Source organism: Streptomyces sp. NPDC055025 (assembly GCF_053608565.1).
Map to the genome: position 1 here is coordinate 1 of NZ_JBSGVS010000006.1, position 55,730 is coordinate 55,730.

49 protein-coding genes, 7 tRNA genes and 2 pseudogenes (1 of these 58 running past the window's edge) are annotated in these 55,730 nt (G+C 71.5%); 18 read left to right on the forward strand and 40 right to left on the reverse strand.

Features of this window, described 5'->3' with window-relative positions:
• Positions 1-120: 120 nt before the first annotated feature.
• The 9 genes and pseudogenes from ruvA to pgsA all read right to left on the reverse strand — a co-directional run bounded on the left by ruvA (position 121) and on the right by pgsA (position 7,586).
• Entirely contained in the window at positions 121-744 is a 624-nt protein-coding gene (ruvA, locus tag ACWGDX_RS05565) for a Holliday junction branch migration protein RuvA (RefSeq protein ID WP_453622558.1), read from the reverse strand.
• Complete coding sequence (ruvC, locus tag ACWGDX_RS05570; RefSeq protein WP_453622560.1) at positions 741-1,316, reverse strand: crossover junction endodeoxyribonuclease RuvC; 576 nt, start codon at positions 1,314-1,316, stop codon at positions 741-743. The genes ruvA and ruvC overlap by 4 nt, the downstream gene beginning before the upstream one ends.
• A gap of 146 nt (positions 1,317-1,462) precedes the next feature.
• A complete protein-coding gene (locus ACWGDX_RS05575; protein ID WP_453622561.1) occupies positions 1,463-2,215 on the reverse strand; it encodes a YebC/PmpR family DNA-binding transcriptional regulator in 753 nt (250 codons plus the stop codon).
• Positions 2,216-2,335: 120 nt separating this feature from the next.
• Positions 2,336-2,968, reverse strand: a complete 633-nt coding sequence (gene pdxT, locus ACWGDX_RS05580; protein ID WP_453622563.1) for a pyridoxal 5'-phosphate synthase glutaminase subunit PdxT — start codon at positions 2,966-2,968, stop codon at positions 2,336-2,338.
• 6 nt (positions 2,969-2,974) lie between these two features.
• Positions 2,975-3,889 (reverse strand): pyridoxal 5'-phosphate synthase lyase subunit PdxS, encoded by a 915-nt coding sequence (gene pdxS, locus ACWGDX_RS05585; RefSeq protein ID WP_363084239.1) that lies wholly within the window; start codon positions 3,887-3,889, stop codon positions 2,975-2,977.
• 166 nt (positions 3,890-4,055) lie between these two features.
• Positions 4,056-4,607, reverse strand: coding sequence for a hypothetical protein (locus ACWGDX_RS05590; protein WP_453622565.1), 552 nt, complete (start codon positions 4,605-4,607; stop codon positions 4,056-4,058).
• A gap of 224 nt (positions 4,608-4,831) precedes the next feature.
• Positions 4,832-5,971, reverse strand: a pseudogene (locus tag ACWGDX_RS05595) (glycosyltransferase family 4 protein); the annotation flags it as partial.
• Complete coding sequence (locus ACWGDX_RS05600) at positions 5,968-6,894, reverse strand: phosphatidylinositol mannoside acyltransferase (RefSeq protein WP_453622567.1); 927 nt, start codon at positions 6,892-6,894, stop codon at positions 5,968-5,970. The pseudogene ACWGDX_RS05595 and the gene ACWGDX_RS05600, both read right to left, overlap by 4 nt.
• Complete coding sequence (gene pgsA / locus ACWGDX_RS05605; RefSeq protein ID WP_363084242.1) at positions 6,891-7,586, reverse strand: phosphatidylinositol phosphate synthase; 696 nt, start codon at positions 7,584-7,586, stop codon at positions 6,891-6,893. Before pgsA ends, ACWGDX_RS05600 begins: the two co-directional genes overlap by 4 nt.
• A 464-nt stretch (positions 7,587-8,050) precedes the next feature.
• On the opposite strand from pgsA, the gene ACWGDX_RS05610 reads away from it, so the two are divergent.
• Positions 8,051-10,258: an elongation factor G-like protein EF-G2 gene (locus ACWGDX_RS05610; protein ID WP_453622796.1), complete on the forward strand. Its 2,208-nt coding sequence runs from the start codon at positions 8,051-8,053 to the stop codon at positions 10,256-10,258.
• Positions 10,259-10,462: 204 nt separating this feature from the next.
• On the forward strand, positions 10,463-12,118 hold the full coding sequence (locus ACWGDX_RS05615; RefSeq protein ID WP_453622570.1) for a hypothetical protein: 1,656 nt from the start codon (positions 10,463-10,465) through the stop codon (positions 12,116-12,118).
• Positions 12,119-12,180: 62 nt separating this feature from the next.
• On the opposite strand, the gene ACWGDX_RS05620 is transcribed toward ACWGDX_RS05615, so the two are convergent.
• From ACWGDX_RS05620 to ACWGDX_RS05635, 4 genes are all read right to left on the reverse strand, one after another.
• Entirely contained in the window at positions 12,181-12,759 is a 579-nt protein-coding gene (locus tag ACWGDX_RS05620; protein WP_365900548.1) for an HIT family protein, read from the reverse strand.
• A 117-nt stretch (positions 12,760-12,876) separates the two neighbouring features.
• Entirely contained in the window at positions 12,877-14,853 is a 1,977-nt protein-coding gene (gene thrS, locus ACWGDX_RS05625; RefSeq protein ID WP_453622572.1) for a threonine--tRNA ligase, read from the reverse strand.
• 264 nt (positions 14,854-15,117) lie between these two features.
• Complete coding sequence (locus ACWGDX_RS05630; RefSeq protein WP_453622574.1) at positions 15,118-16,374, reverse strand: hypothetical protein; 1,257 nt, start codon at positions 16,372-16,374, stop codon at positions 15,118-15,120.
• Positions 16,374-16,940: a DUF4365 domain-containing protein gene (locus ACWGDX_RS05635; protein ID WP_365900545.1), complete on the reverse strand. Its 567-nt coding sequence runs from the start codon at positions 16,938-16,940 to the stop codon at positions 16,374-16,376. The genes ACWGDX_RS05630 and ACWGDX_RS05635 overlap by 1 nt, the downstream gene beginning before the upstream one ends.
• Positions 16,941-17,128: 188 nt before the next feature.
• Between ACWGDX_RS05635 and ACWGDX_RS05640 the strand changes: the two genes are divergently transcribed.
• A complete protein-coding gene (locus ACWGDX_RS05640; RefSeq protein ID WP_363085665.1) occupies positions 17,129-17,854 on the forward strand; it encodes a 3'-5' exonuclease in 726 nt (241 codons plus the stop codon).
• Between the two features lie 130 nt (positions 17,855-17,984).
• Here ACWGDX_RS05640 and ACWGDX_RS05645 read toward each other — a convergent pair.
• Positions 17,985-18,056 (reverse strand) — tRNA-Val (locus ACWGDX_RS05645).
• 123 nt (positions 18,057-18,179) lie between these two features.
• Here ACWGDX_RS05645 and ACWGDX_RS05650 point away from each other — a divergent pair.
• Positions 18,180-20,708: an SCO7613 C-terminal domain-containing membrane protein gene (locus ACWGDX_RS05650; RefSeq protein WP_453622577.1), complete on the forward strand. Its 2,529-nt coding sequence runs from the start codon at positions 18,180-18,182 to the stop codon at positions 20,706-20,708.
• 129 nt (positions 20,709-20,837) lie between these two features.
• On the opposite strand, the gene ACWGDX_RS05655 is transcribed toward ACWGDX_RS05650, so the two are convergent.
• Together ACWGDX_RS05655 and ACWGDX_RS05660 are read right to left on the reverse strand one after the other, a co-directional pair.
• A tRNA-Val gene (locus ACWGDX_RS05655) sits at positions 20,838-20,909 on the reverse strand.
• Positions 20,910-20,963: 54 nt separating this feature from the next.
• Positions 20,964-21,434, reverse strand: a complete 471-nt coding sequence (locus ACWGDX_RS05660; protein WP_453622579.1) for a TIGR02611 family protein — start codon at positions 21,432-21,434, stop codon at positions 20,964-20,966.
• Positions 21,435-21,623: 189 nt separating this feature from the next.
• Between ACWGDX_RS05660 and ACWGDX_RS05665 the strand changes: the two genes are divergently transcribed.
• Positions 21,624-22,037: an SsgA family sporulation/cell division regulator gene (locus ACWGDX_RS05665; protein WP_003959770.1), complete on the forward strand. Its 414-nt coding sequence runs from the start codon at positions 21,624-21,626 to the stop codon at positions 22,035-22,037.
• Between the two features lie 296 nt (positions 22,038-22,333).
• Entirely contained in the window at positions 22,334-22,912 is a 579-nt protein-coding gene (locus ACWGDX_RS05670) for a CGNR zinc finger domain-containing protein (RefSeq protein WP_382849521.1), read from the forward strand.
• A 3-nt stretch (positions 22,913-22,915) separates the two neighbouring features.
• Here ACWGDX_RS05670 and ACWGDX_RS05675 read toward each other — a convergent pair whose 3' ends face one another.
• Both ACWGDX_RS05675 and ACWGDX_RS05680 read right to left on the reverse strand, forming a co-directional pair.
• Positions 22,916-23,068: a hypothetical protein gene (locus ACWGDX_RS05675; RefSeq protein ID WP_363085343.1), complete on the reverse strand. Its 153-nt coding sequence runs from the start codon at positions 23,066-23,068 to the stop codon at positions 22,916-22,918.
• Positions 23,069-23,234: 166 nt separating this feature from the next.
• Positions 23,235-23,681, reverse strand: a complete 447-nt coding sequence (locus ACWGDX_RS05680) for a hypothetical protein (RefSeq protein ID WP_453622798.1) — start codon at positions 23,679-23,681, stop codon at positions 23,235-23,237.
• Between the two features lie 204 nt (positions 23,682-23,885).
• Between ACWGDX_RS05680 and ACWGDX_RS05685 the strand changes: the two genes are divergently transcribed.
• Positions 23,886-24,413: a DsbA family protein gene (locus ACWGDX_RS05685; protein WP_453622581.1), complete on the forward strand. Its 528-nt coding sequence runs from the start codon at positions 23,886-23,888 to the stop codon at positions 24,411-24,413.
• A 64-nt stretch (positions 24,414-24,477) separates the two neighbouring features.
• On the opposite strand, the gene ACWGDX_RS05690 is transcribed toward ACWGDX_RS05685, so the two are convergent.
• The 3 genes from ACWGDX_RS05690 to ACWGDX_RS05700 all read right to left on the reverse strand — a co-directional run bounded on the left by ACWGDX_RS05690 (position 24,478) and on the right by ACWGDX_RS05700 (position 27,341).
• Positions 24,478-25,317 carry a GNAT family N-acetyltransferase gene (locus ACWGDX_RS05690; RefSeq protein ID WP_453622583.1) on the reverse strand — a complete coding sequence of 280 codons (840 nt, stop codon included), beginning with the start codon at positions 25,315-25,317 and terminating at the stop codon, positions 24,478-24,480.
• A 147-nt stretch (positions 25,318-25,464) separates the two neighbouring features.
• Positions 25,465-26,286 carry an aminotransferase class IV gene (locus tag ACWGDX_RS05695; protein WP_453622585.1) on the reverse strand — a complete coding sequence of 274 codons (822 nt, stop codon included), beginning with the start codon at positions 26,284-26,286 and terminating at the stop codon, positions 25,465-25,467.
• Positions 26,286-27,341 carry a chorismate-binding protein gene (locus ACWGDX_RS05700; protein ID WP_453622587.1) on the reverse strand — a complete coding sequence of 352 codons (1,056 nt, stop codon included), beginning with the start codon at positions 27,339-27,341 and terminating at the stop codon, positions 26,286-26,288. The genes ACWGDX_RS05695 and ACWGDX_RS05700 overlap by 1 nt, the downstream gene beginning before the upstream one ends.
• A gap of 158 nt (positions 27,342-27,499) precedes the next feature.
• Between ACWGDX_RS05700 and ACWGDX_RS05705 the strand changes: the two genes are divergently transcribed.
• The 5 genes from ACWGDX_RS05705 to ACWGDX_RS05725 all read left to right on the forward strand — a co-directional run bounded on the left by ACWGDX_RS05705 (position 27,500) and on the right by ACWGDX_RS05725 (position 27,993).
• Positions 27,500-27,572, forward strand: a tRNA-Gly gene (locus tag ACWGDX_RS05705).
• A gap of 36 nt (positions 27,573-27,608) precedes the next feature.
• A tRNA-Cys gene (locus ACWGDX_RS05710) sits at positions 27,609-27,682 on the forward strand.
• 1 nt (position 27,683) lies between these two features.
• Positions 27,684-27,755 (forward strand) — tRNA-Val (locus tag ACWGDX_RS05715).
• Between the two features lie 20 nt (positions 27,756-27,775).
• Positions 27,776-27,847: transfer RNA gene (locus tag ACWGDX_RS05720), tRNA-Val, on the forward strand.
• 71 nt (positions 27,848-27,918) lie between these two features.
• Positions 27,919-27,993: transfer RNA gene (locus ACWGDX_RS05725), tRNA-Val, on the forward strand.
• A 56-nt stretch (positions 27,994-28,049) separates the two neighbouring features.
• On the opposite strand, the gene ACWGDX_RS05730 is transcribed toward ACWGDX_RS05725, so the two are convergent.
• From ACWGDX_RS05730 to ACWGDX_RS05745, 4 genes are all read right to left on the reverse strand, one after another.
• Positions 28,050-28,331 carry a TFIIB-type zinc ribbon-containing protein gene (locus ACWGDX_RS05730; RefSeq protein ID WP_363085348.1) on the reverse strand — a complete coding sequence of 94 codons (282 nt, stop codon included), beginning with the start codon at positions 28,329-28,331 and terminating at the stop codon, positions 28,050-28,052.
• A 68-nt stretch (positions 28,332-28,399) separates the two neighbouring features.
• A complete protein-coding gene (locus tag ACWGDX_RS05735; RefSeq protein WP_453622590.1) occupies positions 28,400-29,584 on the reverse strand; it encodes a phosphotransferase in 1,185 nt (394 codons plus the stop codon).
• A 314-nt stretch (positions 29,585-29,898) separates the two neighbouring features.
• Positions 29,899-30,105: a hypothetical protein gene (locus ACWGDX_RS05740; RefSeq protein ID WP_453622592.1), complete on the reverse strand. Its 207-nt coding sequence runs from the start codon at positions 30,103-30,105 to the stop codon at positions 29,899-29,901.
• Positions 30,106-30,292: 187 nt separating this feature from the next.
• Positions 30,293-30,550 (reverse strand): hypothetical protein, encoded by a 258-nt coding sequence (locus ACWGDX_RS05745; protein WP_363085305.1) that lies wholly within the window; start codon positions 30,548-30,550, stop codon positions 30,293-30,295.
• A gap of 199 nt (positions 30,551-30,749) precedes the next feature.
• Here ACWGDX_RS05745 and ACWGDX_RS05750 point away from each other — a divergent pair, with 199 nt between their 5' ends.
• Positions 30,750-32,093 carry a serine/threonine-protein kinase gene (locus tag ACWGDX_RS05750; protein ID WP_453622800.1) on the forward strand — a complete coding sequence of 448 codons (1,344 nt, stop codon included), beginning with the start codon at positions 30,750-30,752 and terminating at the stop codon, positions 32,091-32,093.
• A 53-nt stretch (positions 32,094-32,146) separates the two neighbouring features.
• On the opposite strand, the gene ACWGDX_RS05755 is transcribed toward ACWGDX_RS05750, so the two are convergent.
• From ACWGDX_RS05755 to ACWGDX_RS05790, 8 genes and pseudogenes are all read right to left on the reverse strand, one after another.
• Positions 32,147-32,965, reverse strand: coding sequence for a TrmH family RNA methyltransferase (locus ACWGDX_RS05755; RefSeq protein ID WP_453622594.1), 819 nt, complete (start codon positions 32,963-32,965; stop codon positions 32,147-32,149).
• Between the two features lie 135 nt (positions 32,966-33,100).
• Entirely contained in the window at positions 33,101-34,333 is a 1,233-nt protein-coding gene (gene cobA / locus ACWGDX_RS05760; RefSeq protein WP_453622596.1) for a uroporphyrinogen-III C-methyltransferase, read from the reverse strand.
• A gap of 560 nt (positions 34,334-34,893) precedes the next feature.
• The gene (gene cobT / locus ACWGDX_RS05765; protein ID WP_453622598.1) at positions 34,894-38,505 is read right to left on the reverse strand and encodes a nicotinate-nucleotide--dimethylbenzimidazole phosphoribosyltransferase; all 3,612 of its coding nucleotides are present in this window, start codon (positions 38,503-38,505) and stop codon (positions 34,894-34,896) included.
• A gap of 344 nt (positions 38,506-38,849) precedes the next feature.
• Positions 38,850-40,070, reverse strand: coding sequence for a precorrin-6y C5,15-methyltransferase (decarboxylating) subunit CbiE (gene cbiE / locus ACWGDX_RS05770; protein ID WP_453622600.1), 1,221 nt, complete (start codon positions 40,068-40,070; stop codon positions 38,850-38,852).
• A gap of 240 nt (positions 40,071-40,310) precedes the next feature.
• Positions 40,311-40,949, reverse strand: a complete 639-nt coding sequence (locus tag ACWGDX_RS05775; RefSeq protein ID WP_453622602.1) for a GNAT family N-acetyltransferase — start codon at positions 40,947-40,949, stop codon at positions 40,311-40,313.
• A 199-nt stretch (positions 40,950-41,148) separates the two neighbouring features.
• Positions 41,149-42,015 (reverse strand): MetQ/NlpA family ABC transporter substrate-binding protein, encoded by an 867-nt coding sequence (locus ACWGDX_RS05780; protein WP_365900534.1) that lies wholly within the window; start codon positions 42,013-42,015, stop codon positions 41,149-41,151.
• Between the two features lie 193 nt (positions 42,016-42,208).
• Complete coding sequence (locus ACWGDX_RS05785) at positions 42,209-42,880, reverse strand: methionine ABC transporter permease (protein WP_453622604.1); 672 nt, start codon at positions 42,878-42,880, stop codon at positions 42,209-42,211.
• A gap of 149 nt (positions 42,881-43,029) precedes the next feature.
• A pseudogene (locus tag ACWGDX_RS05790) lies at positions 43,030-44,085 on the reverse strand (methionine ABC transporter ATP-binding protein); the annotation flags it as partial.
• 604 nt (positions 44,086-44,689) lie between these two features.
• Between ACWGDX_RS05790 and ACWGDX_RS05795 the strand changes: the two are divergent.
• A complete protein-coding gene (locus ACWGDX_RS05795) occupies positions 44,690-45,049 on the forward strand; it encodes a hypothetical protein (RefSeq protein WP_363085538.1) in 360 nt (119 codons plus the stop codon).
• Positions 45,050-45,192: 143 nt separating this feature from the next.
• A complete protein-coding gene (locus ACWGDX_RS05800) occupies positions 45,193-45,594 on the forward strand; it encodes a hypothetical protein (protein WP_453622802.1) in 402 nt (133 codons plus the stop codon).
• Between the two features lie 21 nt (positions 45,595-45,615).
• On the opposite strand, the gene ACWGDX_RS05805 is transcribed toward ACWGDX_RS05800, so the two are convergent.
• From ACWGDX_RS05805 to ACWGDX_RS05815, 3 genes are all read right to left on the reverse strand, one after another.
• Entirely contained in the window at positions 45,616-46,119 is a 504-nt protein-coding gene (locus ACWGDX_RS05805) for a GNAT family N-acetyltransferase (RefSeq protein WP_363085539.1), read from the reverse strand.
• 37 nt (positions 46,120-46,156) lie between these two features.
• Positions 46,157-46,753, reverse strand: coding sequence for a sigma-70 family RNA polymerase sigma factor (locus tag ACWGDX_RS05810; protein ID WP_453622607.1), 597 nt, complete (start codon positions 46,751-46,753; stop codon positions 46,157-46,159).
• A 74-nt stretch (positions 46,754-46,827) separates the two neighbouring features.
• Positions 46,828-47,985: a glycerophosphodiester phosphodiesterase gene (locus ACWGDX_RS05815; protein ID WP_453622609.1), complete on the reverse strand. Its 1,158-nt coding sequence runs from the start codon at positions 47,983-47,985 to the stop codon at positions 46,828-46,830.
• 179 nt (positions 47,986-48,164) lie between these two features.
• Between ACWGDX_RS05815 and ACWGDX_RS05820 the strand changes: the two genes are divergently transcribed.
• Both ACWGDX_RS05820 and ACWGDX_RS05825 read left to right on the forward strand, forming a co-directional pair.
• On the forward strand, positions 48,165-48,881 hold the full coding sequence (locus tag ACWGDX_RS05820) for a lysophospholipid acyltransferase family protein (protein WP_365900526.1): 717 nt from the start codon (positions 48,165-48,167) through the stop codon (positions 48,879-48,881).
• A 64-nt stretch (positions 48,882-48,945) separates the two neighbouring features.
• Positions 48,946-50,169 (forward strand): GDSL-type esterase/lipase family protein, encoded by a 1,224-nt coding sequence (locus ACWGDX_RS05825; protein WP_453622611.1) that lies wholly within the window; start codon positions 48,946-48,948, stop codon positions 50,167-50,169.
• Positions 50,170-50,254: 85 nt separating this feature from the next.
• Here ACWGDX_RS05825 and ACWGDX_RS05830 read toward each other — a convergent pair whose 3' ends face one another.
• Positions 50,255-51,796 (reverse strand): MFS transporter, encoded by a 1,542-nt coding sequence (locus ACWGDX_RS05830; protein ID WP_453622613.1) that lies wholly within the window; start codon positions 51,794-51,796, stop codon positions 50,255-50,257.
• The gene (locus tag ACWGDX_RS05835; protein ID WP_453622615.1) at positions 51,793-52,341 is read right to left on the reverse strand and encodes a TetR/AcrR family transcriptional regulator; all 549 of its coding nucleotides are present in this window, start codon (positions 52,339-52,341) and stop codon (positions 51,793-51,795) included. Before ACWGDX_RS05835 ends, ACWGDX_RS05830 begins: the two co-directional genes overlap by 4 nt.
• Positions 52,342-52,433: 92 nt before the next feature.
• On the opposite strand from ACWGDX_RS05835, the gene ACWGDX_RS05840 reads away from it, so the two are divergent.
• Positions 52,434-52,961 carry a hypothetical protein gene (locus tag ACWGDX_RS05840; protein WP_453622616.1) on the forward strand — a complete coding sequence of 176 codons (528 nt, stop codon included), beginning with the start codon at positions 52,434-52,436 and terminating at the stop codon, positions 52,959-52,961.
• A gap of 85 nt (positions 52,962-53,046) precedes the next feature.
• Here the strand turns inward: ACWGDX_RS05840 and argH are convergent, their stop codons facing one another.
• Positions 53,047-54,474, reverse strand: coding sequence for an argininosuccinate lyase (argH, locus tag ACWGDX_RS05845; RefSeq protein ID WP_453622618.1), 1,428 nt, complete (start codon positions 54,472-54,474; stop codon positions 53,047-53,049).
• Positions 54,475-54,651: 177 nt separating this feature from the next.
• Positions 54,652-55,730 carry the 3' portion of an argininosuccinate synthase gene (locus tag ACWGDX_RS05850; protein ID WP_363083661.1) on the reverse strand. The gene runs 118 nt beyond the window's last position, so 1,079 of the gene's 1,197 nt are visible here — the last part of the coding sequence; the start codon falls outside the window, past its right edge — the gene reads right to left on this strand; it ends in the stop codon at positions 54,652-54,654.

Here is a 55,730-nt window from a genome sequence, read left to right on the forward strand (position 1 = left end):
GTCGGTCGCCCACGCTCCGCGTGGGCTCCCTCCTCCGCCTTGCGATCCACGGCACCACGCGGACACCAGCCGCTGCCGCGGCGGGCGCTCCCTCACCCAGCCAGATCCAAACGAAAGACCCTAGCGCGTTCTGTTCAGACTCTGGAGCGCGGCGCGCAGCAGCCGCGGTACGGGAGGCTGGGCCCCCTGGGCCACGGCGGCCTCCGCCTGCGGTGTCACCAGGGCGACCGCCTCGTCCGCCTCGCGGGGGGCGTAGCCGAGGCCGATCAGCGCGGCATGGAGCTGATCGCTCCAGGAGGCGGGGGCGACGGCGATGCCCTGACGGCCGATGACCGCGCCGACCGGCTCGCCGAGCCGGTCCTTCAGCTCCAGCAGCAGCTTCTGGGCGCCCTTCTTGCCGATGCCCGGGACAGCGGTCAGCGCCTTCTCGTCCCCGGTGGAGACGGCGACGCGCAGCGCGTCGGGGCTGTGTACGGCGAGCATCGCCTGCGCCAGCCGGGGTCCGACCCCGCTGGCGGTCTGCAACAGCTCGAACACCTGGCGTTCGTCGTCGTCCGCGAAGCCGTAGAGGGTCAGTGAGTCCTCCCGTACGACCAGGGAGGTGGCGAGCTTCGTCTGCTGGCCGACGCGGAGAGCGGCGAGTGTGCCCGGGGTGCACTGGACGGCCATCCCCACACCGCCGACCTCGATCACGGCCGTGGTCGGGGCGAGGGCGGCGACCGGGCCGCTGACGAAGGCGATCATCGCGTGACCTTCCGTACGGATGTGGTGCTGGGGACACGGGAGGCGCGCGCCGCCGTCCGTGCCTGCTGGGCCGCCTGCGCCTGCCGAAGACGGTTCATGGCGGGGGCACGCCAGATATGGCAGATGGCGAGGGCGAGGGCGTCGGCGGCGTCGGCCGGCTTCGGCGGTGCGTCGAGCCGCAGCAGCCGGGTCACCATCGCGCCGACCTGGGCCTTGTCCGCCCGGCCGCTGCCGGTGACGGCGGCCTTGACCTCGCTGGGGGTGTGCAGCGCGACGGGGATGCCGCGGCGCGAGGCACAGAGCATGGCGACCGCGCTGGCCTGGGCGGTGCCCATGACCGTACGCACATTGTGCTGGGCGAACACCCGCTCCACCGCGACGAGTTCGGGCCGGTGCGCGTCGAGCCAGGACTCTATGCCCCGCTCGATGGCGACCAGCCGCTCGCCGGTCTCCACGTCGGTGGGCGTACGGACCACACCCACACCGAGCATCGTCAGCGGCCGGCCCGCGACACCCTCGACGACTCCGACACCGCACCGGGTCAGTCCGGGGTCAATGCCCAGCACCCGCATCGCGCCCTCCCCCTCGCTCAGTTGTTCGCGCTGATCAGCACAGTATCGGTAGGCACCGACAACGCGACGGGCCGACGGAGGTGTGTCCCCCGTCGGCCCGTCGGCTGAAGTCCTGTCAGGTACCGGCCCCGTCAGGCGCCGGCCCGTCAGACGTCGACCTTCTCCATGACCTCGTCCGAGACATCGAAGTTGGCGAAGACGTTCTGCACGTCGTCACTGTCCTCCAGCGCGTCGATCAGCTTGAAGATCTTGCGCGCGCCCTCCTCGTCCAGTTCGACCTGCATGGTCGGGACGAAGTTGGCCTCGGCGGAGTCGTAGTCGATCCCGGACTCCTGGAGCGAGGTGCGGACCGCGACCAGGTCGGTGGCCTCGCTGAGCACCTCGAAGGACTCACCGAGGTCGTTGACCTCCTCGGCGCCCGCGTCCAGCACGGCGCCCAGCACATCGTCCTCGCCCAGTTCACCCTTGGGGACGATCACGACGCCCTTGCGGTTGAAGAGGTACGAGACGGAGCCGGGGTCGGCCATCGAGCCGCCGTTGCGGGTCATGGCCACGCGCACGTCGGAGGCCGCGCGGTTGCGGTTGTCGGTGAGGCACTCGATCAGCACGGCGACACCGTTGGGACCGTAGCCCTCGTACATGATCGTCTCGTAGTCGGCGCCACCGGCCTCAAGACCGGCGCCGCGCTTGACGGCCGAGTCGATGTTCTTGTTCGGCACGGAGCTCTTCTTGGCCTTCTGGATGGCGTCGAAGAGGGTCGGGTTGCCGTCGATGTCGGCGCCGCCGGTACGGGCCGCCACCTCGATGTTCTTGATCAGCTTCGCGAAGAGCTTGCCGCGCTTGGCATCGATCACGGCCTTCTTGTGCTTCGTCGTAGCCCATTTAGAGTGGCCGGACATCTGCCTGTCTCCTTCGCGTAACCGGTTCTGCCTCTGCTCGGCAGAGATCCTACCGGGACGAGCGCGCCCGTCGTCCCTGCCACCGTCCCCCGGGGAACGCGGCCCGTCCCTCCCCGTCCGTCAGGGGGCGCCGGCCCGCGCGCCCCGGGAACCGTCCCGTACCAGCTCGGTGAAGAAGCGGTGGAGCCGGTGGTCACCCGTGAGTTCCGGGTGGAACGACGTCGCGAGCGCGTTGCCCTGCCGTACGGCGACGACATGGCCGCCGTACTCGGCGAGCACCTCGACCTCGGCGCCCACCGACTCGACCCAGGGCGCGCGGATGAAGACGCCCTCGACGGGGCCGCCCCCGACCCCGGCGACCTCGACGGCCGCCTCGAAGGACTCGTTCTGGCGGCCGAAGGCGTTGCGGCGGACGATCATGTCGATACCGCCGATGGTCTCCTGGCCGGAGCGGGGGTCGAGGATCTTGTCGGCGAGCATGATCATTCCGGCGCAGGTGCCGTACACCGGCATTCCGGCCCGTACGCGCGCCCGCAGCGGCTCCAGCATCCCGAAGAGCGCGGCCAGCTTCGACATCGTGGTGGACTCGCCGCCCGGGATCACCAGCCCGTCGACCTCGGCCAGCTCCTCCGGGCGCCGGACGGTCCTGGCCACGGCGTCCGCCGCGGCCAGGGCACCGAGATGCTCCCGGACATCACCCTGGAGTGCGAGGACGCCGATCACCGGGGTGCCGCCGGTCACAGGGGTGGTCATGGGGCGTTACCAGCCGCGCTTGGCGTAGTGCTCGGACTCCGGGAGGGTGTCGATATTGATACCGACCATGGCCTCGCCCAGGTTCCGGGACGCGTCCGCGATGATCTTCGGGTCGTCGTAGAAGGTGGTGGCCTTCACGATGGCGGCGGCGCGCTTGGCCGGGTCGCCCGACTTGAAGATGCCGGATCCGACGAAGACGCCCTCGGCGCCGAGCTGGCGCATCAGCGCGGCGTCGGCGGGGGTGGCGACACCGCCGGCCGAGAAGAGCACCACGGGCAGCTTGCCGAGCGCGGCGACCTCCTTGACGATCTCGTACGGCGCGCGCAGTTCCTTGGCGGCGGCGTACAGCTCGTTGTTGTCGAAGCCGCGGAGCCTCGCGATCTCGTTCTTGATCTGACGGAGATGGCGCACCGCCTCGACGACATTGCCGGTGCCGGCCTCGCCCTTGGAGCGGATCATGGCCGCGCCCTCGGCGATCCGGCGCAGGGCCTCGCCCAGATTGGTGGCGCCGCAGACGAAGGGCGTGGTGAACGCCCACTTGTCGGAGTGGTTCACCTCGTCGGCGGGGGTCAGCACCTCGGACTCGTCGATGTAGTCCACCCCGAGGGACTGGAGCACCTGCGCCTCGACGAAGTGGCCGATCCGCGACTTGGCCATGACCGGGATCGAGACGGCTTCGATGATGCCCTCGATCATGTCCGGGTCGGACATCCGGGCGACGCCGCCGTCCTTGCGGATGTCGGCGGGGACGCGCTCCAGCGCCATCACGGCGACCGCGCCGGCGTCCTCGGCGATCTTCGCCTGGTCCGGTGTGACGACATCCATGATCACGCCGCCCTTGAGCTGCTCGGCCATACCGCGCTTGACGCGCGCGGTGCCGGTCTCGGCGGACTGAGGGGTGGTGGGGAGCGTGGTGGACACGAATCGACCTCACTGGCTGGCTGACGGTGGCTGGCTGGCTGGCTGAAAACGACGGAGAAACCGCACGCACAGGTAACGCCCGGGGAGCAGTCCACAGCAAGGGCCAATGAACAGGCGGTGGATCGTTCTCGCGCCCAGCCGGGACGGGCCCGGCCGGGGCCGGGCCTCAGGTCGAGGCACCGGGCCGGTCCGCCAGCGCGACGGGCGGCTCGTCGTCCATCTCGAAGGCGAGCGGGAACGGAGCGTGTCCGGCGAGCCTGAACCAGCGGACCTTACGGTGGCGGCGCAGGGCGCGGGCGGCGCGTACGGCGTCGTTGTGGAAGCGCCGGGCCATGGGTACGCGCCGTACCGAGGCGGCGAGTTCACCGGCGGCCTCGTCACCGCCGGGAGCCGCCCGTACGGCCTCGACCTGCGCGGTCTCTCCGAACACGGCCCGCAGCGCCTGGCTCAGCTCGCTCTCCGCGACCTCCCGCTGCTCCTCCTCGGCCTGCCGGGCCGCGTGCGCGGCCTGGTAGAGCACGATGGACGCGGCGGGGTCGAGCACACCGGAGGTCGCCAGTTCCTGGGTGACCGAGGCACGCCGGAGCAACTGCGCGTCGAGGGCCGCGCGAGCGGCGTCGATACGGGTGTGCAGCCGGTCGAGCCGGCCGGCGGTCCAGCTCAGATAGAGCGCGCAGACGACGACGGCGACGACGATCCAGATGAGAGTTTCGGTCACGCGGGGCAGGCTATCGGGACGCACCCGGTCACCGGCCTGCCCGGCCCCTGCCCGGCCTCCTCCTACGGAGGGCGGCGCCGGACACGAGCCGGACGCCCGGTCGCGGCCGGTACGTCAGCCGGTTGTCAGCCGGTCGCCGGTTCGGGGCGGATGTCCGGGGGCGTGCGGGACCGGGACTGGGCCTCGATACCGCCCGGGGTGTCGCCGTCCGCGCGGCGGCGGAGGCGGGCTCGCAGGCCCGTGCGTTCGTCCGCCGCCACCGACGCCGCCCCGTCCGTCACCGTCTCGTACACCGCGAGGATGTCCGCTCCGACCGTCGCCCAGTCGAACCGCCGCACATGCGCGCTCCCCCGCTCGCGCAGCGCCTCGCGCCGTTCCGCGTCGCCCAGCAGCCGTACCGCCGCGCCCGCCAGCGCGTCCGCGTCCTCGTTGGTGAAGAGCTCGCCCGCCGACCCCTGGTCCAGCACCTGCGCGAACGCGTCCAGGTCGCTCGCCAGCACCGCCGCGCCCGCCGACAGCGCCTCGACGAGGATGATGCCGAAGCTCTCGCCGCCCGTGTTGGGCGCGATGTACAGATCGACGCTGCGCAGCAGCCGCGCCTTGTCCTCGTCGCTCACCATCCCGAGGAACTCGACCCGCGACCGCATCTCCTTGGGAAGCGACTCCACGGCCTCCTTCTCGTCCCCGCGCCCCGCCACCAGCAGCCGGGTCTCCGGATAGACGGCGAGGATCTTCGGCAGGGCCTTCATCAGCACCGGGAGCCCCTTGCGCGGCTCGTCGATCCGTCCGATGAAGCCGATCGTGCGGCCCTGCCAGGCCGGATTGATCTCGGCCTTGGCGAAGAAGTCGACATCGACACCGTTCGGGATCACCACCGCGTCTCCGCCGAGATGCTCGACCAGCGTCCGGCGCGCGTACTCGCTCACCGCGATCCGCGCGCTGATCTTCTCCAGCGCGGGCTGGAGGATCGGATACGCCGCGATCATCGCCCGCGACCGCGGGTTCGACGTGTGGAACGTGGCGACGATCGGCCCCTGCGCGGCCCAGCAGGCCAGCAGACCCAGCGACGGCGAGGTCGGCTCATGGATATGGATCACGTCGAACGTGCCGTCGTGCAGCCACCGCCGTACCCGCGCCGCCGACAGGAAACCGAAGTTCAGCCGGGCGACCGAGCCGTTGTACGGCACGGGAACGGCCCGTCCGGCGGAGACGGCATACGGCGGCAGGGGCGTCTCGTCGTCCGCGGGCGCCAGTACGGACACCTCGTGACCGAGCCTGATCAGATGCTCGGCCAGGTCCCTGATGTGGAACTGGACGCCGCCGGGCACGTCCCACGAGTACGGACAGACGATGCCGATCCTCACCGGGGACTCCCCCCGGAACCGGTCGGCCCGGGTTCGAGATCCGTGAGCCACAACCGTTGCAGCATGTGCCAGTCCTCCGGGTGCTCGGCGATTCCGGTGGCGAAGACGTCGGCCACCGCCTGTGTCATCACAGACGTCTTCTCGGCGCGCGTACCTGTCTCCGGGACCTCGACCGCGGGATGCACCTGTCCCCGCATCACCGGTGAATCGTCGTACCAGAGTGTCGCCGGCAGCAGCAGCGCCCCGGTCTGCTGGGCCAGCAGCGCGGGCCCCGCGGGCATCCGGGCCTTCTCCCCGAAGAAGTCGACCTCGACACCGGAGGACGACAGATCACGGTCGGCGACCAGACAGACCAGACCGCCGTTGCGCAGCCGCCGCGCGAGCGCGCCGAACGCGGAGCCGCCGGTGTGCGGCAGCACCTCCATGCCGAGGCTCTCGCGGTAGGCCACGAACCGGTCGAAGAGGGACTCCGGCCTGAGCCGCTCGGCGACCGTCGTGAACGGCACCCCCTGCCCGCGGGTGAGCCAGGCTCCCGCCAGGTCCCAGTTGGCGAGATGCGGCAGCGCGAGCACCACGCCCCGCCCGGCCGCGAGCCCCTCCGTCAGACAGTGGATGTCCTTGATCTCGACACCGCCGCTCACCCGCTCCCTGCTCCAGGCGGGCAGCCGGAAGGACTCCATCCAGTACCGCATGTACGAGCGCATCCCGGCCCGGGACAGCTCCGCGAGCCGTTCGGGACCCGCGTCCGGCACCACGCGCGCCAGATTGGACTCCAGCCGCAGCACACTCGCGCCGCGCCGCTTCCACACGGTGTCCGCGACGGTCCGGCCGAGCGCGTCGGCCACGGGCTCGGGGAGCTTCTTGACGGTGCTCCAGCCGAGTCCGTACAGGGAGTCGGTCAGCCGCTCGCCCACCCCGCTCATGAGGTGCTCCCGCTCCCCCGCGGGGTGCTCCCGGTGTTCCCCGGCCCGGCGCCGGCCGCCGCGGCGTCGGCCTCGGCGGATTCCCGCCGTACGGTCACGACCCGCTGGCCGAGCGTCACCACGCTGCCGGCCGCCACGATCCACAGCGCGATGGGCAGCAGGATGTCGATCCCCGGCACACCGAAGCCGTGCAGCCCCGCCAGACCGGCCGCGACCAGCGAGATGACCAGCCGCTCCGCCCGCTCGACCAGTCCGTTGACGGCCACGGGCAGCCCGATGGACTCGCCCCGGGCCTTGGTGTACGAGACGACCTGGCCGCTCGCCAGACAGAAGATCGCGACGGCGCACAGGACGTTGTTGTCGCCCTCGCCCGCGTACCAGAGCGCGAACCCGGCGAAGATCGCGCCGTCGGCGACCCGGTCGAGCGTCGAGTCGAGGAAGGCGCCCCAGCGGCTGGAGATCCCCGCCTGCCTGGCCATGTTCCCGTCGACGAGATCGGAGAAGACGAAGACGGTGATGACGATCGTGCCCCAGAAGAACTCCCCGCGGGGGAAGAAGACCAGCGCACCCGCCATCACCCCGGCCGTACCGATCAGCGTGACCGCGTCCGGACTCACTCCGCGCCGGAGCAGAAACGCGGCGAACGGTGTGAGGACACGCGTGAAGAATGCACGCGCGTACTTGTTCAGCATGGCCTTCCCGAGGTTCGGTGGGCCGAGCGGCCCCGACGGCCACCGGCTAGGTCCTGTCCTTCGCGGACTCGCGACGCCGCGGTGACATGAACCGCTGCCTCGGCGGACGGCACCTCGCCGCGCCGCCGGAGACGTCGGATTCGTCCAGTACCTTCCAGTACGTGCACGATCCTCCGCCTCGCGATGCCCCCGCAGCCTTTCGGCAACGGGAGGTACCCCCTCCACCAGGCGCCACGGCTGACCACGAGGACCGGCCGGACAGGACCGGGCCCATCGTAGCCACGCCCCCCACACCGTACCGCCGGGCACCCGGACCGTGCCGTCGCGTACGACGTATGGACGCACCATGGCCGGAGTGCGAAGCTCGAAGGACCACCGCGGGCATCGCCGGAGCTGCCGCGGCGGCTCCCACGGCCCGCGCCTCTCTCCAACTCCTCACCGCGATCGACCGGGAGGCGGGAATCATGGGCGACAAGGCGCGTACACACCCCGGAGCCGCCGGCAGAGCAGTGGCGGCCGACCGGCCCGCGTCCGTACGGAACGTGGTGCTGGTCGGCCACAGCGGATCGGGCAAGACCACGCTCGTCGAGGCTCTCGCGCTCACCGCGGGGGCGGTGAACCGAGCGGGCCGGGTCGAGGACGGCGGCACGGTCTCCGACCACGACGAGATCGAGCACCGCCAGCAGCGCTCCGTGCAGCTCTCCCTCGTCCCCCTGGAATGGGGCGGATACAAGATCAATCTGCTGGACACCCCCGGCTACGCCGATTTCGTCGGGGAACTCAGGGCCGGTCTGCGGGCGGCGGACGCGGCCCTTTTCGTTGTGTCGGCCGCCCAGGAGGCGGAGGCCATGGCCGGTGCCACCCGTACCGTCTGGGAGGAGTGCGCGGCGGTCGGGATGCCGCGCGCGATCGTCGTCACGCATCTCGACACGGCGCGCACCGGCTTCGACGAGATGACCCGGCTCTGCGGGCTGATGTTCGGCGGAGACGACCCCGACGCGGTGCTGCCGCTGTATCTGCCGGTGCACGGCCAGGAGGGGCCGGACGGACACGCGCCGGCCACCGGACTCGTCGGACCGCTCTCGCGACGGATCTTCGACTACTCCTCCGGGGAGCGCCGGGAGGATCCGCCCGCCCCGGGCGAGCTGCCGCGGATCGAGGAGGCACGGAACCGGCTGATCGAGGGGATCATCGCCGAGAGCGAGGACGAGACGCTCATGGACCACTATCTGAGCGGCGGCGAGATCGACCTGAGGACACTGATCGGGGATCTGGAGAAGGCGGTGGCGCGCGGCATCTTCCACCCGGTGCTCGCGGCGGCCCCCGCTCCGCCCGGCGGCCGCCAGGGTCTGGGCACCGTCGAGCTGCTCGATCTGATCGCCACCGGTTTCCCGAGCCCCCTGGAGCGTCCGGTCCCCGGGATCACGACCCCGAGGGGAGCGCCGCGTCCGGGAATCGGCTGTGATCCCCGGGGCCCGCTCGTCGCCGAGGTGGTCAAGACCGCCTCCGACCCCTACGTGGGCAGGATCTCTCTCGTACGGGTCTTCTCGGGCACGCTGCGGCCGGACGAGCTGGTGCATGTGTCGGGTCACGGTCTCACCGACCGCGGTCACGAGGACCACGACGTCGAGGAACGGACCGGCGCGCTCTCCTCCCCCTTCGGCAGACAGCAGCGCGTGACGGGCCACTGCGTCGCCGGAGACCTGGCCTGTGTCGGGAAACTCGCCGGCGCGGAGACCGGGGACACCCTCTCCGCCCAGGACGATCCGCTGCTGATGGAGCCCTGGACCATGCCCGATCCGCTGCTGCCGCTGGCCGTCGAGGCCCACAGCAAGGCGGACGAGGACAAGCTGTCCCAGGGGCTCGCCCGGCTGGTGGCCGAGGATCCGACGATGCGGCTGGAGCAGAATCCGGAGACCCGTCAGGTGGTGCTCTGGTGCCTGGGCGAGGCCCATATGGATGTCGCGCTGGAGCGGTTGCGCACCCGGTACGGCGTCCGGGTCGACGCCGTGCCGTTCAGGGTCGCGCTCCGGGAGACCTTCGGCGGGAGTTCGGCGGGGCGCGGCCGGCATGTCAAACAGTCCGGTGGCCACGGTCAGTTCGCGATCTGCGAGATCGAGGTGGATCCCCTGCCGCCCGGCTCCGGGGTCGAGTTCGTCGACAAGGTGGTGGGCGGCGCGGTGCCCCGGCAGTTCATCCCGTCCGTCGAGAAGGGCATACGGACCCAGGCCGCGCACGGAGTCGCGGCGGGCCGTCCGCTCGTCGACATCCGGGTCACCCTGCTCGACGGGAAGGCCCACTCGGTGGACTCCTCCGACGCCGCGTTCCAGACGGCGGGCGCGCTGGCGCTGCGCGAGGCGGCCGTCGAGGCGTCGGTCCATCTGCTGGAACCGGTCGCCGAGGTGCGGGTCCTCGTCCCCGACGAGTACGTGGGACCGGTGATGAGCGATCTCTCGGGACGGCGCGGCCGGGTCGTCGGTACCGAACAGGCCGGTCCTGGAAGGACCTTGGTGATGGCCGAGGTGCCGGAGCTGGAAATCGGACGGTACGCGGTGGACCTGCGGTCGGTCACCCATGGCGCCGGCCGCTTCAGCCGCTCGTACGCCCGCCATGAGCCGATGCCCCCGGCGGTCGCGGACCGGCTCCGCGAACAGGAGGGCAGTCTCGTCTGAGCCCTGCCCGGCGCCGGTGGGGCGCGGATGGCCGGTCCTGTGCGGCGGGTGGCCGGTCCGATATACGCCGGTGGCTGAAGAGAGCCACTCCCCTGACGCGAACGCCCTCACCCGGTTACGCTGTGGTGCCCAGCTCAGCACGTGTGCGGGGCGCGCGGGCCGGGTAAAGGCCGCGACAGCGGATCTTGCGGCGAGGGGGCGGCAGTGGCGGACAACGGATTCGACTTCAGCCCGGGGGCACAGATCCCGCTCCAGGGATCGGCCGGACAGAACCCCGCGACGAACGCCCTCGCGTCGGCGTCCTATCGGGACACCCCGATGGAGGAGATCCTCAAGGCCGACAACGATGTGCACAAGTCCAAGGTGTCCAAGGGCAGGTTCTCGCTCTTCGAGCCCAATCTGGGCGAGGCGTTCGCGCGGGCCCTCCACCTCCGTACGCTCGGCGGCGGCCGGGGAGCGCTCATCCAGTCCTTCGGGATGGAGCCGCAGATGGTGGTGCTGCACGCCCTCGCCGCGAACCGCATCCGCAAGGACCGCGACATCAAACTCACCGCCGTGACCGCGCTGTTCGGGCTGGTCTTCCTGCCCGGACTGCTGGTCTGGCTGGGAGTCTTCCAGCTGCGGCGTACGCTCGCGGGCTCCAAGGACCGGCGCTCGGGGCTGATGGGGACGGCGCTGCTGCTGGGCGTGGGTCTGCTGGCCGTGATCCTGATGCTGCGGCTGCCGTTCGACGGTTTCCTCGGCTGGTATGTGCGCGGCATGATCGTCGCCCCGGTCGTCGGCTGGCTGCTGGCCAGGCGGATCTGTGAGTCCACCGCCAAGGATCTGCGCGCCCGCTGGTCCGATCTGCTCGCGGGCGGCGGCCTCGGCGCCAAGGTTCCCGAAGCCGTCCCCGGAAACCCCGGGGACGCGACCCGGGAGGCGGTGCGCCAGGGCATAGAGAAGCTCACGGCCGAGCAGAATTCCAACGTCGTCTTCTACGCCGGCCCCAAGGGCATACTCGGCATGGGCACCCGCTGGGGGAGCTGGCAGCTCGCCGAGGCCCTGGTGCCCAAGGACCCGGGCAAGGAGATCCACCAGTTCCGCAGTTATGACGTGGTACGGGCCATCCACGACCAGCTCAAGCTACTGGAGCGCGGGCCGATCAACTCCGGTGGATTCCCGCCGCCTTCGGTCAAGCACTGGATCGTCGCGCCCGTCGGTGAGGGCGCCGGCTCGGTGTCCAGGCCCGACGGCCAGGACGTGGAGGCGTATCAGGTCAAGCCCCATGAGATACAGCGGATCTGCAACCACCAGCAGTTCGGCGCCGGCAGCCGCCACTATCTCGGGGTGCAGTTCGTCCTCTGGGACGGCCAGCTCGTGATCACCATGATGATCAATGTGACCGTGCTCCACGAGACCCTGCGGATCGAGGTCTCCGGTCATGCCCTGGGACCGATCCACGGGCTCTTCGGCTCGGGACCGTCCGCCAAGACCGTGAGCCGGCCCAAGACCGTCCGGTTCTGGGAGACCACCTCGCGGACGCTGCCCCTGGTCGAGCCGAAGGAAGCGGTCCGGCTGGCGGTGCGCGCCCCCTTCACCTGGTATCCGCCGATCCTGGACTTCCTCGGCGGCAAGCTCTCGCTGCCCGAGCCTTTCGGTCTGCGGCACGCCTGGGCCGATCAGCCGTGGAAGCACCGCTTCATGGCCGATGACGCGATGCGTGCCGCCACGCCCGTCCTGCGTGTGGCGCACAAGGCGGCGCTGCGCGTGCTGGACGAGCACGGGGTGGACACCTCGGGCTTCAGCAGCCGGGCGGCCTCGCTCTTCGGCGCGGTGCAGGACCCGTCGCCGAAGCGCGTCGACGCGTACGACGCGTAAGCAGGCCCGCGCGGCCCACCGCCGCGCGGGCCGGCGCTCACGCGCGGGTCGGGGCGCGCGGGCTACGGCTCTATGGGCGCCGGCGGTACGGGCCAGGCGTCCGCGAGCATCGCGCGCGTATCGGCGAGCAGCTGCGGAAGCACCCTCGTGTGGCCCACGATCGGCATGAAGTTGGTGTCACCGCCCCAGCGCGGCACCACATGCTGATGGAGATGCGCGGCGATCCCCGCCCCCGCCGCGACGCCCTGGTTCATCCCGATGTTGAACCCGTGCGCCCCCGAGGCGGTACGGAGCGCGGTCATCGCGTGCTTGGTGAAGAGAGCGAGCTCGGCGGTCTCCGCGTCGTCCAGGTCGGTGTAGTCGGCCACATGACGGTAGGGGACGATCATGGAGTGGCCGCCGTTGTACGGGTAGAGGTTCAGCACTGCGTACACCCGCTCGCCGCGCGCCACGATCAGCCCGTCCTCGTCGGACTTGGACGGGATGGAGCAGAAGGGACAGCCGTCCTCGGCACCCGGCCCGGTGGGCTTGTTCTCGCCCTGGATATAGGCCATCCGATGGGGCGTCCACAGGCGCTGGAACGCGTCCTGGGTCCCCACTCCGATCTGCTGCTCCGGCTCACTCGTCATGCTGTGCAGCATAGAACTTCGCCCCGGTGAAACGTGCCGCCGGGCCCCGGCCCGACGGCCCCCGGGAGCCCGATGCCTCCCGGGGGCCGTCACCGTACCCGCGCCCGCGCGCCGTACGCGGTACGGGCGTCAGACCTGGACGCGGCGCTCCACCACGTCGACCAGCTTCGCCAGCGCCTGATCACGCGGGACGCCGTTCTCCTGGGAGCCGTCGCGGTAGCGGAAGGACACCGTGCCCGCGTGCATGTCGTCGTCACCGACGATGATCATGAAGGGCACCTTCTGCCGCTGCTGGTTCCTGATCTTCTTCTGCATACGGTCCGAGGACGCGTCCACCTCGACGCGCAGCCCCTTGCGCTTCGCCTCCGCCGCGAACTCCTGGAGATACGGCACATGCGCGTCGCCGACCGGGATGCCCACCGCCTGCACCGGCGCCAGCCAGGCCGGGAACGCGCCCGCGTAGTGCTCAAGCAGCACCGCGAAGAACCGCTCGATCGAGCCGAACAGCGCGCGGTGGATCATCACCGGCCGCTGCTTGGAGCCGTCCGGCGAGGTGTATTCGAGATCGAAGCGGTCCGGCAGATTGAAGTCGAGCTGGATGGTGGACATCTGCCAGGTACGGCCGATGGCGTCCCGCGCCTGCACCGAGATCTTGGGGCCGTAGAACGCGGCACCGCCCGGGTCGGGGGTCAGCGGCAGGCCCTGCTTCTCGGCCACCTTGCGCAGTACCTCGGTGGCCTCTTCCCACGCCTCGTCCGAGCCGACGAACTTGGTCTCGTCCTTGGTCGACAGCTCCAGATAGAAGTCGGTCAGACCGTAGTCACGGAGCAGGTTCAGCACGAACGTCAGCGTCGAGTCCAGCTCGTCCGCCATCTGTTCGCGGGTGCAGTAGATGTGCGCGTCGTCCTGGGTGAACCCGCGCGCGCGGGTCAGACCGTGCACCACGCCCGACTTCTCGTAGCGGTACACCGTCCCGAACTCGAAGAGGCGCAGGGGCAGTTCACGGTAGGACCGGCCCCGGGCGTCGAAGATCAGGTTGTGCATCGGGCAGTTCATGGGCTTGAGGTAGTAGTCCACGCCCTCGTCGAGCTGCATGGGCGGGTACATACCGTCGGCGTACCAGTCGAGATGCCCGGACTTCTCGAACAGGGCGCCCTTGGTGGCGTGGGGGGTGTAGACGAACTCGTACCCCTCCTCCTCGTGCCGCCGCCGCGAGTAGTCCTCCATGGCCCTGCGGACCACACCGCCCTTGGGGTGGAAGACCGCGAGACCGGAGCCGATCTCCTCCGGGACGGAGAAGAGGTCCAGTTCGCTGCCGAGCTTGCGGTGGTCGCGCTTCTCGGCCTCGGCGAGGAACTCCAGATGCGCCTTCAGCTCCTCCTTCGACGGCCACGCGGTGCCGTAGATGCGCTGGAGCTGCTTGTTCTTCTCGCTGCCCCGCCAGTACGCCGACGCGTTCCGCATGAGCTTGAACGCCGGGATGCTGCGGGTGGTGGGCAGATGCGGGCCGCGGCACAGATCCCGCCAGCACAGCTCGCCCGTCTTGGCGTCCAGGTTGTCGTAGATGGTCAGCTCGCCGCCGCCCACCTCGACATCCGCGCCGTCCTCGGTCGAGGCGGAGCCCTTGAGCCCGATCAGCTCCAGCTTGTACGGCTCGTCGGCGAGCTCCTCGCGGGCGGCCTCGTCGGTGACGACGCGCCGCGAGAAGCGCTGGCCGCGCTTCTGGATCTCCTGCATCTTCTTCTCGATGGCCTTGAGGTCATCGGGGTGGAAGGGAGCCGCCACGTCGAAGTCGTAGTAGAAGCCGTCCCTGACCGGCGGGCCGATACCCAGCTTGGCCTCGGGGAACAGCTCCTGCACGGCCTGTGCCATGACATGCGCGGTGGAGTGGCGCAGGATGTTGAGGCCGTCCTCGGAGGAGATCTCGACGGGCTCGACGATCTCGCCCTCGCCCGGTACGTACGCGAGGTCCTTCAGCTCGCCGCCGACGCGCGCGGCGATCACGGTGCGCTCCCCGGGGAACAGCTCGGCCGCCGTAGTGCCCGTCGTCACCACGCGCTCTTCCCGCTCGGAATCGCGTTGGATGATCACACGGACGTCTGACACCGGTCTCTCCTGACTCTGGGGCGCGACAGCGGACACTGCGCGTCTGAATCGTACCGAGCCCGGGGGGCCGGTCGCGAAACGGTTTGCCGAGCGGTGACCGAGGGTGCGACCGCCACCACCGCGGGCGGTCCCACCCGCGGCGTCCGCGGTCCGCCGCCGGCCGCCCCGCCATCGACCGCCCCGCCATCGGCCGCCCCGCCGTCACAGCCGCCCCGCCGCCGGCCGCGACCGGCGCGGGTCCCCGTGGGCGTCGCCCCGCCGGCGTCAGTCACCGCCGCCGCACGCCTCCTCGAAGTAGTCCAGGTTCTCCTGGAGCGACTTCATCAGCCGGTCCCGCTCGGCGTCGTCGACCTGGACGGGCACCACACCGCTGGCGTCGGTGAGCCTGCGGAACCCGCCACGGCTCTCCAGTCTGCCCACCACCCGGATCGGCAGACCGACGAGATGCGCGTGCCCCGCGACGCGGTACGACTCCTCGTCGAGCGCCACCCGGACATGCGGGATCTCCGCCCCGGCGAGGACCCGCAGCCGTACGGACCCCTCGCCGCCGGTACCGGCCCGGCGCATCCGGATCACCGCGCCGGTGATCCGTACCGGTACGGAGGGCTCGTCGCGCAGATAGCGCTTGCCCGCCTCGCGCAGCGCGGGCAGATCACCGGGCGAGAACTCCACCGGTTCGGGGCGGGCGGCGCATCCCTCGGGCACCCCCGCGCCCGGCGCCCAAGCCAGGGCGACCCGGGCCCCTTCCGTTCCCCGTACGAGCGCCACCAGCGCCTCGGTCAGCTCCCGGCTCACCCCGGCCTCCACCGCGGAGTCGAACGCCTCCATGCCCCCGGTGGCCCGCTGGTAGTCGGCGGCCTCCCGGGCCGCGGAGAGGGCGTGATGAAGCTGTACGGCGACGGACCGGCCGCTCGTCACCGGCAGGAACGCGGTCAGTTCGCGTCCGCCCGGCGCCGGTCCGACCAGTACCCCTCCCAGCGAGTCCTGGGCCTGCCGGCGGTGGCGCGCCCCGTAATACCCCGCCCTGCCCCGGACGGCGAGCGCCCCGGCGAGCAGAAGCTGTCTGGCCGCCGTGCGGAGCTGTTCCTGTACGGTCCACTCCGCGGCGCCGGAGGGGCCGGGCGGCACATCGCGCCACCAGCGGATCTCGTCGCTGGGCACGGCGAGACCGACGAGCACCTCACGCGCGGAGGGAGCCGCGCTGCGGGCGAGCGCCGTGAGGGCCTCGGCGAGCAGGTCCTCGCAGTCGGGGAAGGCACGGCTCTCGGGGACGAGCAGGCTCGTCCCGCGCGCGCCCGGCCCCGGTGGGGTCCAGCGGGCATAGCGCCCGGGGGCGCCACCGCGCCGCCGCCAGCCGTGCCGGGCGAGCAGGGCGCCGAGGACGGCGGGGTCGGTCCTGGTGGGGTCCGGTTCCGAAGCCGTTCCCCCGTTCCAGGAGTGGCCCCCGGCCAAGGGCTCCGGCTCCGGCATCTCGGTCGGCGACGAGTGGGAACGTACTGGCTCGTCGGACGGCCACCCCATCACGGTCTCCCTCCCGACCCGACACGGGTCATGATCTCGCAGAGCGCCCGGTCGTCGAAGATCCGCGCGGTGGGCACCCGCACCGTGGTGCGGTACCGGCCGGTCACCGGGTGGCCGGCCAGATTGATCCAGTAGCAGCAGTGTCTGAGGTCGAGCCGGTCGTGGCTGGCGCGCAGCCATTCGTCCTGGGTCCTGGGCACGAGCATCACGACCAGGATCTTGTGCACGGAGACCGGGGTGCGGGCGAGCTTCACGAGATGGGCGTTGTCGAGGGTGAAGGAGAAGGCGGGCCCCGCCGGGTGCGGGGCGATCTGGTAGGTGCATTTGAGCTGGACCTTGATGGTGACCTCGTCGTCGACGAGATGTCCTGGCGCGCTGTGGCTCACGTGCCAGTCGATGCCGTTGTCGGGAAAGGGCTGGCTGAGTGAGCAGCCCGCCGCGGCGGCGACCGCGTGGAGGTAGCCCACCTGGAGTGTCTCCATGCAGGCGGTGGTGGCGAGCGCTCCGCGCAGCGGTGCCATCCGCTCGGGCAGCAGCCCACCCGGTTCGGGCTTGGCGAGCGCCATGGCTCAGGGTGCCTTCCGGGCCGTACCGGTCAGTTGGAGCGACGGGACGTCAACTCACGTGCCCGACACCTGTGTTGTCACCGAACGGAGCCCCCCGTAAACGGCGCGTACCGAACGACCTGTCCGGGTATCACCGATTCGGGCAGTGGCTGGACGCCATCTGCCGCTCAGGCGCGAGGAGTTCGGGGATGACGCGTTGGTATGAGGGACCGTTGGCAGCGTTCGACACCGAGACGACGGGGGTCGATGTCGAGGAGGACCGTATCGTTTCGGCCGCTCTCGTCGTCCAGGACCTGGCGGGCGGCAGGCCGCGGGTGACCCGCTGGCTGATAGATCCGGGTGTGCCGGTGCCCCCGGCGGCCACCGCGGTGCACGGTCTGACGGACGACTTCCTGCACCGCAACGGCCGCTGGCCGGCCCCGGCGATCGAGGAGATGGGCAGGGCGCTGGCCGAGCAGTGCGCGGCGGGCCGTCCGCTGGTGGTGATGAACGCGCCGTTCGATCTGACCCTGCTGGACCGTGAGTTGAGGCGTCACCGGGCGTCGTCCCTGGCGCGCTGTCTGGAGAACGTCCCGCTCTGTGTGCTGGATCCACGTGTCCTGGACAAACATCTGGACCGTTACCGCAAGGGCCGGCGCACCCTGACCGATCTCTGTGCCCACTACGAGGTGGAGCTGGAGGGGGCCCATGACGCGGCCGTCGACGCGGTGGCGGCGCTGGAGGTGGTCCGGGCGGTCGGCCGCCGGTTCGCGGCGCGGATGGAGCGGCTGAGCGCGGCGGAGCTGCATACGCTCCAGGCGGTCTGGCACGCGGCGCAGGCGCGGGGTCTCCAGGCGTGGTTCTCCCGTAACGGTACGGAGGAGTCGGTGGATCCGGCCTGGCCGCTGCGGCCCGAGCTGCCCGCCGCCGCTTGATCACCGGCGCTCGTCCTGATCACCGGCGTCCGGAACACGGATGTCCACGGCGTTCACCGGTGCGTCCGGAACAGGGTGCGTCCGGAACGCGCGAAGGCCGGTCCGTCGCTGACGGACCGGCCTCTCCCGGTGGGCGATACTGGGTTCGAACCAGTGACCTCTTCGGTGTGAACGAAGCGCTCTCCCACTGAGCTAATCGCCCGGGAACGCACTGAACCATACAGGTCCCCTCGGGTCTCCTTCAAACCGAATGCCGGGTACTCACCCCCGAATCTGAGTACGGGAGCCCATGGCACGGCGTGTGGCGCGGACCACACTCGCCGGTATGACGAATGTGCCGCCGCCCGCACAGGAGCTGGCGATCATCGACCAGGAGCTGGTCCGACTCGACGCGCGCAGAGGCCAGTTGCTCACGCGCAAGGCGTATCTGCTGAACCTGCGCGAGCGGCAGGCGCCGCCCTTGGCGCAACCCGTCGCGCGGTCCTTCGCGCCTCCGGCCGGGACCTCCTCGCCCGGTGCGCAGAATGTGCTGCTCATGCTCGGCGGACTGCTGCTGGCGGTCGCGGCGATCGCCTTCACCCTGGTGAGCTGGGGCCATCTGGGGATCGGCGGCCGAGCGGCGGTACTGACCGGGGTGACCGTCCTGACGCTCGCGGTGCCCGTGCCGCTGCTGCGCCGGGGCCTGCGCTCGACCGCGGAGGCGGTGGCCGCGCTGGGTCTGGTGCTGACGGTCCTCGACGCGTACGCGCTGTACCGGGTGGCGCTGCCGGGGACGGACGGTCTCGGTTACACGGCGGCGGCCACCGCCGTGCTCGCCATGCTCTGGGGCGGGTACGGGACGGCTCTGGGCGGTCTGCGCGGTCCGCTGCCCGCGGCCGTGCTGACGGCCCAACTCCCCCTGACGCTCTGGGCGCTGGCCACCGGCTCCACCCCTCTGACGGTGTCCTGGGCACTGCTGGTGACGGCGGCGCTGGACACCGCGCTCGCGTCGCGTACGGGATCCCGTACGGTACGGGGCTTCGCGGGCGTCGCCGCCGGGGTGACGGCGGCCGGGGCGCTGCTGGTGGCCGGGGAGCTGTCCCTGTCTGCGGTGACCCCTTCGGCGGCGCTGCGGCCGGGCGCGCTGCTGCTCGCGGCGGCGGCGCTGGGTCTCTTCGCGGCCCGCCGCGCGGGCGCGGCCGGTCCTGTCTGCGCGGCGGTGGCGGGACTGGCGAGCATCGCGGCGGTCGGCGCGGTGGTGCGTACGGCCGTACCGGACGGCTGGACCGCTCCGGGGTATCTGCTCTGCGCCGTCGCGCTGTCGACGGTGGTACGGACCCGGCTGCCGCGGCCGGTCGTCCGGGGACTCGCGGGGGCCGCGGGGCTGGTGGCCGCCCTGTCGGTGCTGTGGGCGCTGCCGGCGGTCGCCGTCGCGCTGCTGGGCGGCGTGGCCGCGATCCCGGAGATCTGGACGGGCGTGCCCGCCGCGCCATGGCCGGGCCCGCCGAAGGCGCCGGTGGTCCTGCTGACGGCGGCCGGGGCACTCGCGGCGTCGGTGTACGGCCCCTACCCGGGCGCACGGCACACGGGGGCCGGATCCCGAGCCGGAGCCGAAGACAGAGCCGGAGACGGATCCCGAGGCGGAGTCAGCGCGGTCGCGCGTACGCTCGCGCTCTGCGGCTCCCTGGCGCTCGGCTGGGCAGGCGTCCTGGTGCTGCCGCTCGCCCTGGACGCGGCCTACCCGGTCAGGGTGGCGGTGCCGGCGCTGCTGACGGCAGGGGCGCTCGCGGTGGTCGTGGGCCCGCGTGTCCCCGGGGGCTGGCCGGTGCGGGTCACCGCGCTGGTCTGCGCCCTGGCGGGCTCGGCCGGTGGCTCGCTGATCTCGCTCGGCGGTCGGGCCGCGACGGTGACCACGCTCGCCGTGCTGTCGGCGCTGTTCGCCGGGGCCGCCGCGGCCCGGGTGACCGCCCATGCCGCGGAGACCGCGGAGACCGCGGAGACCGCGGAGACCACCGGGACCACGGGGATTACGGGGACCACGAAGGCCACATGGACCGTCCGTATCCGCGCGGTCCTGGCCTGTACGGCCGTCGGGTACACGACCGCGCTGGTGGCAGCCGCGTGCGCGGCGGCCGGACTGTCCGTCGGGACCACGGCCGTGGCCGTTCTCGTGGTTCCCGCGGCGGTGGCAGTGCTCGCCGCCCTGCCGGCCACGCGCCCGCTCGCGGCCCCGATCGAGATCACCGCCGCCGGCGCCGGTCTCCTCGCCGTCGCGCTGGCCTCGGACCGGGCGTCCGTACTGGCGCTGGTACTCGCGCTGTGCGGGGTGATCGCGGCGGGCACCGCGGTCCGCGCCGAGCGCAGAACGGTGGCCGGGTACACCGCCACGGCGCTGTTCGTCCTCGCCACCTGGGTCCGGCTGGCCGCCTCCGACGTGCCGGTGCCCGAGGCGTACACACTGCCCGTGACGCTCTCCGCGCTCGCCGTGGGGCTGCTGCGGCGCCGCCGCGATCCGGGGGCCTCGTCATGGACGGCGTACGGTCCGGGACTCGCGGCGACCCTGCTGCCGAGCCTGCTGGCGGCATGGGGCGACACCCACTGGTCCCGGCCGCTGCTGCTGGGAGTCGTGGCCCTGGCCATCACGCTCATGGGCGCCCGGCTGGGCCTCCAGGCGCCGCTGGTCCTGGGCGGTACGGTCCTTGGCCTGGTCGCGCTGCACGAGCTGGCCCCGTATGTCGTGCAGGCCGTGGGCGCGCTGCCGCGCTGGCTGCCGCCGGCCCTCGCGGGAGTGCTGCTGCTCGCGGTGGGCGCCACGTACGAGCGGCGTCTGAAGGACGCCCGCAGGGTGCGCCGGAGCCTGGGCCGGATGCGCTGAGCGGCAGGGCGAGAACGGGCGACAGCAGGGGCGACAGCAGGGGCGACAGCAGGAAACGAGCGGAGGAAACGAGCGGAGGAAACAGCGAGGCCCCGGAGACCTGTCGGTCTCCGGGGCCTCGATTCCGGGTGGGCGATACTGGGTTCGAACCAGTGACCTCTTCGGTGTGAACGAAGCGCTCTCCCACTGAGCTAATCGCCCCGGCGCACCGCATACATTACCCCATGTCAGCGGCGCCCCACGACGCGTACCGGATCACTCGTCGATCTTCCAGGGCATGACGATCCCGAACCGCCAGACATAGATCCCGACCAGCACGGCGATGATCACCAGACCGATGGTCGTCAGGATCACGTTCCGCCGCCGGACCTTGGGATCGAGCGCCTTCTGGGCCGCCTCCGTCACCTTGCGCCGGGTCCAGCGCAGCACCAGCTGGGCCCAGACGAACTCGGTCGCCCAGATCGCCATCCCGCCGAAGATCACCAGCCAGCCGGGACCCGGCAGCACGAGCATGGCGGCGCCCGCCCCGACCACCGCGAGACCGACCACGAAGACGCCGACCTGCCAGCTCAGATGGAGCGTCCGCGACGCCCGGATGAAGCCCGGCGCGCGCGAGCCGAGCTCACGCTCCGGCGCGGTCCCAGGGCCTTCCGTCACATCCCCCGCGGCGGGCTCCGGGGTCGCCGGAACGACGACCTGCCCCCGCTCGTCACTCTCCGCATGCATGAGCCCAACGTACCCGAATCGCTCACGTCACCGGAATGGCCGTATGACCCGAAGTCACACACCGCTGTACGAGGTACCTGAAGGCGCACAAAAGAGACAGAGGGGTTTACAACGGCACCATAGGTGGCATGTCGAATTCGCCGACGTGCGAATCCCCGAGCGCACACTGAGCGAAAGGCCCTGGCGCTTATGAACACCACGGTCAGCTGCGAGCTGCACCTGCGCCTCGTTGTATCGAGCGAGTCCTCACTGCCTGTACCTGCGGGCCTGCGGTATGACACGGCCGATCCTTATGCCGTGCACGCCACCTTCCACACCGGAGCCGAGGAGACGGTCGAGTGGGTTTTCGCCCGCGACCTTCTCGCCGAGGGGCTGCACAGGCCCACCGGCACGGGCGACGTCCGGGTCTGGCCGTCCCGCAGTCACGGTCAGGGCGTCGTCTGCATTGCTCTGAGCTCCCCGGAGGGAGAAGCGTTGCTCGAGGCCCCGGCGCGGGCCCTGGAGTCGTTCCTCAAAAGGACCGACGCCGCGGTGCCGCCGGGCACCGAGCATCGTCACTTCGACCTCGATACGGAGCTCTCACACATCCTGGCCGAGAGCTGAGCCAGGCAGAGGGCTGCTCGGCGCCGTCCGACTCGGGGAGACGGCGCCGTGCGGACAATCGCATGACAATCGCATACAGGGAGGACACCGGCGCCGACGCCGCGGAACCCACCGCGACGCCGGCGCCGGTGCGTTTCCGCCGTCGAGGGGCGCTCCCGCCGATGAGGTGTTCACCGCCGGTTTCCGTCGCGGGCGTGTTCCACCGGCCTCACGTTCCCCGCCCGGCCGCTCCGGGCAGCGGCTAAAGTCAGCGGGATTCGGCGGGCACCGGCCCGCGGCAGGCCAGGGAGCGGATCGTGCTGATTCCCCACGACACCCGGATCGCCCTCGACACCGTGGTCGATCTGGTGAACACCGCGCCGGAGGACGGTACGGGCGGCGCCCGGAACGGCACACCCGACGGCCTCGCGGACATCGAGGCGCTGTACGGCTTCGTACAGAGCCACAGCCTCAGTGGGGTGGGTGACCTCGGCCGGCGCGATCTGCGGGCCGTGCTGGAGGTGCGGACGCGTTTCGCGGAGGTGTTCGCGGCACCGGACGCGCGCGCCGCGGCCGATCTGATCAACCGGCTGGTCGCCGCCGCGGGGACGACACCGCAGCTCACCGATCACGACGGCTACGACTGGCATGTGCACTACTTCGCGCCGGGGGCCTCGGTCGCCGATCATCTCGCCGCCGACTGCGGGATGGCGCTGGCGTTCATGGTCGTGGCCGGTGAGCAGGAACGGCTGCGCCGCTGCGAGGCCCCGGACTGCGGGCACGCGTTCGTCGACCTGTCGCGGAACCGTTCGCGCCGCTACTGCGACAGCCGCACCTGCGGCAACCGGCTGCATGTCGCCGCGTACCGGGCTCGCCGCAAGGAAGCGGCCGGCTGAGCCTCACAGCAGGAACAGATCGTGCACCGCTGCCATCAGCAGCAGCGAGCCGATCACCGTCAGAAAGATCATCAACGGTGGCTGGGACAGCGCGAAAAGGCAACCGCGCTGCTCATCGGTGGGTACGGGGGTTTCACCCCGGGAGGTATCGAGCATCTCGGGGCGATCATGACGTACCCCGGAGCACGCCAATGACCAACACGCGTTTTCGGCGCGGGAGTTCATCATATTCCGTGGACAAATCACTGGAACCGCTGCCGGAACGGCGCTCACCTGCGATCCTGCCGCGAATACCCCGGGGACGCCCCTCCGCCGCCCGTCGTCAGATGCCGTGCTTCTTGAGGATGGCCTCGATGTCACTGAAGTCGTCACCCGGCTGTGCGGCGCGCTCCTTGGCCTCCGGCCGCGCGGCCGGCCCGCTTCCCGGACCGAGCGAGGGCACCGACGCGGCGGGTTCCACCGCTCCCCGTCGTGCCGCCTTGGCGGCCTCCCTGCGCTGCTTACGGGTCCGGCCGCCGCGCCGCTCCACCGCGCGTGTCGTCATGAAGAGCAGCCACGCCACCGCGAGCACACCGAAGCCGAGCCAGGCCGTCGGGCTGAAGGCGGTGTCGGCGGCCCACTTCACGATGCCCGTCATCACCAGGGCCACCGGGACCAGCGCGTACGCCAGGATCCTGGCCGCGGCGAGGAACCGCTTGCGGTAGGCCGTGATCGCGGCGATGCCCACGCCCGCCGCTGACACCGCAGAGCAAATGGTCTCGGCAATCATCAGGTCCTCCAGGCAGAGCGCGTCGGGGCCGAACACCTTCCCGCACTCCATCCTGCACCTGACCGCCCGCTCGGGGCCACGGTAGGGAAGGGCGTCCCGCGGATCTCGGGGAGAACTGGGGGACGTCGTCCTCCCCAGGTCCCGGTCGCGGCTCCCACCGGACCCGGTTTGGGCCGGGGCGCCGTCTCCGGGAGACTGGCCCCCATGAGCGACTTCACCACCGCCGGGCCCAGCGCACCCGTCGTCCTCGACATCTGGTTCGATCTCCAGTGCCCGGACTGCCACACCGCCGTGGCGGACCTGAGCGCGCTGCGCGCCCGCTACGGCGACCGGCTGGAGACGCGGCTGCGGCACTTCCCCCTGGAGAGGCACAAGCACGCGTACGCCGCCGCCCAGGCCGCGGAGGAGGCCGCCGAGCAGGGCAAGGGATGGCCGTACGCGGAAGCCCTTCTCGCCAGGACGGCGGAGCTGACCGCCGGGGGCGAGCCCGTACTGCTGGAGATCGCCCGGGAGCTGGGTCTGGACGCCGAGGAGTTCGACACCGCTCTGATCGACGGCCGGCATCTGCTGGCCGTCGACGCCGACCAGGCCGAGGGCAAGGCGATCGGGGTGACCGGCACACCGACGTATGTCATCGGCGAGGAGCGCCTCGACGGCGGCGGGAGCCAGGAGGGTCTGCGCGTCCGGATCGAGGAGATCGCCGACCGGCTGCTCGCGCCGAAGAGCGTCTGACCGGGCCGCGGCCCGGTCAGGACCCGGCGGAGGCGGACCTCGGAGCGGCGGCCCTCGGCGGACCTCAGAGGAGCGGCTTGAAGAAGTTGCGGTGCGTCGCCGCGTACCCGAGCGATTCGTAGAGCCGGATCGCCGGGGTGTTGCCCGCGAAGACATGGAGCCCGAGCAGTTCGGAACCGGCTTCCAGGGCGATCCCCTCGGCGTGCAGCATCAGCGCCCTGCCGTACCCCTTGCCGCGCAGGCCCTCCGTCACGGCCACGTCGTAGACATACGATCCGGGCCTGCCCGGCCGTACCTCGCGGGGCGCGACCCAGACATGGCCGACGACGCTTCCGTCGTGGACCAGGACATGCAGGGCGGCGCCGGGGGTGGCGAATCCGTCGGGCAGCAGTTCCCGGTGGCTGGCCTCCGCCTTGGCGCGGGCCTGCTCGGGCGGGGTGCCGCGGTCGATCCAGCTCCCCGCGTAGGTCTCGACGGCCCGCGCCTCCCAGGCCTCGTACTCCGGCTCGTTCATGGGACGGCCCGCCACGTCCCGGGGCAGGGCGGGTGGTTCCGGCGGGAGTTCCTTGTCCATGTTGCGGCTGCGTTCGACATAGCCGAGGGACTCCAGCATGCGCAGCGCGGCCACGGCGTCGGCCGGTACGGACGCCGTCACCTGGCCGCAGCCCCAGCCGCGCAGCACCTCTTCGGCCGCGAGCGCGGCGACGGTGGCACGGCCGCGCCGGCGGTCGGGCTCGTCGATGCGGAGCGCGCGGACGGTCCCGGCCGTATGGCCGAAGCCGGGATCCGTGGCGATCTCGATCGTCCCGACGGGGCGGCTGTTCACGCAGACCTCGTAGGAGCGTGACTTTCCGCCGTCGTCGGTCTGCTGGAGCGGCCCGGTCGGCCGCAGGGTGGTGGTCATCAGGGGAGTTGTACCCGTCGCGCGCGGTGGAGTCATCCGGTTTACGGACCGGAGATCCGGTTTACGGACCGAAGTCGCCGGTGGCCGGCCGGGCGGCCGGCCATCGCCGTCCCACCGGGCCGAGGCCGGGTCCGGTCGGCTCCGGGCTCAGGGGTCCAGGTCCGCCCCGGCGCGCTCCTCGAAGAGGCGCATCGCCTTGCTGGTCACCGGGCCCGGGGCGGTGGTGAGTTGACGGTCGTCGACACGGTGGACGGCCTGTACGTCACGCAGGGTCGAGGTCAGGAAGATCTCGTCCGCGCGCTCCAGGACGTCCAGCGGGAGATCGGTCTCACGCGCGCCCGCCCACTCGGCGGTCAGGGCGCGGGTGATACCGGCGAGACAGCCGGAGGCGAGGGGCGGGGTGTGCAGCTCGCCGTCGAGTACGACGAAGACATTGGAGCCCGTGCCCTCGCAGAGCGCCCCGACGGTGTTGGCGAAGAGCGCCTCGGAGGCGCCTCGTTCGTGCGCGCGGGCGAGCGCGACGACATTCTCGGCGTACGAGGTGGTCTTGAGCCCGGTCACCGCGCCGCGTTCGTTCCGTGTCCAGGGGACGGTGACGACGGCGGTGGTGTCGGGACGGCGCTCCGCCGCGCTCGCCGCGACGACCAGGGTGGGGCCCTCGTCGCCCCGGTCGGAGCCGAGCGGGGCGAGTCCGCCGGTGTAGGTGATCCTGAGCCGTCCCAGTTCCATGGGGTTGGCGTCGAGAACGGCCGTACAGGCGTGACGTACCTCGTCCGGATCGGGCTCGGCCAGCCCGAGACCGCGGGCCGAGCGGGCCAGCCGGTCCAGATGGCGGGTGAGGGCGAAGGGCCTGCCCTGGACGGCCTTGACCGTCTCGAAGACTCCGTCGCCCACGGTCAGTCCATGATCGAACACGGACACCCTGGCGGTTTCGGCCCTCAGCAGTCCGCCGTTGACCCAGATCCTCATCACGCGGTCCCTCCGGTCGCCTCGTACGCGCCCGACGCTATCGCGAGCAGTCTGGACGCCTTCAGTTCGGTCTCCTCCCACTCCCCCTCGGGGTCCGAGCCCCAGGTGATCCCGGCGCCCGCGCCGAAGCGCAGCACGGGTCCCGGTGCGGTGGCGCGGTCGATCCAGAACGTACGTATCCCCACGGCCAGGGCGCCGGTGCCGCGGTCCGCGTCGACCCAGCCGATCCCCCCGCAGTAGGGACCGCGCGGCGCCGTCTCCAGCTCCTCGATGATCTTCAGGGCGCTGGACTTGGGGGCGCCGGTGACCGAGCCGGGCGGGAAGGTGGCGGGGAGCAGATCCGGCCAGCCGGCCTTCTCCGCGAGTTCACCGCTCACGGTTGAGACGAGATGGACCAGTCCGGGGTGGGGCTCCACCGCGCAGAGGGCCGGAACGGTGACGGAGCCGGTGGCGCAGACACGGCCGAGGTCATTGCGGACGAGGTCCACGATCATCACGTTCTCGGCGTAGTCCTTCTCCAGCAGATCGGCGGCGGTGCGGCCGGTGCCCTTGATCGGGCCCGACTCGACGGTGCCGCCGTCGCGGCGCAGAAACAGCTCGGGCGAGGCGGTGGCGATCTCCACGCCATGGGCGGGCAGCCGGATCGTCCCGGCGTACGGGGCCGGGTTGTCGCGCGCGAGCAGCGACGTCAGCGCGTCGACATCGGAGGCCTCCGGATCGGGCAGCGGCGCGGAGAGAACACGGCAGAGGTTGACCTGATAGACGTCACCGGCCGCGATGTGCTCGCGGATACGCCGCACACCCCGGGTGTACGCGGTGTGATCGAGGGAGGACGTCCAGTCACCGGGGCGAGGCCCTAGCCACCGGCCCGGTACGGGGACGGGCACCGGTTCGGCCCGTACGTCGGCGAATCTGGCACAGGTGAGCCGGCCCTCGAAGTCCGCGGCGACGGCCCAGAAACCGGCGGATTCGAGCGCCTCCGGATCATGGGTGACATCCCGCAGACCAGTGGCGACGAGGGCGCCGAAGCGGGCCAGAGGAGCGAGGTCGTGCACGGTTGCGAGTCTAGAACAGGCTCCGTTGGACCGCTCGGGCCTGAACGCACGGCGAACGCACCGCAGCACGCTGCGGAAACGCGTTTTTGTGCTGGCCCCGGAATCCGCTAGAGTTCAACACGTCGCCGAGCCGTGCAGAGGGGCCCGGGAAACGACAGGCGGACGTGGCTCAGTTGGTAGAGCATCACCTTGCCAAGGTGAGGGTCGCGAGTTCGAATCTCGTCGTCCGCTCGATATGGGGGATTTACCCTTAGTCCCCATGCTCCTGGTGGAGTGGCCGAGAGGCGAGGCAACGGCCTGCAAAGCCGTCTACACGGGTTCAAATCCCGTCTCCACCTCCAAGGACGATTAGCTCAGCGGGAGAGCGCTTCCCTGACACGGAAGAGGTCACTGGTTCAATCCCAGTATCGTCCACTGGATCCTTTTGGATTCCCGCGCGATTAGCTCAGCGGGAGAGCGCTTCCCTGACACGGAAGAGGTCACTGGTTCAATCCCAGTATCGCGCACGCAGTTCGCACATGGCGGGATCGCATGATCGCGGCAGTGCGGCTGAGATGCGGAAAACGCAGGTTGACCTGCGCGATTAGCTCAGCGGGAGAGCGCTTCCCTGACACGGAAGAGGTCACTGGTTCAATCCCAGTATCGCGCACCACTCGGAGCCCCCGGTCGTCACGACGACCGGGGGCTCTGTCATGGTGCCTCCGGGTCTCAGGAGGAGAAGAGCATCCGTCCGAAGCTCTTCTGGCGGTGGTGACCGCCATGGTGACCGCCGTGGTGCGGGGCGCCCCAGGCGGGCGCGGGGGCGGCCGGATAGGCCTGCGGGGCCGGCGGCACGGGCGGGGCGGGCTGGGTCCACTGGGACTCCAGACGGGTCAGGGACTCCAGCTCGCCGTAGTCGAGGAAGATCCCCCGGCAGCCGCTGCACTGCTCTATCTGAACACCGTTGCGGTTGTAGGTATGCATCGCTGCATGGCACTTGGGACACTGCATCGTCGGCTCAGCTCCTCGCCGTTCGTCCGGCATCGCCGGAACACATGCCCGGCGACGGTCGGTTCAGCCTACGACGAGCGCGGGGGCTCCAACTCGGGAAGGAGCGAGGCGATCCGGCCACAGGCGTCGATCATCAGATGCTCGACCTCGTCGAGATCCCGCTCCTCCGCCACGGACTTGGCGATCGCGAGGGCGGCGGTCTGGACGGTGAGGGCGCGGGCGGGGACATCGAGCCGGGGCCACGGGTCGGGGTACGCGGCGGGGGCCGGGCCGGGATCCAGGCCGGGATCCGGATCGGCCGTGGCGGGTACGGCGGCCGTGGTGGGTACGGCGGCCGTGGTGGGTACGGCGGCCGTGGTGGGTACGGCGGGGCCGCGCGCGGCGCGGTAGGCGCCGAGGAAGCGCTGCCAGATCTCCGGCGGCAGCAGCCCGGCGGCGTACCAGGCGGCGGGGCGGGCCAAGTCCCAGGCGGGGTCGCCGATTCCGAGATCGTCCACGTCGATGAGCAGCCAGGGGCCGTCGGGTGCGGGGTGGCGTACGAGCTGGCCGAGATGGAGATCGCCGTGGCAGAGGGTGCCAGGCCCCGGCGAGGGTGCCTCGTCGCGCGCCCAGGCGGGAAGCCGCTCCCAGGCGCGCAGGACGAGACCGGCGGCGGGATGCGGTCCCGCGGCCCGCAGCCGCGCGACGGCGCGGGCGGCCTTGGCGGGCCCGCGCATGGGTGGCAGTGCGCCGGTCGTCCGGACGGCCGCCCTGATGGTCTCCAGCGGTACGGAGTGCAGCCGGGCGACAAGGCCGCCCGCCTGCTCCCAGGGCGCGGCGTCGGGGTCGGCCGGATCGACCGGGCTTCCGTAGGGCCACGCGGTGACGGGACGCCCCCGTACCGTCCCGGTATCCGCGGGCAACGGGGGCAATGGGGGCAGCAGGATGCCGGTGAGCCGTGGATGCGCGGCGACGGCGAGTCTGACGCGGTGGTCCGCGGGGTCCGTACCGTCCGCGTGTGCCTTGGCGACGGCTTTTCCGTGCCGTACGACAACCCCTTCGCCACGCTCGGCGAGCACGGCCTCCGTATGCCCGCAGGCGCGGCAGCGCGAGGGGTCCGACGCGGGACCCGCCACCGCGCCCGCCACCGGATCCGTCGTCGGATCCGTCGTCAGGTCCACCTCGGGATCCACCTCGGGATCCACCTCGGGATCCGCCGCGTGGGCGGCCCGGCGGGCGACGAGCCCGAGCGCTCGGACGACGGATACGGTCATGGCCCCCCTTTGCGATGAATTCCCCCGATGCGACGAATTCCCGCGAGAACCTTACGATCCGCGCCCGCCCGCCGAAAACGCCCCCGGGCCGCGGGCGGACTGCCTCGGGGCGTCGGCGCGGGTACGGGAAGGGGGCCGCGCGGGAAGGGCTGACGCGGCGCGCGTGGTGGGCGTACCGTAGCCCGGACAGCGCGATGGCCGGTCAGCTCCCCAGCTGACCGGCCAAACGCTGCCGTCCGCCGCACCCCCGTCCCCACGGGGTTGTTGGCCGGATGTCCCCGACCCGGGCCGCTCTCCCGGGTCCGGGGCGCCGCTCAGCGCCCCAGCATCACGCCCACGGACGACGCTTGTGCGACCACCGCGTCCCAGCCGCCGAAGACGACCACGAGCAGTGTCGCCAGAGGAAGGACCATGGCCGTCGCCACCAGGGGGTGGCGCGGGCCGGACCGGCTTCCGCCGAACGCGGCGAACGCCCTGCGTCCCTGCGCGCGGATCATTGCCCGCGGTGCCGTGCCCGCCATGGTCCCTCTCCTGTCTGTTCCGACAGCGGCGGGTGGCGACCTCGGGGGACGAGTGCCGCACCCACCGCTTGATCTCAACAGTAGGGAAGCGCCGGGCCCCGGTCGTCATGCCCGCGTACCCATTAGCGGGCCTCCCGGAGGATGAGCCTCCTGCCGCTGGAGTACTCCCCTGGGTGGAGAGGAGGCCTCAGGACTGGGGGTCTTCCCGGAGAGCGCGCTCCGAGGAGTCCTGCCGCGGCACCGGCTGCTCGACCAGCGCGAGCACCCGTGTGGCCATGAAACGGGCCGTCCGCACCACCGACCCGTTCCGGGTGACTTCGCTCACTTCCACCACGCCCCGGCGCACCGCCGTCTCCACCCGGCGGCCCGCCCTGCTCGCCACCACTTCATACGTACGAGTCGTGTCGCCCGCGTCCACGACTATCTCCACCCGGTCACCCTTCACGATCCAATCCCCCTTCTGCGACGGACCTTTGAGATCTCGCACGGGCCAGGAGGACTTGGGATCCGCCGTCCCCTGACCACTTCTCAAGTTTCCCACCCCGCACTGACAATCGGTCGGTCCACGAGGGCGCGGCCTATGAGCGCGCCGGGGCGCGGGTACGTAAGCTGTGCCACGTCACACGGACGACCGGGCAGCGGGGATGGACATGGCGATGATGCGGCTCCGGCGCGAGGACCCGCGTGTCGTCGGTTCGTTCCGGCTCCACCGGCGGCTGGGCGCCGGCGGGATGGGCGTTGTCTATCTGGGTTCCGACCGGCGCGGCCAGCGGGTCGCGCTGAAGGTGATCCGGCCGGACCTGGCGGAGGATCAGGAGTTCCGGTCGCGGTTCGCCCGCGAGGTCTCCGCGGCACGCCGGATCCGCGGCGGCTGTACGGCCCGGCTGGTGGCCGCGGACCTGGAGGCGGAACGGCCCTGGTTCGCCACCCAGTACGTGCCGGGCCCCTCCCTGCACGACAAGGTCGCCGAGGAGGGTCCGCTGCCGGCCGCCGAGGTGGCCTCCGTCGGCGCCGCCCTCTCCGAGGGCCTGGTGGCCGTGCACGAGGCCGGGGTCGTCCACCGTGACCTCAAGCCCTCGAACATCCTGCTCTCGCCCAAGGGCCCCCGCATCATCGACTTCGGTATCGCCTGGGCCACCGGCGCGAGCACGCTGACGCATGTCGGTACGGCGGTGGGTTCGCCCGGGTTCCTCGCGCCGGAACAGGTGCGGGGCGCCACGGTGACCCCGGCGACGGACGTGTTCTCGCTGGGGGCGACTCTCGCGTACGCCTCGACCGCCGACTCACCCTTCGGACACGGCAGTTCCGAGGTCATGCTCTACCGGGTGGTCCATGAGGAGGCGCATCTCCACGGGGTGCCCGACGCGCTCGCGCCGCTGCTGCGCGCCTGTCTCGCCAAGGACCCGGACGAGCGTCCCAGTACGCTCCAACTGTCGATGCGGCTCAAGGAGATCGCGGCCAGGGAGGCCCAGGGGCTCTCGGACAGCCGGCCGCCCACCCAGCGGGTGCGTGAGCGCGACGCGCAGGAGCTGCCGACGGGCCGGCTGACCGAGCGGTACACGGAGCGTCTGGTCGAACGGGGCTCCATGGGTGAACGCGGCTCCCAGAGCCGTACGGCGGGTGGCTCCGGTTCAGGCTCCGGCTCCGGCTCGTCCGTGTCCCGTTCCGGATCCCCGAGGTCCACGGGCTCGTCGCCGCGTACGGGGGGCTCCACGGGAGGCTCGTCGCCGCGTTCCGGAGGCCCTTCGGCCCGTAACGGCGGTTCCTCGTCACGTACCGGTGGTTCTTCGGCGCGTACGGGGGGCTCGCGCCCGCCGCAGCCGCGTGGCACCGGGCGTACGGGCGGCGGCCGTCAGCCGGCCGGCGGGCGCACCACCTCGGCCGGGCGGCGGCCCGCCAATCCGCGTCTGCTGCGGCAGCGGCTGATCGTCTTCGTCGTCGTGACGCTGATCGTCGCCCTCGGGATCGCGGCGGCGCAGCAGCTCTGATCCGGGTCAGGGTCCGGGCCGGGTCCGGGCTCGGGCGCGCGCCCGCTGTCCGGTCAGTTCCCCGGCCGGCCCGTCGTCACCGCGTAGAACGCGACCGCCGCGGCGGCGCCGACGTTCAGCGAGTCCACACCGTGCGCCATCGGGATACGGACCCACTCGTCGGCGGTGTCGAGCGCCCGCGCGGAGAGTCCTTCGCCCTCCGCGCCGAGCAGCAGCGCGACGCGCTCCAGCCGGTGCGGCGCGGCCTCGTCCATCGCGGACGCCCGCTCGTCGGGGGTGAGCGCCAGCACTCTGAAGCCCGCTTCCCGTACGGTGTCCAGCGACCGGGGCCAGCCGTCGAGCCGGGCGTACGGTACGGAGAACACCGCCCCCATGGAGACCTTCACCGAGCGCCGGTAGAGCGGATCGGCGCAGTCCGGGGAGAGCAGTACGGCGTCCATGCCGAGGGCCGCGGCGCTGCGGAAGATCGCACCGATGTTGGTGTGGTCGTTGACCGCCTCCATAACGGCGACGCGGCGGGCCGTACGGAGGACCTCGGCCACGGCGGGCAGCGGCTTGCGCGCCATGGAGGCGAGGGCGCCGCGGTGGACGTGGTAGCCGGTGACGCGCTCGGCGAGGCCGGGGCTCACCGTGTACACCGGGGCCGTGGCCGGGTCGATGACATCCCGCATGGTGTCGAGCCACTTGGCCGACAGCAGCATCGACCGCATCGTGTATCCGGCCTGCCCGGCCCGGCGGATGACCTTCTCGCCCTCGGCGATGAAGAGGCCTTCGGCGGGCTCGCGTCTGCGGCGCAGTTCGACATCGGTGAGATCCGTGTAGTCGCGCAGGCGCGGGTCGTCGGGATCGTCGATGGTGATGGGTTCAGCCACGGGGTGACACTGCCTTGTCCGATCGGGTTCGAGGGGTCGCGGGGATGGCGGGGCGCCGGAGGCGGCCGGCGACCGGCCGGGGCGCGGGAGGCGATCCGCGGGGGCGCGGGCCGGGTGGAGCGGCGTCGGAGAACGTCAGCGGCCGTCGCCGAGGGCCACGACCTCGCCGATGACGATGACGGCGGGAGGCCGTACCTCCTCGGTCCGTACGGTGTCCGCCACGGTCGCGAGCGTCGCGTCGACCCGTCGCTGGGACGCCGTGGTGCCCTCCTGGATCAGGGCGACGGGGGTGTCGGGTGCCTTGCCGTACGCGACGAGCGCCTCGGCGATGGCGCCGATCTTGTCGACGGCCATCAGCAGTACGAGCGTGCCGTGGAGCCGGGCGAGCGCGGCCCAGTCGACCAGTGAGCGGCCGTCGTCGGGGGCGACATGGCCGCTGACGACGGTGAACTCATGGGCGACGCCCCGATGGGTGACGGGGATGCCGACGGCGCCCGGCACGCTGATGGAGCTGGAGATCCCCGGCACGACCGTGCAGGCGATGCCCGCCTCGGCGAGCGCCTGGACCTCCTCCATGCCACGGCCGAAGACGAACGGGTCGCCGCCCTTGAGCCGGACCACGGCCTTGCCCGCCTTGGCGTGCTCGATCAGCGCGTCGTTGATGGCCTCCTGGGCCATGGCACGGCCGTACGGGATCTTCGCCGCGTCTATCACCTCGACGTGCGGGGGGAGTTCGTTCAGCAGGTCGCGGGGACCGAGGCGGTCGGCGATGACGACGTCCGCCTCGGCGAGCAGCCTGCGACCGCGCACGGTGATCAGATCGGGGTCTCCCGGGCCGCCGCCGACGAGGGCGACACCCGGGGTACGGGTGCGGTGGTGCGGGGCGGCGAGGGTGCCGTCGCGCAGGCCCTCGACGATGGCATCCCGTACGGCGGCGGAGCGGCGAGGGTCCCGTCCGGTCAGCACGGCGACGGTGACGCCCTCGCTGCGGCCGGTGGCGGGGGTCCAGGCGGTGGCGGCCTCCGCGTCGTCGCTGCGCACGCACCAGACGCGGTTGCGTTCGGCCTCGGCGGAGGCGGTGCGGTTGGCGACGGGGTCGCTGGAGGCGATGAGGGCGTACCAGGCGTCGGTGAGGTCGCCCTCCTCGTAGCGGCGGCGCTCCCAGCGGATCTCGCCAGCCTCCGCCATGGCCTCGACCGACGCCTTGGCGGAGGGCGAGACGAGCACGATGTCGGCGCCGGCCGCGATGAGCGCGGGCAGCCTGCGCTGCGCGACCTGTCCGCCGCCGACGACAACGACGCGCCGCCCGGACAGGCGGAGTCCGACGGGGTAGGCGGGGTGCTCGGCGTGCGGCGCGTGCTCGGCCATGTCGGTAGGGACTCCTCGGGGCGGGCGGGGCGGTGCGGTACCGCCACGGTGGCGGTGAAGCGGCTGGTGGGACGGGGTGCGGTCCCGGCGACCACCTTACGGGGAGGGGGCGTGGGGGTCACGGTCGGAGCGGGGTCCGTGGCCGGGGTCCTGTCTCCCGGCCCGCCTCCGGAGTGCGGGGCGGCACCGGATCCCGGGAGGCGGGGTGCGGTGCGGGCGGCTCCGGGCCGAACGGCTGGAGCCGCCCGGAAGGCCCGTACGGGCCGTACAGGCCTTGACGGGACATACCGGCGGATGCCGCCGCCATGCGCCGGAACGTACGGCTTGGCGCCGGAACGTATGGCCCCGGAGCCCGGTCGGGGCCGCCGGAGCCCGTCGGGACCCACTGCACCGTGCTGCCGGCCTTCCGGACGCGCGGAAGGGCGATACGGGTGCGCGGGACATGCGCGCGGGACGGGCGCGCGGGAGGAAAATCCCGCGCGCCCCGGCCGTCCGGCCCGGTCCCTGGCCGACTCGGTGCCGGGGACCGCCGGGGCGGGGCTCGCGCGCCTGTCCCGGTCCTACTTCTCCGTCACTCCCGCCGAGTCGAACGTCGCCACCTCGTGCATCGCTCGGGCCGCGCTCTGTACCACCGGGAGCGCCAGAAGGGCGCCCGTGCCCTCGCCGAGGCGCAGATCCAGGTCGACCAGGGGACGCAGGCCCAGTTTGTTGAGAGCCGCCACATGGCCCGGTTCGGCGCTGCGGTGGCCGGCGATGCAGGCGGCCAGGGCCTCCGGGGCGATCGCGCGGGCGACCAGGGCCGCCGCGCCCGCGCTGACACCGTCGAGGATCACCGGGGTGCGCAAGGACGCGCCGCCGAGGAGGAACCCGACCAGGGCCGCGTGCTCCAGACCGCCCACGGCGGCGAGGACGCCGACCGGGTCGGCCGGGTCCGGCTGGTGGAGTTCGAGGCCCCGGCGGACGACATCGACCTTGCGGGCGTGCATCTCGTCGTTGATGCCCGTACCCCGCCCGGTGACCTCCATCGGGTCCTGGCCGGTGTAGACACAGATCAGCGCGGCGGACACCGTCGTGTTGGCGATGCCCATCTCTCCGGTGAGCAGCCCCTTGTTGCCCGCCGCCACCAGATCACGCGCCGTCTCGATGCCGACCTCGATCGCGGCGAGCACATCCTCACGGCTCAGCGCGGGACCCGTCGTGAAGTCCGCCGTACCGGCCCGGACCTTACGGGGCAACAGCCCCGGCGTCGCCGGGAGTTCACCCGCGACGCCCACGTCGATCACACACACCTCCGCGCCCACCTGGTTGGCGAACGCGTTGCACACCGCGCCGCCGCCCAGGAAGTTGGCCACCATCTGGCCGGTGACCTCCTGGGGCCAGGGGGTCACGCCCTGCGCGTGCACTCCGTGGTCCCCCGCGAAGATCGCCACCGCCGCCGGCTCCGGGATCGGCGGCGGGCACAGCCGCGACAGACCGCTGAGCTGGGCCGAGATGATCTCCAGCATGCCGAGCGCGCCCGCGGGCTTCGTCATCCGCTTCTGCCGCTCCCACGCCTCCCCCAGCGCCTTGGCGTCCAGCGGGCGGATGCTCGCGATGGTCTCCTGGAGAAGATCGTGCGGCTCCTCGCCGGGCAGCGCCCTGCGGCCGTAGGTCTCCTCGTGGACGACCCAGGACAGCGGCCGGCGCTTGGACCAGCCCGCCTGCATCAGCTCGGGCTCCTCGGGAAACTCGTCGACGTATCCCACGCAGAGATACGCCACGACTTCGAGATGCTCGGGCAGACCCAGCGCGCGGACCATCTCGCGCTCGTCGAAGAAGCTGACCCAGCCGACGCCGAGCCCTTCCGCGCGGGCGGCGAGCCAGAGGTTCTCGACGGCGAGCGCCGAGGAGTACGGGGCCATCTGCGGCTGGGTGTGCCTGCCGAGGGTGTGCCGGCCGCCGCGCGTCGGGTCGGCGGTGACGACGATGTTCACCGGGGTGTCGAGGATGGCCTCGATCTTCAGTTCCTTGAACTGCTTCGCCCGGCCCTTGGGCAGCGACTTGGCGTACGCGTCACGCTGACGCTGCGCCAGCTCGTGCATGGAGCGCCGGGTCTCGGCGGAGCGGATGACGACGAAGTCCCAGGGCTGCGAGTGGCCGACGCTGGGCGCGGTGTGCGCGGCTTCCAGGACGCGGAGCAGCACCTCGTGCGGGACGGGGTCGGAGCGGAAGCCGTTCCTGATGTCGCGCCGTTCGCGCATCACCCGGAGCACGGCCTCGCGCTCGGCGTCGTCGAAGCCGGAGGCGGCGGCGGTGCCCTCCCGCGGGACGGGAACGGCTTCGGGCACGGCCTCGGCCTCGGGCACCGGCACGGCCTCCGCCTCAGGCGCCGGCTCGACTTCGGGCGCGGGTACGGGAGCGGGCACGACGGGCGCGGGTGCGGGCGCGGGTACAGCGACGACCGGTACGGGTGCGGGCGCGGCTTCGGCCTCTGGCGCGTATACGACCTCGGGCACGGCCACGGGCACGGGCTCCGGCTGGGGCTCGGGCTGGGGGTTCACCTCGGTCCCGACCTCGGACGCCTGGACGAAGTCGGGCTCGGGCTCCGGTGCGGTCTCGGGTACGGCCACGGGCTCCACCGCGGCCGACGGCTCTTCCGGTGCCTCAACCGTCCGCTGGACATGGACCGGCTCGTCGACCGTCTGCGGCTCCGCCATCACCGGCGCCAGCTCCGGCTCGGACACGGGCTCGGGCACGGCAGCGGGCTCCGGGGCCGGCTCGGCGGCGACAGCCTCGACCTCGACCTGAACCTCGGCTTCGGCCGTGGCCGGGACCTCGGCCGTGGCCGGCTCGGGTTCCGGCGCGGACCGCGGCTCGCTCGCCTGTTCCGCCACGGGCTCCTGTTCCGGTCGCGCCGGGGCCTCCGGCACGACCGTTTCTGCGCGCGCCTCGGGTACCGCCGGTACCGCCGCCGGTTCGGGACCCCACGGCGCCCCGGGCTGCGGCGGAATCTCGCCGAGCTGGGGCCCCGGCAGTACGGCCGGCTCCTCGCGCGGTACGTCCAGATACTCCGGACCCGTGGTGGGCGGTCCCTGGGTCTGGGCCCGGACGCGGACGGACTGGGTGGGCGTACCCGCCGGGCCCCGGTCCGCGAGCGAGCGCACGACACCGCCCGTCGGGTCGGGCACGGGCGGGCCCATGTGCAACGGACGGCGCGGCGGAGTCGGGGCCGCTACGGGCGGGGCGGTCGCCATGGGCGGCGGAATCCGTACCCCGCTGAGGTCCACCGAACCGGAATCCCGGCCACCGGCCTCATGCGCGCCCGGCTGGTGCAGATTCCGTCCCCGCCCGATGGAACCCTGCTGCGACTCCTGTGCCGACTCCCGCTGTGACGGCTCCTCCTCCGCTTCCCGGGGCGCCGACCGCGCCACGGCAACCGCCTCCGGATCTCCGGGAAGGACGGCGGGAACCTCCTGGACCGGCATGACGAACTCACCCGAGGCCGAGGAGGAGACAGCGGACGGGACAGAGTCAGCAGCAGAGGAAGCGGCATCAGCGGAAGCCTCGGCCACCGCGACCGGGCCCTTCGGCTGGTAGGCGTCCGGCGCCGGCACAGGCTGCTCCGCGGGCTCCGCCGGCGCCTCGGTCCGCACCGGCGCCTCCGTCCGCATCTGCGTCTGCACCTGAGCCTGTGCCTCCGTCTGGACCGGGGGCTGTGCCGGAACCCCGGCCTGGACCTGTGACACCGGCTCCGCCATCGGTGCCGGCCGTTCTATGGGAGGCGCCTGCTGCTGGACCGGCATCGGCTCGGGAACGGCATACCCCTGCGGACCGGCGAACTGCGCCGGACCGAATCCCTCGGCCATCCCGGGCACCGCGGGCACCGCGGGCACGGCGAACCCCGGGTGCCCGGTGAACCCCTCGTGCCCGGCGAACCCCTCAGGTCCGGGATATCCCATGGGCGCGGCGTACCCGTCCGGCGCGGCATAGACGGCGGGCGCCTCCGCCGGTACCACCTGGGGATCGCTCCACCCCCCCTGCGCGCTCGGCATCAGCAGCAGATCTTCTTCCTCGGTGACGGGCTCGGAGGGGTCCAGGTAGGTGTACGCGCCGGGAGCGGGGATGCCCGGCTGCTCCACCATGCCTGCGTTCTCCGGCAGTCCCTCGCCCAGGACCTGGCCGGTGTCAGTCATGCGTACCCCTCGCCCATAGGTTGTGCTCCTTCGGCCCTGCACCCGGGGCGCCCGATCCGCGGCGCTCCGGCACCCGTCAGGAACAACGAGCGTGAGCGCCGCGCGGCACGAACGGCGCGCGGTCACCCCGAAGTCTCGCGGCTTCGCGCGGCCTTTCGCAGCCGTGGCGGTGGATCCGCCCCGGCCCGCTGTGGACAGCGCCACGTCGCGCGTCCCCCCAGTGTCGCTGTACCACATGAGGGTCCAAAACGGGCCCCTTTTCCGGACATTGACTAACGAAGTGACGAACGCCCGGCTGCGGTACAACGATCGGCCAGCCTACCGCGCGCGGCGCCGGAACAGGGTCAGGGGGCGCTGTCCGGACGCTGTCCGGAGACCAGGAAAACCACGGAGCGCTCCCGCTCCGTCCACGCGCCCGTGTCGAGGTCGACGGACTGGAGGAGCACGCACTCGACCTCATATCCGCCCCCCGCGAGGGCAGTTCCCACGGCCTCGGCCTCGTCGCGGGTGGCCGCGTGGGTGACGATGCGCTCCGGCCTGCGGTCGGCGCACGCGGTGACCACATCGATACCGCCGCCGCCGATCCGTACGACATCGGGCTCCGGCAGCCGTTCGAGCACCTGGGGCGCCCGGCCCTGGACGACCTGCATCTGAACGCCCGCGCGACGGGCCGCCGCCGCCGTACTGGCACAGGCTCCCGGCTCGTCGTCGACGGCGATCACGGCCGCGCCGAAGCGGGCGGCCTCGGCGGCGAGCGCTCCGCTGCCGGAGCCGATGTCCCAGATCAGATCACCGGTACGGGCGCCCAGCCGGGCCAGTTGGGCGGCGCGCAGCCAGGTCGACTCGCCCTCGTCCAGTTCGATGCCGTACTCCGCGGTGGGCAGGGCCCAGCCGCGGCCGGCCGGCGGATAGCCGGGGTCGCGTCCGGCGATCCAGCCGCCGGTCGGCGCGACCGCGGTGCCGACCCCGCCGATGACGATCACCACATTGGGGTCGCGCCAGACATGGTCGGCGGCCTTGTCCGAGGTGAGGACGCTCACCTGCTCCCGGTCGGTGCCCAGTTCCTCGCAGATGACGAAGGTGCGGTGGACGCCGTCGAGGAGCAGGGCCAGTTCGGCCGGCCCCGCGCCCGGGGAGGTGAGGACGGCGACCTTGGTGTGCGCCCGGCAGACATTGACGGCGCGGCGGAGCGTACGGCGGTGGGCGACGACGATCTGGGCGTCGTCCCAGGCCATCCCGGCGCGTGCGAAGGCACCGGCCACGGAGGAGACCGCGGGGACGACTTCGACCTCCAGACCGTGTTCGGGCGCGCGGAGCGTCCGTACGACACCGAAGAAGCCCGGATCCCCGTCGGCGAGGACCACGGCGCTGCCGCGGTGCCCGGCGATCCTGCGGGCCGCGAGATCCATGGAGCCGAGCCGGATGCGTTCGGCGTCGGGCGGCACCTCGGGGAGAGCGAGATGGTGGGCGGCTCCGGCCACCAGTGTGGCGGCCGAGAGGGCGGCCCCGGCAGCAGCGGTGAGCGGCGAGCCGTCCCAGCCGATCACCGTGACGCGGTCGGCCATCGTCGTCAGTCTCCCCGGAGTCGTCGCTTGGTCGAGTGGTCGCGTGGTCGTGCGTGGAGCGGATGGACCGATACGGGCACTTCGGCCGCCCGTGGCCATGGGCACCACGAGGCACGGTGAGAGTACCTGGCCAGGAAGGAAGACCGCCGGGCGGTGGGCCGGAACATCCGGGGGGCCGGGCGCCGCCGCCGTGAGTCCCCGCCGCCACAAGTCCCCGCCGCTGTGCGTCCCCCGCCGCCGTCAGTTCCAGTCGATGAAGGAGGCGTAGCCGCCCGCGTCGGCCATCTGCTCGGCCACGCCTTCGAGATCCTCGGGCAGCAGACCCCAGACGATCAGATCGGTACGGATATCGGTCCAGCCGCCGTCCTCGGTCTGGGTACGCGCTATCCAGGCATTGCGCAGCACACCCTCGCTGATGCAGCCGATCTTCTGCGCGACCTGCTGCGAGGCGGTGTTGTCGGCGGGGGTCCGCACCTCGATGCGCTCGAACTTCTGGTCCCGGAAGAGCCACTGCGCGACCGCGAGCGCCGATTCCGTGGCGTATCCCTCACCGCGGGCCCAGGGGGCGGTCACATAGGCCATCTCGGTGGAGAGCGCGTGCCAATTGGTTCTGCGCAGCCGCACGATGCCGACGAGCCGCTGCGTGAGGAACTCGGTGACGGCGAAGGCGATTCCGCGCCCCGCCACGCGTTCGGCGGGGGCGATACTGGCGACCCACTGGTCGGCGTCCTCGCGCGTATACGGATGAGGCACGGGCGTCCACGCCGTGATCAGTTCGTCGTTCATCATTTCGATGTGGGCCGGGATGTCCGCCGCCTCGAAGGCGCGCAGCACCAACCGCTCCGTGCTGATGGAAACGTCCGGAAAGGTGGTAGTCATGCGCAGCTCCATGCCTCAGTCCGTCGTAAATGCACAGCATGCAGCATCGGATGGGGATGCGCATGGCCGGGTCCGGGTGGATGCGTGGGCCCCGCGTACGTAAGGCGTACGCGGGGCCCGCACCGAAGGACTCGGAGACAAGAACGTTACTGCTCCGGCCACTTGGGCGGCACACCGACCGCCCGGAAGCCGCCGGGGACTACTGGACGGCGCCGAAGGCGGGCACGACCGAGCCGTCGTAGGTGTCCTCGATGAACTTCTTGACCTCGGGCGTGTTCAGGAGCTCCGCGAGCTTCTGCACCCGGGGGTCCTTCTCGTTGCCGCGCTTGACGGCGAGGAAGTTGGCGTACGGGTTGCCCTCGGACTTCTCCAGGGCGAGCGCGTCCTGAGCGGGCTTGAGGTCGGCCTCAAGGGCGTAGTTGCCGTTGATGACGGCGGCGTCGACATCATTGAGGGCGCGGGGCAGGGTGGCGGCCTCCAGTTCCTTGAACTCGATGCCCTTGGCGTCCTTGATGTCCGAGAGATTGGCGTCGATTCCCGCGCCGTCCTTGAGCGTGATCACACCGTTGTCCGCGAGCAGCTTCAGCGAGCGGCCCTCATTGGTGGTGTCATTCGGAATGGCGATGCTCTGACCGGACTTGATGCCCTTGAGATCGTCGATCTTGTTGGAGTAGAGACCGAGCGGTTCCAGATGGACATTGACGACGGGCACGATGTCGGTGCCGTTCTTCTTGTTGAAGTCGTCCAGATAGGGCTTGTGCTGGAAGAAGTTGGCGTCGACCTCGCCGCTCTGGGTCGCGGTGTTCGGCAGGACGTAGTCCGTGAACTCCTTGACCTCCAGCTTGAGGCCCGCCTTCGCCGCCAGATTGTCCTTGATGAAGTTCAGGATGTCGGCGTGCGGTACGGGGGACGCGGCGACGAGCAGCGCCTTGGACGTGTCGGCCGAGGCACCGGAGCCGGCCTTGTCCGAGGAGCCCGGGTCGGAGGAGGTGCCGCAGGCGCTGAGGCCCAGGGCGAGGACGGCGGTGACGGCGGCTGCCGCGGTGAACTTGGCGGTGGTACGCACGAAGAGTGCCTCTTTCCGTGATACGGGTGTCGGTGTCGGGGCCCGGACAAGGAGTACGGGCCATGAGCGGTCGCTCCGGGAAAAAACTCAGGGGGCTCGGGTCGGACTTCGGGCCCGAGCACAGGTGCGTGAGTGGGTGCGGGTGCGGGGTGCGGGTACGAGGGTGCGGGTGCGGGGTGCGGGGTGCGGCGGCTCAGGAGGCCGTACGGCCCCGGCGCGCCAGCAGCCGTACGACGCCGTCGCCGAGGAGCTGTACGGCGGTGACGATCACGATCAGGACCACGACCGTGGCCACCATGAAGCCGTTCTCGAAGCGCTGGAATCCGTAGGTGACGGCCTTGGATCCCAGGCCCTCGCCACCGACCGCGCCGGCCATGGCCGAGTAGCCGATGAGGGCGATGACGGTGGTGGTGACGCCGGCGACCAGCGAGGGCAGGGCCTGCGGCAGCAGCACCTTGCGGACGATGGTCGGCACGGAGCCGCCCATCGCCTGGACGGCCTCGACCAGTCCGTGGTCGACCTCACGGATGGCGGTCTCCACGAGGCGCGCGAAGAACGGGATGGCACCGATCGCGAGCGGCACGATCATCGCGGTGGGCCCGATGAAGGTGCCGATGACCAGCGTGGTGAACGGGATCAGCGCGATCAGCAGGATGATGAACGGCAGTGAGCGGCCTATGTTCACGATCACGCCGACGGTCTTGTTCACCGGGGCGTTCTGGAGCAGTCCGCCCTTGTCGGTGAGGACGAGCAGAACACCGAGGGGCAGTCCGCCGACGACGGTGACGAGCGCGGACCAGAGCACCATGTAGAGGGTGTCGAGGGACCCCTGGATGAGCAGCGGCTGCATCTCCGACCAGGTCACTTGACATCTTCTTTCACCAGTGCGGGCGTCTCGCCCTCGGGGGACTGTTCGTCGGTGGTCTGTTCGTCGGTGGTCTGTTCGCCGGGAGACTGTTCGCCGGGGGCCTGGCCCTCAGGGGCCTGTTCGCCGGCCGGGCGTGCTTCGGTCGGCTCCTCGGCGACGGGACCTTCCGGGGGCCCTTCGGCGGCGGGCTCGTCGTCCACCACCTCGGCCTGGAGTCCCTGCTCCCGCAGAAAGCCGATCGGCACGACGTTCTCCTCGTAACCGCCGGGCAGTTCGATCCGCATCCGGCCGATCTGCCGGCCCGCGACGGTGTCCATCGCGGCGCCCAGGATCGAGATGTCGATGTTGTACATACGGGAGAGCCGCGAGATCACCGGCCGGGCGGCGGCCTCGCCCTGGAAGGTGACGTCGATGACCGTACGGCCGGGGCCCGACGGCGCTCCGCCCACCGGGAACAGCTCCCGCGCGAGCTGCGAGCCGGGGGTGGCCAGCAGCTCGCCGACCGTGCCCGACTCGACGATCCTCCCCCTCTGCATCAGCGCGGCCGAGTCGCAGATCGTCTTGACGACCTCCATCTCGTGCGTGATGAGCAGCACGGTCAGTCCGAGCTGCTGATTGAGATCGCGCAGCAACTGGAGGATCGAGCGGGTGGTCTCGGGGTCGAGGGCGCTGGTCGCCTCGTCGGAGAGCAGCACCTTGGGGTCGCCGGCCAGGGCGCGGGCGATACCGACGCGCTGCTTCTGGCCGCCGGAGAGCTGGGCGGGGTACGAGGCGGCCTTGTCGCCCAGTCCCACCAGGTCCAGCAGTTCCAGGGCGCGGCGGGCGCGCTCCTGGCGGGTGACGCCGAGGATCTCCAGCGGCAGTTCGACATTGTCCTTGACCGTGCGCGAGGACAGCAGATTGAAGTGCTGGAACACCATGCCGATCGAACTGCGGGCCCGCCGCAGCTCCTTGCCCGCCCGCCGGCCGCGGCCCGCGAGCGCGGTGAGGTCCTGGCCGTTGACGATCACCCGGCCCGCGGTGGGGCGTTCGAGGAGATTGACACAGCGGATGAGCGAGGACTTGCCGGCGCCGCTCTGTCCGACGACGCCGAAGACCTCGCCCTCGCGGACATGGAGGTCCACTTGGTCGAGAGCGGTGACTTCGCGGCCTCGTGACGTGGCGGACCGGTAGATCTTCGTCAGGCCCGTAGTAGTGATCACAGGGGTATCCATCACTGTCGAGTGCGCGGCGAGGTGGCCGCCGGCACGGGGCATTCGTCATTCGGACGCTTCACGCCGAGACGGTGGGTGAACCGGGGGGAGGCGCGTGCGGAACAGACCTACCCGCTCACCGGCGGTCCGGACCCTGGCGCATGTGGCGGCGCATGGCGTACGGAACCGGCGTGGCGGCGCGGCCGTCCGGTCTCGCTTCGGGGCGCGAGACTCAGGCAGGGGCCCTCAGTTGGCGCACATTCGACACAGACAACGAGCACCGGGCGTCGTGATCGCCTCGGTCGCGGGGGCGCGGTAGCTCATCGTGGTCATGCGGTAAGTAAAGCAGACATCAAGACAGCTCCGGGGGGCTCGTCCGTATATCGGACGTCTCCGTCTCACCGTTCACACGAGGCAACAATCACCCCGCTCGCCGCCCCGACCTGCCCGGATATCGGTGAGCGCCCCAGGGCGGGCGCGTCCCCGGCCGGCCGGAACGGGTCAGGCGCTGTGGCCAAGGCCACGGTCTCCCCCGCTCCTCGCGGGCACGGCGCCGCCACGGGGGTGCGGGGGCGCTCGCGGGATGCCTTTTGGGCCGTAATACGCTCGGTCCATGCTCGTCGCCCTGACGGTCGCGCTCTCCGTGGCCGCGCTCGCTCTCGCCGCCTGGTGCGGTTTCGCCGCCTTTCGCGACCAGCCCACCAAGGACTGGCACTTCATCGGCATGGGCGTGGTGGCCGCGCTGGCGCTCGTCCAGCTCGTGATCGGGATCACGCAGCTCGCCCGCGGGGAGAAGGCCGACCAGGGCTCGGTGATCTTCGTCTCGTATCTGATCGGCGCGCTGCTGGCGGTGCCGGCGGCCGGCTTCCTGTCGCTGGCCGAGCGGACACGATGGGGTTCGACGACGGTGGCCGCGGGAGCGGTCGTCCTGGCCGTACTGGAAGTGCGGCTCCATGACATCTGGGGAGGCTGACGATGGGCGAGCCCACCACCGGCGCGAAGACGGGACGGAAGACGACGGGCCGGAGCACGGCCGGCGAGCAGGGCGAGCAAGCCGGGCAGCGGACCGGGGAGAACACAGGGGAGAGCGCGGACCGGACGGGCGGGCCGGAGCCGGTGGGCGGGGAGTCCGCGACCCAGCTGGTGCGCGGGCCCGGCCTGCTGCTGGTCTGGCTGTACGGAGTGATGTCCGTCGGTGCCGTCTCCCGGTCCGTCTACCAGATCGCGACCGAGTTCGAGCACGCGCCGCTCGCCTACACGCTCTCCGCCGTGGCCGCCGTGGTCTACGCGTTCATCACCTACACGCTCGTACGCGGCGGGGAGACGGCGCGGAAGGCGGCGCTGGTGTGCTGCGCCGCCGAGCTCGCGGGGGTACTGACCGTCGGGACCTGGACGCTGGCCGACCCCTCGGCCTTCCCGGACGCCACGGTCTGGTCGGACTACGGCATGGGCTATCTCTTCATTCCGGTACTGCTGCCGGTCACCGGCATCCTGTGGCTGCGGAAGGCCCGCCGCTGATCGCGGCGGACGGGCTCCGCGTCAGGCACTGGCCGCGTAGGCGGCGGCGCCGGCCGGCTTCTCCAGCGTGACGAGCGTCAGACGGGGGCCTATCTGTTCCGTCGACACGGGCGCGTAGCCCCGGCTGCGGTAGAGCCGCAGATTGCCCTCGCTGCGGTGGCCGGTGAAGAGCTGGAAGCGCTTGGCCGCCGGCTCCGCCGTGAAGTGGTTCTCTATGGCGTCGAGCAGCCGTCCACCGAGGCCGTGGTGGCGCAGCCGGGGGTGGACGATGAGCTTGGCGATCCGGGCGGTGCCCGTCTCCTCGACACTTCCTCTTACGGACGCGACCACTTCGTCACCGAGACGCGCTACCAGGCAGTGTCCGCGGTCGAGTTCCGCCCTGAGATCGTCGAGCGTCTGGGTCAGCGGCTCGATGGTGTAGTCGCCGTACAGCTCGGCCTCGTTCTGGTAACACAAGTACTGCAGCTTCAGAATGTGCTCCGCGTCCTGCGCGCTCGCCGCTGAGATGGTCACGCTCATGCCCATGTGTGCATGCCTCCCGCTCACCTGATCCGCCGGTTGTTTACCGCTCCCTTCCCCGCGGTTCAGGAGCGGCAACCTCCGTAACGAGCATTCTGCGCAGGCATCCCAGACATCTCGACCGCAAGGGGCCCAAACTTCCCTGTGACATACCCAACTCGCCCGCGATTTCGCGATAGGTGGGGTCCTTCGGCGACAGCATCGCGGTCAGCAGCCGGGGACAGTGCCCCGGGGTACGGCCGACGGCCGCGCGGAGCGTGCGCCTCCGGTCGGTGCGCAGCGCGGCACGCTCGGGATCGGATTCGGGACCGGTGGGCGGTTCGTCCCGGGACGGGTAGGCGGCGACGGCGGTACGGCGGGCGCGGTGCGCTTCCTCCCGTACGGCGTCCCGTACCCAGTACGCGAGGTCCGCGGGCGGGCCTTCGCCGTCGAGCCGCTCCAACAGCCGTACCCAGATGCTCTGTTCGAGGTCGCCCGCGTCGAGACCGGTCCCCGGTGCCTCGGCGGCGGCCTCCGCGCTCACCAGCGGGAGCAGCGCGCGGACGAGATCCGGCGCGGGAGGCGGGGACGGGCGGCGGGGGGTGACGGCGGGACGGAGTGAGGTGCCGGGGCCGGGTGCGCCGGCTCGCGGGGGCGTCATGCCCGGCATGACGCCCGCGTGGTGACGGACGGTTGCTCCCCGGCCGGGCGGTCACCCGACCGGGGAACGCGCGGTCAGCGGCTGACGAAGTCCGCCCGCGCCAGCAGGCCGGTGTCGGGGTTGTCGGTGAAGATCCCGTCGATCCCGGTCGCGAAGTAGGCCCGGAAGGCGCCGAAGGCGTCGCCGTACGCGTTGGGGTCCGTGCCGCGGCGGAAATCGGCGGGCAGGAAGGAGTTCTCGTTGCGCATCGTGTACGGGTGGAGGACGAGCCCCTTGGCGTGCGCGTCCCGTACCAGCGTGGTGGGCTTGGTGAGCCTGCCCGCGGAGTCCTTCGGGATGATCAGGTCGAGCGTCGGGCCGAGGCCCTGCGCGAAGGACGCGATCCACTTCAGGCCCTCGGGCTTGACCAGGTCGTCGACCTTGCGCGGGTCGCCCGTCACCTCGAAGTCCCACGGGCGGGTGCCGGCGCCGGAGAGCAGGACCACACGCGGCGAGTCGACCAGCTTGGCCAGCCGCTGCATGCTGGTGGGCTCGAAGGACTGGAGGAAGATCGCGGAGTCCTTGCGGTCACGCCCGTAGCGGCGGAGCAGCTTCGCGAGGCGCTCCTCCAGGCCGAGGCCGATGCCGCGGAAGTAGGTGGGGTGCTTGGTCTCGGTGTAGAGCCAGATCCGGCGGCCGAGCTTGCGGCCCTGCTCGTCCGCCCAGCGGAGCACCTCTTCGAAGGTGGGGATCTCCCAGCGGCCGTCGTAGACGGTGTTGTGCTGGCGGGTGCCCGGGATGCGCTCCTTGGCACGCAGGGTCTTCAGCTCGGCGAGCGTGAAGTCCTCGGTGAACCAGCCCGTGAGGCTGACGCCGTCGACCGACTTGGTGGTCTTGCGGCTCGCGAACTCCGGGTGGTCCGCGACATCCGTGGTGCCGGTGATGTCGTTCTCGTGACGGCACACGAGATGTCCGTCCTTGGTGGGCACCAGGTCCTGCTCGATCACATGGGCGCCGAGGTCCAGCGCGTGCTGGTAGGAACCGAGGGTGTGCTCGGGGCGGTAGCCGCTGGCCCCGCGGTGACCGACGATCGTGGGCACGGGCAGCTCGGGGCGGGACGGGTGGTGGCCGCCGCCCCGTCCGCGCTCGGTGGCCTGCGCCGCGGCGGGCAGTGCCACGGCGGCGGCCGAGCCGAGCACCGCCGCTCCCAGTACGGTCCGCCGGCCTGGCGTGTTGCGCGCACCCTGTGTCATGAACGCTCCTTGATGTGGTGTTCTGTGCCTGTCAAGCGAGGCTGAGCGTAGGCGGCGCCGTCTTCCCCGTGGGGGACCTTGGACGAACGTGACGGAAACACACGTCAACACTGGGTATCCAGCCCGTGAACCCGATGTGCGAACCCCGTGAGCCGCGAGTAACGTGCTCACCTGCGGAGATGTTCGCCTCCGTCCACCACCGTCCCTCGCCACCGGAGGAACCGTTGTCCCGCTTCGCGCTCATCAAGGCAGCGCTCGGACCGATCATGCGCCTGATGTTCCGCATCCGTGTGGAGGGCGCCGAGAACATTCCGGGGAGCGGGCCGGTGATCCTCGCCGGCAACCATCTGACCTTCATCGACTCAATGATCCTGCCGCTGGTCTGCGACCGCCAGGTCTTCTTCATCGGCAAGGACGAGTACGTCACGGGCAAGGGGCTCAAGGGCCGGATGATGGCCTGGTTCTTCACCGGCGTGGGCATGATCCCGGTGGACCGCGACGGTGGCCGCGGCGGTGTGGCGGCGCTGATGACGGGCCGTCGGGTGCTGGAGGAGGGCAATGTCTTCGGTATCTACCCGGAGGGCACCCGCTCCCCCGACGGCAGGCTCTACCGGGGCCGTACGGGCATCGCGCGGCTCACGCTGATGACGGGCGCGCCGGTGGTGCCCTTCGCGATGATCGGTACGGACAAGCTCCAGCCGAACGGTACGGGCATGCCGCGCACGGGCAAGGTGACGGTGCGCTTCGGCAAGCCGATGGAGTTCTCGCGGTACGAGGGCATGGACCGCGACCGCTATGTGCTCCGGGCGGTGACGGACTCGGTGATGACCGAGGTCATGGAGCTGTCGGGGCAGGAGTACGTGGACATCTACGCCACCAAGGCGAAGGCGGCCTAGCGACCGCGACGCGGTGCCGGAAAATCACTGGGCGAACCGGGTGTCCACGCCGCAGGATGACTCCATGAACAACCGGCACGACGACGTCCCCGGCGCCCCTGCGGCGGACCGGGCGACGGACTGGATCAGCATTCCCCTCACCGCGGACCTCCTGCGCGGCGCGCTCGATCTGGAGCGCACCGAGCACGGGATACTGCCGCACCGGCTGCCCGCTCGGGCCCGTGCGCAGTGTGCCGACGGACAGCTCGCGATGGCGGAGGCCCAGCCGTCGGGCGTACGGCTCGCCTTCCGCACGCGGGCCACCGCCGTAGAACTGGACACGCTCCCGACCAAGATGGTCTATCAGGGCGCACCGCCGCGCCCCGACGGCGTGTACGACCTGCTCGTCGACGGCCGGGCGGCCGGGCAGGCCACGGTGACCGGCGGTGAAGTCCTGACCGTGGACATGACCACCGGCTCGACCGAGACCCGGCCGGGACCGGTTGGCACCGCCCGGTTCACGAGCCTCCCGGACCGCGTCAAGGACATCGAGATCTGGCTGCCGCACAACGAGATCACCCAGCTGGTCGCCCTGCGTACCGACGCCCCCGTCGAGCCCGTACCGGCCGGCGGCCGCAAGGTGTGGCTGCACCACGGCAGTTCGATCAGCCAGGGCTCCAATGCCGCGAGCCCCAGCACGACCTGGCCCGCGCTGGCCGCCTCCCTCGGCGGTGTGGAACTGATCAACCTGGGTCTGGGCGGCAGCGCCCTGCTCGATCCGTTCACGGCCCGCGCTCTGCGCGACACCCCCGCCGATATGATCAGCGTCAAGATCGGTATCAATCTGGTCAACACCGATCTGATGCGCCTGCGTGCCTTCGGCCCCGCCGTGCACGGCTTCCTCGACACCATCCGCGAGGGCCACCCCACCGCTCCGCTGCTTGTCGTTTCCCCCGTCCTCTGCCCCATCCACGAGGACACCCCGGGCCCCAGCGCCCCGGACTTCAGCGACCTCAGCGCGGGACAGCTCCGGTTCCGGGCCGCGGGCGACCCCGCGGAACGGGCCGCCGGGAAGCTGACGCTCAATGTCATCCGGGACGAGCTGGCCCGCCTCGTGAGCCGGCGGGCGGCCGACGACCCGAACCTGCACTACCTCGACGGCCGCGAGCTCTACGGTGAGGCGGACTCCGCCGAGCTGCCGCTGCCCGACCGGCTCCACCCGGACGCCGCCACTCACCGCCGCATCGGAGAACGCTTCGCCGCCCTGGCCTTCGCCGCCGACGGACCGTTCACCGCCGAGCGCGCCTGAGGCGCCCGCTCCCCGGCGGCGGGTCCGGTCAGTCCCCGGCGGCGGGTCCTCGCCCGGGACGCCCCGCTCCCGGCCGCGGGTCCGGTCAGTGTCCGGCGGACTCCTCCAGCTTCTGGCCGCGCAGCAGGAACCAGGCCGCCACCGCGGTCGCCAGCAGGACCGCCGCGCCCACGCCCGTCGCGAGGCGGAAGCCGTCGACGAACGCGTCCTGCGCCACGGTGACCAGGGCCTGACCCGGGCGCCCCGGCAGACCCGCCGCCGCCTCCACCGCGCCGCCCAGTGACTCATGGGCGGCCGAGACCGCGTCCGCGGGAACCCCGGCGGGAGCGGGGAAGCCGCGGTACACACCGGTGACGACGGACCCCAGCAGCGCGATACCGAGCGCCGCGCCCAGCTCGTACGCCGTCTCCGAGACCGCGGAGGCGGAACCGGCCTGCTCCTTCGGGACACTGGAGAGGATCACATCGGCCGTGACGGTGAACGAGAACCCCGCGCCGATCCCGACGATCAGCAGGACCGCGCCCAGCAGCGGATAGCCGGTCGACCGGCTGAGGACGGTGAGCACCGCCAGCGCCAGCCCGATGGCGCCCAGACCGCCCGCCACCACCGCCCGTACGGAGTACCGGCGCGCGACCGTCCCCGCGATCAGCCCCGCCGTCACCGCGCCGACCGCCGCGGGCAGTTCCGCGAGACCCGCCTCCAGGGGTCCGCGCCCCTGGACCAGTTGGAGGAACTGCGACAGGAAGAAGACCAGTCCCGACAGACCGAGGATGGTCAGCAGATCGGCCAGTACCGCGCCGGAGAAGCCGCGGTGGTGGAAGAGCCGCATGTCCAGCAGCGGCGCGGGCAGGGTGAGCTGACGCCGTACGAACCGGTGGAGGGCCACCGCGCCGGCCGCTCCCGCCGCCAGGACGTCCCAGCCGGGCCCGTGCGCCGCCGCCTCCTTCACGGCGTACACGACGCCGACGACACCGACGAGGGACAGCAGCACGCTGGTCATGTCCCACGGCCCCGGCGCCGGGTTCCTCGACTCGGGCAGCGTCTTCACGCCGACGAGCACCAGCACCGCCATCACGGGCAGATTGATCAGGAAGACCGAGCCCCACCAGAAGTGCTCCAGCAGGAAGCCGCCGACGACAGGGCCGACCGCCGCGCCCGCCGAGGCCATCGCTCCCCAGATACCGATGGCGAGGCTGCGCTCCTTGGGGTCGTGGAAGATATTGCGGATCAGGGCGAGCGTGGCGGGCATCAGGGTGGCGCCCGCGACCCCGAGCAGCGCCCTGGCCAGGATCATCATCCCGGGGCTGGACGCGTAGGCGTTCAGTACGGAGACCGCGCCGAACGCGACCGCGCCCCACAGCAGCAGCCTCTTGCGCCCGATACGGTCACCGAGGCTGCCCATGGAGACCAGCAGCCCGGCGATGACGAAGGAGTAGATGTCGCCGATCCAGAGGAGCTGGGTACCGGTCGGCCTGAGATCCTCGCTGAGGAACGGGGTGGCCAGTCCGAGCACGGTCGCGTCGACGGCCACCAGCAGTACGGCCAGGACGAGCACGGCGAGCGCCAGCCACCGCCCCGGACGGGGTACGGGCCTCGTCTCCGTCGCCGTCCCGTGGATGGTGGTCATGTCCTCACGCTCCGTTGTGCGCCGCCGAGCAGCAACTCGGCGATCATGTACTGGAAGTCCTTGGTGGCGACCCGGCCGTCCTGGGTGACCCAGGCGCCGGCGCTGAGCAGTCCGTAGAGCGCCTCGGTCAGCCAGACATGGCTGAGGTCGATCCGGAACTCGCCCTGCTCCTGGCCGCGCCGGAAGAGCGCCGAGCAGCGGGCGTCGATCCGTGCCCAGCCGTCGGAGACCTCGCCCTCGAAGAGCTGGTTCTCGGTGAGCAGGAAGGCGAGGAGCCCGGCCGAGGGTTCGATACGGGCGACAAGCCTGCGCAGCGCGTCGGCCGCCGTGCCCTCGTCCAGCCGGGCGGCGTCGAGCGCCGTCTCCATCTCCTGGATACCGAGCTGCTCCAGCGCCTTGACCAGCGCGTCACGCCCGGCGAAGTGCCGGTGAAGGGTCGCCCGCCCGATCCCCGAGGCCCTGGCGACCTCGTCCATGGTGGCGGTCGCCTTACGGGTGAGAAGGGCGGCGGCGGTGCGCAGCACCTGGTCACGATCGACTGTCATGAGCCAAAGATAACCCACATGAGACACGAAGGTCTCATTCAATACATGACCGCATCGAATCACGCCCACCCAGGGCGGGAAGGAACACCTGTATGAATCCCTCGCGGAAGCCGCTCCTGCTGATCGACGTCGACGGTCCGCTCAATCCGTATGGCGCCCTTGCGGCGCCCGGGGCTCCGGACGGATACGAGAAACACCTGATGCGGCCCTCGCTCTGGGCACGGACGCAGCCGGGCCCGCTTCCCGTGCTGCTCAACCCCGGACACGGCGCGGAACTGCTGGCGCTCACCGGGCTCTACGAGCTGGTCTGGGCCACCACCTGGGAGGACGACGCCAACGAGTGGATAGGGCCGCTGCTCGGGCTGCCGGAGCTGCCGTACATCGCATGGCCCGAGACACACGGATGGGCCCCTCGCGGGACCCTGTGGAAGACGCGGTACGTGCTGGAGTACGCGGCCGGGCGGCCGTTCGCCTGGGTCGACGACGAGATCACGTCGTACGACCGCGAGTGGGTGGACCGGGAGCACCTCGCCGCCGCCCTGCTGCTGTACGTCGATCCCGGGACCGGACTGACCCGGCCGGACTTCGACGCGCTCGCGGAGTGGGCGGCGGCGCTGTGACGACGGCGGTGTGACGACGGCGGTGTGACGACGGCGGTGTGACGACGGCCGCCCGCTGTGAGGACGACCGTTCCCGCCGCTTCTTCTACTTCTTCGCGTCGGCCCAGGCGTGCTGTATCACCAGATCGGCCTTGACCTCGGAGAGCTGGACCGCCACGGCGGACGGCGCCGTACCGCCCCTGCCGTTACGGGACGCCAGCGCGCCCGGCACATTGAGCACCGAGCGCACCTCGGGGGTGAGATGCGGGGAGATCTTCGCGAACTGCTCGTCCGTCAGCCCGTCCAGCTCGATGCCCAGCGCCTCGCACTCCTTGACGCACTCCCCCGCGACCTCGTGCGCCACCCGGAACGGCACCCCCTGCCGGACCAGCCACTCGGCGATGTCCGTGGCGAGCGAGAAACCGGCCGGGGCCAGTTCCTCCATCCGCGCGCGGTTGACGGTCAGCGTCGCCATCATCCCGGTGAAGGCCGGCAGCAGGACCTCCAACTGGTCGCAGGAGTCGAAGACGGGCTCCTTGTCCTCCTGGAGATCGCGGTTGTACGCGAGCGGCAGGCCCTTCAGCGTGGCGAGCAGACCGGTGAGATTGCCGATGAGCCGGCCCGACTTCCCGCGCGCCAGCTCCGCGATGTCCGGGTTCTTCTTCTGCGGCATGATCGACGAACCGGTAGAGAAGGCGTCGTGGAGGGTGACGAAGGAGAACTCCTTCGTGTTCCAGAGGATGACCTCCTCGGCGATCCGCGACAGATTGACACCGGTCATCGCGGTGATGAAGGCGAACTCGGCGACGAAGTCGCGCGAGGCCGTGCCGTCGATGGAGTTGCCGACGGAGCCGCGCTCGAAGCCGAGGTCCGCGGCGACCGCCTCGGGGTCGAGCCCGAGCGAGGATCCGGCCAGAGCGCCCGAGCCGTACGGTGAGACGGCCGTGCGCTTGTCCCACTGCCGCAGCCGCTCCGCGTCCCGGGACAGCGACTGCACATGGGCCAGCACATGATGGGCGAAGAGCACGGGCTGGGCGTGCTGGAGGTGCGTACGGCCCGGCATCGCGACGGCGGGGTGCGCCTCGGCGAGTCCGACCAGCGCGTCCTGGAGATCGGCGATCAGCCCGCCGATGATCCGGGCGTGGTCGCGGAGGTACATCCGGAAGAGCGTGGCGACCTGGTCGTTGCGGGACCGTCCGGCGCGCAGCTTGCCGCCGAGGTCGGGGCCGAGGCGCTCCAGCAGCCCGCGCTCCAGGGCGGTGTGGACGTCCTCGTCTGCGATGGTGCCGGTGAACGAGCCGTCGGCGACATCGGCTTCGAGCCGGTCGAGTCCGTCGAGCATCCGGGTCAGTTCGTCAGCGGTGAGCAGCCCGGCCTGGTGGAGGACACGGGCATGGGCACGGGAGCCGGCGATGTCGTAGGGCGCGAGCCGCCAGTCGAAGTGGACCGACGCGGAGAGCTTGGCCAGGGCCTCGGCGGGTCCGTCGGCGAAACGGCCGCCCCAGAGCCGGACATCACCGTTGTTGCTGCTCACTGCTGCTCCTTGGAGGGATCGGGAAGTACGACCGCCTCCCCGCCGCGGAGGAACGGGGAGGCGGATGGTCGGGCGGGAGGACGCCCCGGGAGGCGCCGGCGCCCAGGAAGCGACACCGCTCGGCGGGTGACGTCGCTCGGCGGGCGACGCCGCCCGGGGCCGCCCGGGACGAGCGGGTTACGCCTGGAGGTCGCGCCGCGCGGCGATCTTCGACGAGAGGCCGAAGATCTCGATGAAGCCCTGCGCCTTGGACTGGTCGAAGGTGTCGCCCGAGTCGTAGGTGGCGAGGTTGAAGTCGTAGAGCGACTCCTCCGACCTGCGCCCGGTCACCACGGCCCGGCCGCCGTGCAGGGTCATCCGGACATCGCCGGTGACATGCTGGTTCGCCTCGTTGATGAAACCGTCCAGGGCGCGCTTGAGCGGGGAGAACCACAGGCCGTCGTAGACCAGCTCGCCCCAGCGCTGCTCGACCTGCCGCTTGTAGCGGGCCAGCTCACGCTCGACGGTGACACTCTCCAGCTCCTGGTGCGCGGTGATCAGCGCGATCGCGCCGGGGGCCTCGTACACCTCACGGGACTTGATGCCCACGAGCCGGTCCTCGACCATGTCGATCCGGCCGATGCCCTGGGCGCCGGCCCGCTCGTTGAGCTGCTGGATCGCCTGGAGGACGGTGACGGGCCTGCCGTCGACGGCGACCGGCACACCCTCCTTGAAGGAGATGGTGACCTCGTCGGCCTCGCGGGCGACGGCGGGGTTCTGGGTGTACTCGTAGATGTCCTCGATCGGCGCGTTCCAGATGTCCTCCAGGAAGCCCGTCTCGACGGCCCGTCCGAAGACGTTCTGGTCGATGGAGTACGGCGACTTCTTGGTGGTCGCGATCGGGAGGTCCTTCTCCTCGCAGAAGGCGATCGCCTTGTCCCGGGTCATGGCGTAGTCGCGGACCGGCGCGATGCACTTCAGATCGGGGCCGAGAGCGGTGATGCCCGCCTCGAAACGCACCTGGTCGTTGCCCTTGCCGGTGCAGCCGTGGGCGACCGTACCGGCGCCGTGCTTCTGCGCGGCGGCGACGAGGTGCTTGACGATCGTCGGCCGGGAGAGGGCGGAGACGAGGGGGTAGCGGTCCATGTAGAGGGCGTTGGCCTTGATCGCCGGGAGGCAGTACTCCTCGGCGAACTCGTCCTTGGCGTCCGCGACCTCGGCCTCGACGGCACCGCAGGCGAGCGCGCGCTTGCGGATGACATCCATGTCCTCGCCGC

Excerpts from the sequence above, each read along its gene's own strand:
- ruvA (WP_453622558.1), bottom strand. The coding sequence starts at position 744 with ATGATCGCCTTCGTCAGCGGCCCGGTCGCCGCCCTCGCCCCGACCACG.
- ruvC (WP_453622560.1), bottom strand. The coding sequence starts at position 1,316 with ATGCGGGTGCTGGGCATTGACCCCGGACTGACCCGGTGCGGTGTCGGA.
- ACWGDX_RS05575 (WP_453622561.1), bottom strand. The coding sequence starts at position 2,215 with ATGTCCGGCCACTCTAAATGGGCTACGACGAAGCACAAGAAGGCCGTG.
- pdxT (WP_453622563.1), bottom strand. The coding sequence starts at position 2,968 with ATGACCACCCCTGTGACCGGCGGCACCCCGGTGATCGGCGTCCTCGCA.
- ACWGDX_RS05600 (WP_453622567.1), bottom strand. The coding sequence starts at position 6,894 with ATGAGCGGGGTGGGCGAGCGGCTGACCGACTCCCTGTACGGACTCGGC.
- pgsA (WP_363084242.1), bottom strand. The coding sequence starts at position 7,586 with ATGCTGAACAAGTACGCGCGTGCATTCTTCACGCGTGTCCTCACACCG.
- ACWGDX_RS05610 (WP_453622796.1), top strand. The coding sequence starts at position 8,051 with ATGGGCGACAAGGCGCGTACACACCCCGGAGCCGCCGGCAGAGCAGTG.
- ACWGDX_RS05620 (WP_365900548.1), bottom strand. The coding sequence starts at position 12,759 with ATGCTGCACAGCATGACGAGTGAGCCGGAGCAGCAGATCGGAGTGGGG.
- ACWGDX_RS05630 (WP_453622574.1), bottom strand. The coding sequence starts at position 16,374 with ATGGGGTGGCCGTCCGACGAGCCAGTACGTTCCCACTCGTCGCCGACC.
- ACWGDX_RS05635 (WP_365900545.1), bottom strand. The coding sequence starts at position 16,940 with ATGGCGCTCGCCAAGCCCGAACCGGGTGGGCTGCTGCCCGAGCGGATG.
- ACWGDX_RS05640 (WP_363085665.1), top strand. The coding sequence starts at position 17,129 with ATGACGCGTTGGTATGAGGGACCGTTGGCAGCGTTCGACACCGAGACG.
- ACWGDX_RS05650 (WP_453622577.1), top strand. The coding sequence starts at position 18,180 with ATGACGAATGTGCCGCCGCCCGCACAGGAGCTGGCGATCATCGACCAG.
- ACWGDX_RS05660 (WP_453622579.1), bottom strand. The coding sequence starts at position 21,434 with ATGCATGCGGAGAGTGACGAGCGGGGGCAGGTCGTCGTTCCGGCGACC.
- ACWGDX_RS05665 (WP_003959770.1), top strand. The coding sequence starts at position 21,624 with ATGAACACCACGGTCAGCTGCGAGCTGCACCTGCGCCTCGTTGTATCG.
- ACWGDX_RS05675 (WP_363085343.1), bottom strand. The coding sequence starts at position 23,068 with ATGCTCGATACCTCCCGGGGTGAAACCCCCGTACCCACCGATGAGCAG.
- ACWGDX_RS05680 (WP_453622798.1), bottom strand. The coding sequence starts at position 23,681 with ATGATTGCCGAGACCATTTGCTCTGCGGTGTCAGCGGCGGGCGTGGGC.
- ACWGDX_RS05685 (WP_453622581.1), top strand. The coding sequence starts at position 23,886 with ATGAGCGACTTCACCACCGCCGGGCCCAGCGCACCCGTCGTCCTCGAC.
- ACWGDX_RS05690 (WP_453622583.1), bottom strand. The coding sequence starts at position 25,317 with ATGACCACCACCCTGCGGCCGACCGGGCCGCTCCAGCAGACCGACGAC.
- ACWGDX_RS05695 (WP_453622585.1), bottom strand. The coding sequence starts at position 26,286 with ATGAGGATCTGGGTCAACGGCGGACTGCTGAGGGCCGAAACCGCCAGG.
- ACWGDX_RS05730 (WP_363085348.1), bottom strand. The coding sequence starts at position 28,331 with ATGCAGTGTCCCAAGTGCCATGCAGCGATGCATACCTACAACCGCAAC.
- ACWGDX_RS05735 (WP_453622590.1), bottom strand. The coding sequence starts at position 29,584 with ATGACCGTATCCGTCGTCCGAGCGCTCGGGCTCGTCGCCCGCCGGGCC.
- ACWGDX_RS05740 (WP_453622592.1), bottom strand. The coding sequence starts at position 30,105 with ATGGCGGGCACGGCACCGCGGGCAATGATCCGCGCGCAGGGACGCAGG.
- ACWGDX_RS05750 (WP_453622800.1), top strand. The coding sequence starts at position 30,750 with ATGGACATGGCGATGATGCGGCTCCGGCGCGAGGACCCGCGTGTCGTC.
- cobA (WP_453622596.1), bottom strand. The coding sequence starts at position 34,333 with ATGGCCGAGCACGCGCCGCACGCCGAGCACCCCGCCTACCCCGTCGGA.
- cobT (WP_453622598.1), bottom strand. The coding sequence starts at position 38,505 with ATGACTGACACCGGCCAGGTCCTGGGCGAGGGACTGCCGGAGAACGCA.
- cbiE (WP_453622600.1), bottom strand. The coding sequence starts at position 40,070 with ATGGCCGACCGCGTCACGGTGATCGGCTGGGACGGCTCGCCGCTCACC.
- ACWGDX_RS05775 (WP_453622602.1), bottom strand. The coding sequence starts at position 40,949 with ATGACTACCACCTTTCCGGACGTTTCCATCAGCACGGAGCGGTTGGTG.
- ACWGDX_RS05795 (WP_363085538.1), top strand. The coding sequence starts at position 44,690 with ATGCTCGTCGCCCTGACGGTCGCGCTCTCCGTGGCCGCGCTCGCTCTC.
- ACWGDX_RS05805 (WP_363085539.1), bottom strand. The coding sequence starts at position 46,119 with ATGGGCATGAGCGTGACCATCTCAGCGGCGAGCGCGCAGGACGCGGAG.
- ACWGDX_RS05810 (WP_453622607.1), bottom strand. The coding sequence starts at position 46,753 with ATGACGCCCCCGCGAGCCGGCGCACCCGGCCCCGGCACCTCACTCCGT.
- ACWGDX_RS05815 (WP_453622609.1), bottom strand. The coding sequence starts at position 47,985 with ATGACACAGGGTGCGCGCAACACGCCAGGCCGGCGGACCGTACTGGGA.
- ACWGDX_RS05820 (WP_365900526.1), top strand. The coding sequence starts at position 48,165 with ATGTTCGCCTCCGTCCACCACCGTCCCTCGCCACCGGAGGAACCGTTG.
- ACWGDX_RS05825 (WP_453622611.1), top strand. The coding sequence starts at position 48,946 with ATGAACAACCGGCACGACGACGTCCCCGGCGCCCCTGCGGCGGACCGG.
- ACWGDX_RS05830 (WP_453622613.1), bottom strand. The coding sequence starts at position 51,796 with ATGACCACCATCCACGGGACGGCGACGGAGACGAGGCCCGTACCCCGT.
- ACWGDX_RS05835 (WP_453622615.1), bottom strand. The coding sequence starts at position 52,341 with ATGACAGTCGATCGTGACCAGGTGCTGCGCACCGCCGCCGCCCTTCTC.
- ACWGDX_RS05840 (WP_453622616.1), top strand. The coding sequence starts at position 52,434 with ATGAATCCCTCGCGGAAGCCGCTCCTGCTGATCGACGTCGACGGTCCG.